Source organism: Agromyces sp. ISL-38 (genome assembly GCF_018613935.1).
Lineage (GTDB): Bacteria > Actinomycetota > Actinomycetes > Actinomycetales > Microbacteriaceae > Agromyces.
The window spans coordinates 1-56,112 of the sequence record NZ_JAGGPF010000018.1; the positions used below are offsets into that span (position 1 = coordinate 1).

The window sequence follows — 56,112 nt, forward strand, 5'->3', positions numbered from 1 at the left end:
GGCTGCTCCGGTCGCGCCAGCCCAGGAGCCCGTCGCACCGGCGCCTGCTGCTCCGGCTGCACCTGCCCAGGAGCCGGCCGCGCCGGCGCCCGCAGCTCCGGCGGCCGAGTTCGCGGCACCCGCGGCACCGGCACCTGCCGCGCAGCCCGCTGCACCGGCGGCACCGCCCGCCCCTCAGCCCGTGGCTCCCGCTGCACCTCAGGCCCCTGCTGCAGCTGCACCGCAGCCGACGGCGACGGGATCGCACGCCGGCACCGCGGGCTATGTCACGCCCATCGTTCGCAAGCTGGCGAACGAGCAAGGCGTTGACCTCGCGAGCGTCACCGGCACGGGAGTCGGCGGTCGCATCCGCAAGCAAGACGTGATCTCAGCACAGACCGCTCCGGCGGCCGCTGCTGCGCCGGAGCGTCCGGCGCTCGAGACGTCGCCGCTGCGTGGAACCACCGTGCCGATGACGCGCCTGCGCAAGGTCGTCGCCGAGCGCGCCGTGGTCTCGATGCAGTCCACCGCGCAGCTCACGTCGGTCGTCGAAGTCGACGTCACCCGTGTTGCGCGCTTGCGCGACAAGGTGAAGGGCCGCTTCCAGGAGGCGACCGGCAACAAGCTCTCCTTCCTGCCGTTCTTCGCGCTTGCCGCCGCCGAGGCACTCCGTGCCTACCCGATCATCAACTCCACCGTCGACGGCGACACGATCGTCTACCCGGCGCAGGAGAACATGAGCATCGCAGTCGACACCGAGCGCGGGCTGCTCACCCCCGTCATCCGTGACGCGGGCGAGCAGAACATCGCCGGACTCGCGGCGCAGATCGCAGATCTGGCCGAGCGCACCCGCAACAACCAGCTGAAGCCCGATGAGCTCTCGGGCGGCACGTTCACGCTGACGAACACCGGCTCGCGCGGTGCGTTGTTCGACACGCCGGTCGTGTTCCTGCCCCAGTCGGCGATTCTCGGCACGGGCATCGTCGTCAAGCGCCCGGTGATCATCAGCGAAGACGGGTCCGACGCGATCGCCGTGCGATCGATGGTCTACCTGGCCCTTTCGTACGACCACCGCATCATCGACGGCGCCGACGCAGCCCGCTTCCTCTCGGCGGTCAAGGCTCGCCTCGAGGAAGGCGCGTTCGAGGCCGATCTCGGCATCTAGTCGAAGATCTCACGCAAGCGCCAACCGGCCTCGCTCCTCATCACGAGGATCGAGGCCGGTTCGCGTTCGGCGCTCGTGAAGGGAACGGAGACGAGCACGGCGGATCCCATCTCGGCGGTCAGCGTGATGCGGTCGAGGTCGTAATCGACAGACGGAGCACCGTTTCCTTCTCGGGCTGCGGCCAGTGCCGCCCGATCGTTCGACTCGATGGCAGATCCGGACTGGACGACCTCGTCGAGGCACGAGAGGTCGAGTGTTGCGAAGCAGCTCGAACGCAGTTCGAGCAGCTCGGCGGTCGCCGCGATCACGTCGTCAGCGAGCACCGCAGAGTCCTCCGGCGGAGCACTCGGCGTGGCGGTCGCGGGACGCGGCACCTCGGTCGAGGAGACCCCGGCACCCCCAGCGGCGGGCGGGTTCGACTCGGTGGGCGGAGCATCGGGAGTCGGATCGGCTGACCGTGCACCGTCGGCCGTCGCCGGGGGCACGAGGGTGAGCATCAGCACGAGCGCGCCGGCGCTCATCAAGCTCCCGAAGACCAGCGTTCGCTGCCGCCCGGCGAGCAGCCGACGAAGTCGGGAGAGCATCGACGCGGCGCGGTCGACGTCGGCTGCCTGTGCGAGCTGGGGCGCCGTCAGCTCGGGGAGCTGTGCGAGCGAGAACAGCGTACGCAGGCCTCCGCTCCCTCGGCGTCGGGGCATCACGGCCTCCTCAGTCGCCTGCGCCGGCTCTTCGGGCGCTGGGGCCAGTGGCGTGCCGATTCTCGCCGGAAGGCCGACCGGTCTCGGCCTGGTGGCAACGCCTGAGATGGGCTCGGGCGATGCCACCCCGAAGAGGACGCGTTCGAGCTCGGGCTCGCACGTCAGGAACGGTCGCGCGTCGAGCCGTCCGCGGAGGAGGTCGACCGCCGCGGAGAGCGCGCCAGAGGGCCGGGTGCCGGCAGCGACATCCTCGACGAGCTCTGCGAGGGCCACGTGCCCTGCTCGCAGGAGGGCAGTGCGCTCTGCGGCCCCGCCGTGACCTGGAAGCCGCTCGAGCGCACCCAGTCCGACGAGCCGCGGCCGGCCCGCGTCGTCGATGAGCACGTCGCTCGCCGACAGCCGCGTGTGCACGAACCCGCCGCGTGCGAGTTCCGCGACCGCGACGACGATCGGCGCGAGGACGGTGACCGCCTCACCCGGCGAGAGGCTGCGGTCGGTGAGGATGCGGGCGAGGCTGGTGCCCGGCATCCGCTCGACCGCCAGGCAACAGCGACCGTCGTCGAGCGTTGCGACATCGTAGAGGGCGGGGAGCGCACCAGACGCGTCGGCCGACATCGCCTCGACCTCGACGGCGATCGCCGTACTCGACGCGTGCGCCGGGTACACGCGGATCGCAATGAGGGCAGCGGGTTCGCCCGGGGCCGGTTCATCGGAGCGATCGGCCGTCGCGAGATACACGTCGGCTCGCTCGCCGGACGCGATGCGCCTGATGAGCCGGTACCCGGCGAGCCTGCCGTCGACCGGCGGACTCGGCGCGACGGCGGCCGGGGTGTCGACAGCAGAACGGCGGGCGGCACGACGACTCATACGCCGATCCTGGCCCGAACCCCGCGGTCGGCCCTGCGACGGCAGGCTCCCCGACATGAACACGACCGGGTGCCCGTTGTCGAGGACGAGTCGCCCTAGACTGGTCGGCATGCTCGACTTCGTCGTCGCGGGGCTAAGCGCCAACTCCGTGCCGTACATCGAGGGTCTCGACCTTCAGCGCGCCGTCCATCGCGCGGTCGTCAGGGGCGAACGCCCCGACACCGTCATCCTCCTGGAGCACCCCTCCGTCTACACCGCCGGCAAACGCACGGCGCCCGAAGAGCGACCTGCTGACGGAACGCCCGTCATCGACGTCGATCGCGGCGGCAAGATCACCTGGCACGGTCCGGGTCAGCTCGTGGGCTACCCGATCCTTCGACTCGAAGAGCCGATCGACGTCGTCGGCTACGTGCGGCGCCTCGAGGGGCTCCTCATCGACGTGCTGGCAGGTCTCGGCGTCGACGGCCGTCGCGTCGACGGCCGTTCGGGCGTCTGGGTCGGTCCGACTGGCTTCGAGAACAAGATCGCGGCCATCGGCATCCGCGTGGCCGACGGGGTGACGATGCACGGGTTCGCCCTGAACTGCAGCAACTCCTTGGAGCCATACGAGCGGATCGTGGCGTGCGGCATCCGAGACGCCGGTGTCACGACGATCACTCGCGAACTCGGTCGCACGGTCGATCCCGAACACCTCGTCGCGCCGATCACCGAGCGATTCCTCGCCGAGGCGGCGGTCACCGCGTGAGCGCCGCACCCGATGGGCGCCGGATGCTGCGCCTCGAAGTCCGCAACGCCGAGACCCCGATCGAGCGCAAGCCCGAGTGGATCAAGACGCGCGCGAAGATGGGGCCCGAATATCGCGCGCTGCAGTCGCTCGTGAAGAGCGAGGACCTCCACACCGTCTGCCAGGAGGCCGGCTGCCCCAACATCTACGAATGCTGGGAGGACCGCGAGGCGACCTTCCTCATCGGCGGCTCGCAATGCACGAGGCGCTGCGACTTCTGCCAGATCGACACGGGAAAGCCGGCCGATTACGACGTCGACGAGCCGCGACGGGTGGCGGAGTCGGTCGAACGGATGCAGCTGCGCTACGCGACGGTCACCGGTGTCGCTCGTGACGACCTTCCCGACGAGGGCGCATGGCTGTACGCCGAGACCATCCGGCAGATCCATGCCCGCACCGTGGGCACCGGCGTGGAGATCCTGGTGCCCGATTTCTCCGGCAACCCCGATCACCTCGGCGAGGTGTTCTCGGCGCGCCCCGAGGTGTTCGCCCACAACGTCGAGACGGTGCCCCGGATCTTCAAGCGCATCCGGCCGGCGTTCCGGTACGAGAGGTCGCTCGACGTGATCACGCAGGGTCGCGACGCGGGCCTCATCACGAAGTCGAACCTGATCCTCGGCATGGGCGAGGAGCGCGAGGAGGTGTCCCAGGCGCTGCGTGACCTCCACGACGCGGGCACCGACATCATCACCGTGACCCAGTACCTGCGGCCGAGCCCGCGGCACCTCCCGGTCGCGCGGTGGGTGCGGCCCGAGGAGTTCGTCGAGATCAAGGAGGAGGCCGAGGAGATCGGATTCCTCGGGGTGCTCGCCGGACCGCTCGTGCGATCGTCGTACCGTGCGGGCCGGCTCTGGGCGCAGTCGATGCGCGCGAAGGGGCGACCGCTTCCGGAGTCGCTCTCGCATCTCGCAGACACGTCGCTCGGGTTCGCCCAGGCGGTCGGCTGAGGCATCCGGATTCCGTCTCCGCCCGTCGAGAACACGGTCGGAGGCGGGCCGGCTCGCCGGTATCCTTGACACCATGGCACGCACCAAGGACAAGCCGTCCGCTCCCAAGGAGCCCGGCCGCATGAAGCAGATGTGGCAGGTCTTCCAGATGACCCGCCGCTACGACCCGACTGCGCAGTGGCTCATGCTCCTGGCCTTCCTCGCGCCCGTGCTCGCCGGCATCGCCGTCGCGCTCTGGCTCGGCGAGGGCAACGGGTTCACGATCGCCCTCTGGATCGTCGCGGGCGTTCTCGCCGGCCTGCTCATCGCGCTCGTCATCCTCGGCCGCAGGGCCGAGCGGGCGGCCTATTCGCAGATCGAGGGCCAACCCGGCGCGGTCGGTGCGGTCCTCCGCAGCGGACTCCGCGGCGGCTGGATCGGCAACGAGATGCCGGTGGCCGTGAACGGCAAGACGCAAGACGCGGTCTACCGCGCGGTCGGCCGTGGCGGCGTGGCGCTCATCAGCGAGGGCCCGGTCTCGCGCACGAAGCGCATGCTCGACGACGAGCAGCGCAAGGTCTCGCGCATCCTGCCGAACGTGCCGATCACGCTCATCTCGGTCGGCCACGACGAGGGAACGGTCGAGTTGTACCGCCTTCCGGCGACCCTGCGCAAGACCAAGCGCACGCTCACGAAGCCCGAGGTGCTCGCCGTCTCGAACCGCCTGAACTCCCTGCAGAGCTCGCTTCCGATCCCCAAGGGCATCGACCCGATGAAGGCACGCCCCCAGCGCGGCAAGGCGCGCTGACCCGAGCGTTCGAAGCGGCATCCGTCGATCGGCGGATGCCGCATTCGTGTCTCAGGCGCGGACGATCACGGTGCCGGCGATCTTGTCGTGGAAGCCGCGCTGGTCGGAGTCCCACACGAGTGCGGGCACCACGAAGACGAGGAGCGCGGTGCGCACGACCGGGCGCCACACGCCGATCCAGCCGCCGGCGAGCGGCACGATCCGCAGGCCCACGGCCCGATGCCCGATGCTGCCGCCGAGGGTCGGGATGAAGAGCACCTGGAGCACTGCGAACACGACCGGAGTGACCCAGGTGTACGCCACGGACTCGTAGGGCGTGAACAGCAGCGCGAGGAGCATGGCGCTCGCCCAGTCGATGAGCAGCCCGCCGACGCGGCGGCCGACGCGACCCACGGACCCGGGACCGCTCTTGGGCAGCCCCAGCCGCTCCCCCGGCCAGCGGCTCGGCTCGAGATCTCCGAAGGTCTGCGGTTTCGCGTCTGGCACCAGTCGAGTCTACCGAGCGCGTGCGGCGTAACATGGCCGAAACATTCACGTCACGGTAGGGAAACGGCGGCTCGATAGCGTCGACTACCGACTGTGCAAGTCCGTTCGGTCCACCCGCGCCCCCTTGGAGTTTCGTCACATGTTCAGTGATTCATCTGAAGTGCTCAAGTTCATCAAAGACACGGATGTCAAGTTCCTCGACATCCGTTTCACCGACCTCCCGGGTGTGCAGCAGCACTTCAACATCCCGGCCTCGACCGTCGATGAGGACTTCTTCACTGTCGGCCAGCTCTTCGATGGCTCCTCGATCCGCGGATTCGCGAACATCCACGAGTCCGACATGCAGCTCATCCCCGACGTGTCGACGTCGTACATCGACCCGTTCCGCGCCGAGCGCACGCTGATCATGGTGTTCGACATCTACAACCCGCGCAACGGCGAGATCTACGCGAAAGACCCGCGCCAAGTCGCGAAGAAGGCCGAGAAGTACCTCGCGTCGACCGGCATCGCCGACACCGCCTACTTCGCGCCCGAGGCCGAGTTCTACATCTTCGACGACGTGCGCTATCACGTCGACCAGCACTCGAGCTTCTACTCGGTCGACTCGAGCGAGGGCGCCTGGAACTCGGGCCGCACTGAAGAGGGCGGCAACCTCGCCAACAAGACCCCGTACAAGGGCGGCTACTTCCCGGTCTCCCCCGTCGACCAGCACGCCGACCTCCGCGACGACATCTGCCTCAAGCTCATCGACGCCGGCCTCATCCTCGAGCGCAGCCACCACGAGGTGGGCACCGCCGGCCAGGGCGAGATCAACTACCGGTTCGACACGATGGTGCACGCGGCCGACGACATCCTGAAGTTCAAGTACATCGTCAAGAACACGGCGAATGAGTGGGGCAAGACCGCCACCTTCATGCCGAAGCCGCTCTTCGGCGACAACGGGTCGGGCATGCACACGCACCAGTCCCTGTGGAACGACGGCACGCCCCTGTTCTACGACGAGGCCGGCTACGGCGGGCTCAGCGACGTCGCGCGCTGGTACATCGGCGGCATCCTGAAGCACGCCCCTGCGGTGCTCGCCTTCACGAACCCGACGGTGAACTCCTACCACCGTCTCGTGCCCGGCTTCGAGGCGCCCGTCAACCTCGTGTACTCGGCGGGCAACCGTTCGGCGTCGATCCGCATCCCGATCACGGGCACCAACCCCAAGGCCAAGCGCATCGAGTTCCGCGCTCCCGATGCCTCGGGCAACCCGTACCTCGCGTTCGCCGCCCAGCTCATGGCCGGCCTCGACGGCATCAAGAACCGCATCGAGCCCCACGAGCCCGTCGACAAGGACCTCTACGAGCTTCCCCCCGAGGAAGCCAAGTCGATCCCGCAGGTGCCGGGCTCGCTCGGTGCAGCACTCGAGGCGCTCGAGGCCGACCACGACTTCCTCCTCGAGGGCGGCGTGTTCACCAAGGAGCTCATCGAGACCTGGATCGACTACAAGCGCGAGAAGGAACTGAAGCCGCTCGCTCAGCGTCCGCACCCGTTCGAGTACGAGCTGTACTACGGCGTCTGATCTCACCCGAACCCGGAAGGGCCCGTACCGCAGCAGCGGTGCGGGCCCTTCCGCATTGAACGGGCGACTCGGATTCCGGCGATCATCGCCAGTCCAGAGTCGAGCGCGCTCAGGAGGTGGTCGGCTCGCGGCGCGGTTCGATCCCATAGAAGCCGCGCTCGAACACCGCGCGTGCCCGGCGGGTGAGCTGCAGGTAGTCGTGCTCGAGCTGCGTCGCCGAGCCCGGCGGGTAGCCCATGATGCGCGCGACGCCCTCGAGCTGCGATCGTTCCACCGGCAGCACATCCGTGGTGCGGTCGAGCCACAGCGTGAGGGACGATCGGGCTCGCGAGGCGAACACCCAGGCGGCGCGCAGCGTCTCGGCATCGGATGCCGCGATGAGCCGGTGTTCGACCGCGCGCACGATCGCCTCGAGGGTCGACGTGGTGCGCAGTGCCGGCACCGCGGCTGCGTGCTGCAACTGCACGAGCTGCACGAACCACTCGACGTCGCTCAGCGAACCGCGGCCGAGCTTCAAGTGCCGGGTGGGGTCGGCCCCTTGCGGGAGCCGCTCGTTCTCGACCCGCGCCTTGATGCGCTTCACCTCGCGCACGTCTTGCTCTGAGATCCGGGCCGGGTAGCGCACCGAGTCGGCGAGTTCGGTGAAGTCGCGGATGAGGGCGGCGTCGCCGGCAACGCCCCGGGCGCGGAGCAGAGCCTGCGCCTCCCACGTGAGCGACCAGCGCCCGTAGTAGGCGCGGTATGCGTCGAGGGAGCGGGCGACGACGCCATTGCGGCCCTCGGGTCGCAGGTCGGCATCGAGATCGAACGGCAGGCGTGTGTCTTCACTGAGACGCACGAGCTCGGAGACGATGCGCAGGGCGCGCGCCTGCGCGACCTCGGGCGCGGCATCCGTCGCCCTGAACACGTAGATGACGTCGGCGTCGGAGCCGATGCCGAGCTCACGCCCGCCGAAGCGGCCCATGCCGATGACGGCGAACTCGAGGCCGTCGCCCTCGCTCCCGCGGATCGCGGAGACGAGCGCCGAGATATGGCTCTCGGTGACGTCGCTGAGCCCGCGGCCGAGCTCCTCGATCGTGCAGGTGCCGAGAATCGCCGAGAGGGCGAGGCGAAGCACCTCGCGGCGCCGGATGGCGCGCAGCACGTTCGCCACGGCGTCGCGGTCTTCGTGACGGGCCAGCACCGCGCGAGTCTGGTCTTCGAGGGCGGCGAGGGAACGAGGTCGCAGTTCGTCGACGTCTTCGAGCCACGCCACCGCCTCGGGAATGCGCTCGAGGAGCTCGCCGACGAATCGCGAGCCCGAGAGCACTCGAGTGAGACGGAGGGCCGCATCGGATGAGTCGCGGAGGAGCCTCAGATACCAGTGGGTCGTGCCGAGCGTGTCACTGAGTCGGCGGAACGACAGGAGCCCGTAGTCGGGATCGGCGCCATCGGCGAACCACGAGATGAGCACCGGCATGAGGTTGCGCTGGATCGCCGCCCGACGCGAGACGCCCGCCGTGAGCGCACCGATGTGTGCCAGCGCGCCGCGCGGGTCGAGGAAGCCGATCGCAGCAAGGCGGGCGGCCGCCTGCTCGCTCGTCAACTCGAGCCCCGACGCGGGCAGCGCTGCAACGGCCGACAGCAACGGCCGGTAGAAGAGTCGCTCGTGCAGGCCGCGCACCCGCTGCCTCGTCGACTGCCACACGCGGGTGAGCTCGGCGGCGTCTCGTGCGAGCCCCGAGGCCCGGGCGAGCACCCGGAGACTTCCCTCGTCTCGCGGCATGAGGTGCGTGCGCCGGAGCCGGTCGAGCTGGAGGCGATGCTCGAGCACGCGAAGGATGCGGTAGTCGCGGGCGAACTCCGCGGCCTCTTCGCGGCCGACGTACCCGCGCTGCGCGAGCGCCTCGAGCGCGAGCAGCGTGCCACCCTGCCGGATCTCGGTGTCGGTCGCCCCGTGCACGAGTTGCAGGAGCTGCACGGTGAACTCGATGTCACGCAGCCCGCCCGGGCCGAGTTTCACCTGGACCTCGACCTCATTCGGCGGGATGTGCTCGGTCACGCGTTCGCGCATGCGTTGCACCGACTCCACGAACCCCTCACGACTCGAGCTCGCCCACACCTTCGGCGTCACGCCGGCGGCGTACCGCTCGCCGAGCTCCTCGTCGCCCGCGAGCGGCCTGGCCTTCAGGAGCGCCTGGAACTCCCAGCTCTTGGCCCAGCGGTCGTAGTACTGCAGGTGCGAGTCGAGGGTGCGAACGAGCGCGCCGTTCTTGCCCTCGGGCCGCAGGTTCGGATCGACCTCCCACAGCGGAGGTTCGATGCCCGGTTCCCCAATGGCGCGCATCACGAGCATCGCGAGCCGCGTAGCGATCTCGATCGCACGAGGCGTGCTCACCACCGCTTCGTCTGCCGACTCGGCGACGAAGATCACGTCGACGTCGCTCACGTAGTTGAGCTCGCGAGCGCCGGCCTTGCCCATGCCGATGATCGCGAGTCGCGTCGCGTCGACCTCGGCGGCCGGGAACCGGGCCGGTGCCGCCGGTTCGCCGTCGAGGCGACCGACAGTGCGTCGAGCGATCGCGAGCGCGGCATCGAGCGTCGCACCACCGAGGTCCGCCAGACCGGCTGCGACCGTGTCGACGGCGTCGATCGCGTCGGCACGCGTCAGGTCGTAGATCGCGATCGACGCGAGCACGCGCCGGTAGCCGACCCTGAGGGCGTTCGCAATGGCTTCGGCCGGATCACCGGATGCCGCCGACGCCTCGATGGCCGTGAGGAGTTCCTCCCTGGCCTCCGCGACGCTCGGCGGGGGCGACGGCACCCTCCTGAACACGGCGAGCTCGGCCGGATGCCGCAGCAGGAAGTCCGCGAACCCCCGCGACGCGCCGAGCAGCCGCGCCATGCGCTCGGCCGACGTCGCGTCGCCGAGCACAGCAGTCACCTCGTCGGGTGCGCGGTCTCGCAACCGGCGCACCGCGCCGAGTGCCTCGTCGGGATTCCCCGCGTGCGAGAACGCCGAGAGCAACGACTCGCTGTCGGCTCCCGTCGTGGATGCGAGCTCGGCGAGGTCGGCCGCTGCTCGCTCGAGATCGTCGAACCCGGCTCGTGCGAGCCCTCCGAGAGTGGGAGCCTGGCGTGACATCCGCAAGTGGTCAGAGGATCTCGAGGTTGCGCTGCAGCTCGAACGGCGTGACCTGCGAGCGGTAGTCGCGCCACTCCGAGCGCTTGTTCGCGAGCACGAAGTTGAAGACCTGCTCGCCGAGCGTCTCGGCGACCAGCTCGGACTCCTCCATGTACTCGATCGCGTGATCGAGACTCGCGGGCAACGGGTTGTACCCGAGTGCGCGACGCTCACTGTCGGTGAGGGCCCACACGTCGTCTTCGGCCTCTGCCGGGAGCTCGTAGCCCTCTTCGATGCCCTTCATGCCCGCGGCGAGGAGCAGCGAGAAGGCGAGGTACGGGTTCGCGGCGGAGTCGATGGCGCGGTACTCGACCCGGGCGCTCTGCCCCTTGTTGGGCTTGTAGAGCGGCACGCGCACGAGCGCCGAGCGGTTGTTGTGGCCCCAGCAGACGAAGCTCGGCGCCTCGTCGCCGCCCCAGAGTCGCTTGTACGAGTTCACGAACTGGTTCGTGACCGCCGAGATCTCTGATGAGTGGCGAAGGAGGCCCGCGATGAACTGGCGACCGATCTTGGAGAGCTGGTACTGCGCGCCCGGCTCGTAGAACGCGTTCGCATCGCCCTCGAAGAGGGACAGGTGCGTGTGCATGCCCGAGCCCGGCTTGTCGGAGAAGGGCTTCGGCATGAACGTCGCGTAGACGCCCTGCTCGATCGCCACCTCCTTGATGACCGTGCGGAAGGTCATGATGTTGTCGGCGGTCGTGAGCGCGTCGGCGTACCGGAGGTCGATCTCGTTCTGGCCGGGACCCGCCTCATGGTGGCTGAACTCGACCGAGATGCCGAGGTCTTCCAGCATGCGCACCGAACGGCGGCGGAAGTCGTGCGCCGTGCCACCCGGGACGTTGTCGAAGTAGCCGGCGGAGTCGACCGGGATCGGCCCCTCCTCGCCGTACTTCGACGACTTCAGGAGGTAGAACTCGATCTCGGGATGCGTGTAGAACGTGAACCCGCGGTCGGCGGCGCGTGCGAGCGTGCGCTTCAGGACGTTGCGCGGATCAGCGACGGCGGGCTCGCCGTCGGGCGTCGTGATGTCGCAGAACATGCGCGCCGTCGGATCGATGTCGCCCCGCCACGGCAGCGTCTGGAATGTCGTGGGATCGGGGTAGGCGAGCAGATCGGACTCGAAGGAACGGCTGAGCCCCTCGATCGCCGACCCGTCGAACCCGATGCCCTCGGTGAAGGCACCCTCCACCTCGGCCGGCGCGATCGCCACCGATTTCAGAGTACCGACGACGTCGGTGAACCAGAGTCTGACGAACTTGACTCCTCGTTCCTCGATGGTCCGGAGAACGAAGTCGCGCTGCTTATCCATCCACACCCTCTCTCGCTCCTCTAGGGTACTGGCTCACGAACCCACGGCACGCCGCTCCCGCCTGTGGCGTGTGCGAGACTGGCGACATGTCCGACCAGCCCGCGAACACCGCAGCATCCGACACCTCGACGGGAGTCGAGCAGAACCCCTATGGCGGTGCCGCGGCTACCGGCGGACCGAAACGCGTACGCACGAGGCACTTCCAGAACGCGAAGCGCGACGGCATCAAGATCACGGGGCTCACGAGCTACGACCAGCTCACCGCGCGCATCTTCGACGAGGCCGGCATCGACTTCCTGCTCGTCGGCGACTCGGCGGGCAACAACGTGCTCGGCTACGAGACCACGCTCCCGGTCACGGTCGACGACCTGATCCCCCTCACGCGCGCGGTCGCGGGCGCCGTCAAGCGAGCCTTCGTCGTCGCCGACATGCCGTTCGGCTCCTATGAGAACGGGCCCGAGGACGCGCTCCACACCGCGGTGCGGTTCATGAAGGAGACCGGCGCGCACGCCGTGAAGCTCGAGGGCGGCGAACGCAGCCAGAAGCAGATCCGCCGCATCGTGCAGGCGGGAATTCCCGTGATGGCCCACATCGGCTACACCCCGCAGAGCGAACACGGACTCGGCGGGCACGTCATCCAGGGCCGCGGCGAGGGCGTCAAGCAGCTGCTCGCCGATGCGAAGGCCGTGCAGGACGCCGGAGCGTTCGCGGTCGTGCTCGAGATGGTGCCGGCTGACGTGGCCCGGCAGGTCACCGAGCTGGTGAAGATCCCCACGATCAGTGTCGGGGCGGGCCCCCACACCGACGGGCAGCTGCTCGTCTGGACCGACTGGGCCGGCCTCACGATCGGACGCGTGCCGAAGTTCGTGAAGCAGTACGCGAACCTCTCGGGCATCCTCAGCTCCGCGGCGAAGGAGTGGCGTGAGGATGTCGAGTCGGGCAGCTACCCGAACAGCGAGCACAGCTACGAATAGCCCGAGCTACTCCTCGGCTGCCTCTTCCTCGGCCCACTTGGCGCTGTTCGCTCGCAGGATCTCGAGCGCATGCTCGGCCTCGGCTCGCGTCTCGAACGGGCCGACGCGATCGACGGAGGGCGACTCGAAGCCGTGCTCCACCTCGCCGGTTCGCAGGTTGTACCAGAACATGTGCTCGGCGTGCTCGGCCATAGGCTGATCCTATGCCCAAGAACACCACCGGCACCCTGATCCCGGGCCGTCTGTCGCCGACTCGGGCCGTGCCCGCAGCGATCCGGCGCCCCGAGTACGTCGGCAAGCGAGCGCCCTCGCCGTACACCGGCGGCGACCTGTACTCCCCCGCGGAGGTCGAGGGAGTCCGCGCCGCAGGGCGCGTCGCGGCACAGGCGATCGAAGCTGCGGCAGCCGCCATCCGGCCGGGCGTCACGACCGAGGAACTCGACGGCATCGTGCACGAGTACGTGATCGCGCACGGCGCGTACCCGTCGACGCTCGGCTACCGCGGCTTCCCCAAGTCGTCGTGCACGTCGGTGAACGAGGTCATCTGCCACGGCATCCCCGACGACACGGTGCTCGGCAACGGCGACCTCGTGAACATCGACGTCACCGCCTACCTCGACGGGTTCCACGGCGACCTGAACCACACCTTCCTCGTCGGCGAGGCGAGCGAGGAGGCCACGCTCCTCGTCGAGCGGACTCGCGAGGCGCTCGCACGCGGCATCCGCGCCGTGGCGCCCGGCCGACAGGTCAATGTCATCGGTCGCGCGATCGAGGCCTACGCCCGGCGGTTCGGCTATGGCGTGGTCCGCGACTACACCGGGCACGGCGTGGGACGCGCCTTCCACTCCGGCCTCATCATCCCCCACTACGACGCGCCCGAGTTCGACACCGTGATGGAGCCGGGCATGGTGTTCACGATCGAGCCGATGCTCACCATGGGCGGCATCGAGTGGGACCTGTGGCCCGACGAGTGGACCGTCGTCACGCGCGACGGATCGCTCACCGCGCAGTTCGAGCACACCCTCGTCGTCACCGAACGCGGGGCCGACATCCTGACCCTGCCGTGAGCGAATCCGGCGACGCGATAGTGTGGCGCCATGGCGAGTGAGCACGCGATCGGCATCGACATCGGCGGAACGGGAATCAAGGGGGCGGTCGTCGATCTCGGCACCGGGGAGCTCCTCTCGGAACGCCGGAAGGTCGCGACTCCCGAAGGCGGTCGGCCCGCCGACATCCTCGAGGCCACCGACGAACTCCTCGCCGTGATCGCCTCTGATGCGGGGCCGGCGCTGCCGCTCGGAGTGTGCTTCCCGTCGGTCGTGAAGCACGGGTACACGCTCTCGGCGGCGAACATCTCCGACGAATGGATCGGCCTCCCGGCCGAGGAGCTGTTCGAGCGGGAGCTCGGTCGCGAGATCCACTTCATCAACGACGCGGATGCCGCGGGCTACGCCGAGTCGCGCTACGGCGCCGCGGTCGGCGCCGACGGTCTCGTCATCCTCGCGACGCTCGGCACCGGCATCGGCACGGCGTTCATCTACGACGGCGTGCTCGTGCCGAACACCGAGCTCGGCCACATGGAGATCGACGGGGCGCACGCCGAGAAGCGCGCCGCGTACTCGGCGATGGAGCGCGAGTCCCTCAGCTGGGAGGAATGGGCGGCACGGCTGCAGCGGTTCTTCGAGACGGTCGAGTTCCTCTTCTCCCCCGACCTCCTCGTGGTCGGCGGCGGCGTCTCGAAGCACCACGAGCAGTTCCTGCCGCTGCTGAAGCTCACGACGCCCATCGTGCCGGCGGTGCACCGCAACAACGCGGGAATCCTCGGCGCGGCGGCGCTCGCGGCGCGTTAGGGGCGAATGGGCCGGCTGATACGCCGGGTTCTGTTCACGCCGCATCCGAAGATGCGGCGCTGGACGGCCATCTCTCTCGGGACTACGTTGCCGCAGCCCTCCAGCGGTCTACCCGGGAACGGGGCGGGCAGCCCCATGGTTCCCTGTCTGACCTTGCTCCGGACGAGGTTTACCGAGCCGGCCACGTCACCGCGGCCGCTGGTGGGCTCTTACCCCACCGTTTCACCCTTACCGCAGGCGAGCCTGCGGCGGTCTGCTTTCTGTGGCACTGTCTCGCGGGTTGCCCCGGGTGGGTGTTACCCACCGTCCTGCCCTGTGGAGCCCGGACGTTCCTCGGCATCCGCCGGTGCTTCCGAAGAAGCAGCCACCGGATGACGCGACCGTCTTGCCGACCCATTCGCCAGTCAAGTCTACAGCTCGAAGCCGGACCGCAGATCCGTCGACCGCGATCGGCAGTCGGCCTCCACGACGAGGGCTCGCGGCGTCAGCGTCCGGATTCGTCGGTCCGCACGAGGATGCGGTCGCACTCGGGACAGAACAACACGTCGTCGGATGCAGCACGCCGCACGCTCTCGAGATCGGAACCCGTGAACGTGATCGTGCACCCGCCGCACGTGCGCTGCCGCAGGAGCGCCGCGCCGACGCCACCGCCGCGCACACGCCGCTGCTCGTAGAGGGCGACGAGATCCTGCGGCAACGTGGTCGCGACGACCCCGCGGTCGCGCTCGGCGTGGTCGCGCTCCGTGTTGAACTCGGCCGCGGCCGCATCGCGCTCCGCCTCGAGGGTCGTCACCTCGGCCGCGATCGAGGCACGCTGCTCATCGATTCCGGCGACGACGCCCTCTGCCGCCTCGACGCGCTCCATGACCGCGAGCTCGATGTCCTCGAGATCGGAGAGACGCTTCCGCAGCGAGGACAGCTCGGACTCGAGACCCGCGACATCCTTCACCGACGACGTCTGCTGGAGGCGGTCTCCATCCCGCTTGATGCGCGCCTCGACGACCGCGACGTCGGACTCGAGTCGCTTGAGCTCGGTGCGGGCGTCTTCGAGGCCGCCGACCGCCTCGGCGCGCGAGCGGCGCACGGCCTCATCGCGGGTGGCGAGCTCGGCGAGGGCTGCCGACTGCGGCAGGGAACCGAGGCGGTGCGCGATCTGCTGCAGGCGGGTGTCGAGGGACTGCAGTCGCAGCAGTTCCTGCTGTTCGGCTGGGGTGGCCTTCACGTGGTGCTCCTCGTGGGGGTCGGTGTGGAGGTCGATGTGGAGGTCGATGTGGAGGGAGTCATCATTGCACGACCTGGAAGTCCCAGGGATCGGTGCGGAGGTCGCTCACGAGCACCTCGAGGTCGGGATGGGCGCTCCGCAGCTGCGCTGCCGCGGCATCGAGCCAGAGCCACTCGCTCGCCCAGTGCGACACGTCGATGAGCGCCGGCCCGCCCGAGAGCAGCGCCTGCTCGCGGGCCTCCGACGCGGGATGGTGACGGAGGTCGGCGGTGATGTAGACATCGGCGCCGAGCACCGCCGGGTCGCCGAGCAGGGAGTCGCCTGCTCCCCCGCACACCGCGATGGTCTGCACTTCGTCGTCGAACCCACCCGACACCCGCACCCCGGTCGCGGTCGCGGGGAGGAGCTCGGCGAGCGTGCGTGCCAGGCGGCCGAGCGTCGTGGGCCGCGCCAGCCGGCCCACGCGACCGAGCCCGAGGGAAGGATCGATGCCGGGCACGATCGGCCGCGAGTCGAGGAGCTCGAGTCGCGCGGCGAGCACGGCCGAGGTGCCCTCCTCGACGACGTCGGCGTTGGTATGAGCCGCGACGAGCGCACAACCGGCCCTGATGAGCCGCGCGAGGAGAGCGCCCTTGTAGCGGTCCTCGGCGATGCTCGTCACGCCGCGCAGCAACAACGGGTGGTGGGCGATCAGGAGGTCGACGTCGCGATCGACGGCCTCGTCGACGGTGGCACCGACGGTGTCGACGGCCAGCAGGACGCGGCGCACCGAGGCATCCGGATCACCGCTCACGAGGCCGGGGGCGTCCCACGCTTCGGCGCCCGAGAGCGGCCAGAGTCGATCGACCGTCGTCAGGACTTCGGCGAGGACTGCAGGCACCCGCCCAGCCTAGCGCCGCGATTCTCGGAGGGCGGCGACGCGCGAACCGTGAAGTGGGCCCTGCCGGGCTCGAACCGACGACATCCACGGTGTAAACGTGGCGCTCTACCAACTGAGCTAAAGGCCCACGCCGCGCGGCGCACCCCCATATTATCCGAGCCTCCTTAGACTCGCGCCCATGGAGCCCGTCCCGAAGCATCCGAGCCGGAGCACGCCGCCGGAGCATCGGTGGCCTGCCGTCGTCGGCCTGCTCAGCGCCCTCGCGCTCTATGCGTTCCTGCCGAACGGGCTGCTCGGCTTCCAGCGATTCGTGGTCGTCGGCATCGGGCTCGTGCTCCTGATCCCGCTCATCGTCGCCAACCCTCAACGGATGACGCGACAGGCGCCGTGGACGCGCCGGCTCTCGGTGGCGCTCGCGCTCGTACTCGTCACCGCGAACCAGCTTGCGCTCGTGCTGCTCGTGATCGAGCTCGTCGGTGGGCGCCAGGACGCGCCGAGCCTCCTCCAGGCCGCACTGCAGGTCTGGGTCGCCAACGTCATCGGCTTCACGACGCTGTACTGGGAGCTCGACCGCGGCGGGCCGGTGCTCCGCACGGCATTGGCGCGCGATGCGCTCCCGCCTGCCGACCTGCGATTCCCGCAGGACGAAGACGACGATGCGGTCGCGGAGGTCGCGGCGAGGTCGTCTGCGGTGCAGGACTGGACCCCGCGGTTCATCGACTACTTCTACTCGTCGCTGTCCAACTCGATGGCCTTCAGTGCGACCGACGCGATGCCACTCTCCCCGCGTTTCAAACTGCTCATGGGCCTGCAGGCGTTCGGCGGATTCGTCATCCTCGCGCTCGTGATCGCGCGGTCGGTGAACATCCTCGCCTGAACGCCGGCACGGCCGTGGTCGCTCATCGAGTGTGGCGATCTCAGCGCGCTGCGAGCGCCTCGCGGTACTGGTCGAGCGAGCGCGCCTCGCCGCGCGGCGACGTGAAGCTCTCACGCACGAAGCCGTCGACTCCGATCACGAACGTCGCACGCAGGGCGAGGCCGGTGGACTCGTCAAATGCGCCGAACGACGCTGCGACGGCGCCGTGCGGCCAGAAGTCCGACAGCAGCGGGAACCCGTACGACTCGGCCTCCGCCCACGCGCGAAGCGTGTGCTTCGAGTCGACCGAGACGCCGATGAGCTGCGTGCCTGCGGCCTCGAACATCGAGACGTTGTCGCGCAGTTCGCAGAGCTCGCCGTGACAGACCCGTGAGAAGGCGAGTGGGAAGAACACGAGCGTGACGGGCGTGCTCCCCGTGATGTCGCCGAGCCGCACCGTCTGGCCGAACTGGTTCGCGAGGGCGAAGTCGGGGGCCACGGCCCCTCGTGCAAGGATCATGGGCGGTGCGCTTTCGTCGTGGTTCGAGTGGACCGGCGCCCAGCCTAGCCCCGGCGGCGCAGGCATAGAATCACTAGGATGGCGTGGTGCCATGCGACCGTGATCCGGTCCGCTTCGTCGTGCGCACGCCCCACACCGCAGGCATGATCTGCTGAAAAGAGAGGTCGAGTGTGACTGTCAACGACCAGGACCCCTACTCGGTCGAGGCGATGGACTCGGATCCCGACGAGACATCCGAATGGTCCGAATCCCTCGATGCGCTCGTCGCCGAGAAGGGCCACCAGCGGGCGCGCGAGATCATGCTCAGCCTGCTCAAGCGCTCGAAGGAGCTGCACCTCGGCGTGCCGATGGTGCCCACGACCGATTACCTGAACACGATCGCACCCGAGAACGAGCCCGACTTCCCGGGCGACGAGGAGATCGAGCGGCGTTATCGCGCGTGGATCCGCTGGAACGCGGCCATGCTCGTGCACCGCTCGCAGCGCCCCGGCATCGCGGTCGGCGGGCACATCTCGACGTACGCGTCATCCGCAGCGCTCTACGAAGTGGGCTTCAACCACTTCTTCCGCGGGCAGGACCACCCCGGTGGCGGCGACCAGATCTTCATCCAGGGCCACGCGTCGCCCGGCACCTACGCCCGCGCATTCCTCGAGGGCCGGCTCAGCGCCGACCAGCTCGACGGGTTCCGCCAGGAGAAGTCCCACGCGCCCAACGGCCTGTCGTCCTACCCGCACCCGCGGCTCATGCCCGAGTTCTGGCAGTTCCCGACGGTGTCGATGGGCCTCGGCCCGATCAACGCGATCTACCAGGCTCAGGCGAGCAAGTACCTGACGAACCGCGGCATCAAAGACGCATCCGACCAGCACGTCTGGGCGTTCCTTGGTGACGGCGAGATGGACGAGGTCGAGAGCCGCGGGCAGCTCCAGGTCGCCGCGAACGAAGGTCTCGACAACCTGACGTTCATCGTGAACTGCAACCTGCAGCGACTCGACGGCCCGGTGCGCGGCAACGGCAAGATCATCCAGGAGCTCGAGAGCTTCTTCCGCGGTGCCGGCTGGAACGTCATCAAGGTCGTCTGGGGCCGCGAGTGGGACGACCTCCTCGCTCGCGACAACGACGGCGCCCTCCGCAACCTGATGAACATCACCCCCGACGGCGACTACCAGACCTACAAGGCCGAGTCGGGCGCCTACGTGCGTGAGAACTTCTTCGGCCGCGACCCGCGGGCGCTCGAGCTCGTGTCGCACCTCAGCGACGACGAGGTCTGGGGCCTCAAGCGCGGTGGTCACGACTACCGCAAGGTGTACGCGGCGTTCAAGGCCGCCACCGAGCACAAGGGTCAGCCCACCGTCATCCTCGCGAAGACCATCAAGGGCTACGGCCTGGGTCCGAGCTTCGAGGGTCGCAATGCGACCCACCAGATGAAGAAGATGACGCTCGACAACCTGAAGACCTTCCGCGACACGATGCGCATCCCCATCACCGATGGGCAGCTCGAGGAGAACCCCTACCTGCCGCCGTACTACACGCCCGGCGACCAGGACGAGGCGATCCAGTATCTGCATGAGCGCCGCCGCGCGCTCGGCGGCTACCTTCCCGAGCGTCGTACGAACCACACGGCGATCTCGCTGCCCGACGACTCCGCGTACGCGATCGCGAAGAAGGGCTCGGGCACCCAGGAGATCGCCACGACAATGGCATTCGTGCGCATCCTGAAAGACCTGATGCGAGCCAAGGACTTCGGCAACCGCATCGTGCCGATCATCCCCGACGAGGCGCGCACCTTCGGCATGGACGCGTTCTTCCCGAACGCGAAGATCTACAACCCGAACGGCCAGCACTACACCTCGGTCGACCGCGAGCTCCTCCTCGCATACAAGGAGAGCCCGCAGGGGCAGATCATCCACGTCGGCATCAACGAGGCGGGTGCACTCGCCGCGTTCACCGCTGTGGGCACGTCGTACTCCACCGAGGGCGAGCCCCTCATCCCGATCTACGTGTTCTACTCGATGTTCGGATTCCAGCGCACGGGCGACGCGATCTGGGCGGCGGGCGACCAGATGGCGCGCGGCTTCATGATCGCCGCGACCGCTGGCCGAACGACGCTCACCGGCGAAGGGCTCCAGCACGCCGACGGGCACTCGCTGCTCCTCGCCTCGACGAACCCAGCCGTCGTGTCGTACGACCCCGCATACGGCTACGAGATCGGGCACATCATGCGCTCGGGCCTCAACCGCATGTACGGCGGCACGCACCCCGATCCGAACGTCATGTACTACATCACGGTGTACAACGAGCCGCTCGTGCAGCCCGCCGAGCCCGAGGGCGTCGACGTCGAGGGCATCGTGCGCGGTATCCACCGCATCTCGGAGTCGCCGGCGCAGGGCCCGAAGGCGCAGCTGCTCGCGTCGGGTGTCTCGGTGCCGTGGATTCTCGAGGCGCAGGAGCTGCTCGCCCAGGACTGGGGCGTCTCCGCCGATGTGTGGTCGGTGACGAGCTGGACCGAGCTCCGCCGCGACGGCATCGCCGCCGACGAGCACAACTTCCTGAACCCCGATGCCGAACGCCGCACGTCGTACCTCACGCAGAAGCTGTCGGGCGCCCAGGGGCCCTTCGTCGCGGTGTCGGACTTCATGCACGCCGTCCCCGACCAGATCCGCGCCTACGTGCCGGGCGATTACGCCACGCTCGGCGCCGACGGCTTCGGCTTCTCCGACACGCGCCCCGCGGCCCGTCGCTTCTTCAAGATCGACGGACCCTCGGTCGTGGTCCGCACGCTCGAGCTCCTCGCAGATCGTGGTGAAGTCGACCGCGCCCTCCCCGCCCAGGCGATCGAGAAGTACCGGCTGCACGACGTGAACGCCGGTACCACCGGATCGGCCGGCGGCGAGAGCTAGCAGGCGACGAGGTGGCGACGAGGCCCAAGACGAAGGCGGAGACGCTCGCATGGTTGCGAACCATCGCGGGTGAGCTGTCGACCGCGACGCTGAAGCGTCTCGAAGACACGCTGCCGTGGTACGGCGACATGCCGCCGAGCCGGCGCTCCGCCGTGGGCCTCGTCGCGCAGGCCGGCATCTCGTCGTTCATCTCCTGGTTCGACGATCCCCGGTCGACGCCGTGGATCGCGGCCGACGTCTTCGGTGCCGCTCCGCGAGAGCTGCTGCGTTCGGTGAGTCTGCAGCAGACGCTGCAGCTCATCCGCGTCACCGTCGAGGTCGTCGAGGAGCGCGTCAAAGACGGCAGCGAGCCGCTCCGCGAGGCGATCCTCCTGTACTCGCGCGAGATCGCCTTCGCGGCGGCCGATGTGTACGCACGCGCTGCGGAGGCTCGCGGGCTCTGGGACGCGCGCCTCGAGGCGCTCGTGGTCGATTCGATCCTCTCGGGCGAGTACGACGACGAGCTTCCGAGCCGCATCGCCGCGCTCGGCTGGCACGGCCACGGCGAGGTCGCCGTGCTCGTCGGCACGGCACCGAAGCAGTTCGACATCGACCACGTGCGCCGCGCAGCACGTCACATGCACGCCGACGTGCTCATCGGGGTGCAGGGCAATCGCCTCGTGCTCGTGATCGGCCGCGCCGACCCGCTCAGTCGCGAGAACGACGACGCCATCGGCACCGCCCCGGCCCTCACCTTCATGGAGATCGCCGAGCAACTCGAGCCGCACTTCGGCCCCGGCCACCTGGTGCTCGGTCATGAGGTGCCGAACCTCGTCGACGCGTCGAAGAGCGCGAAGGCCGCGCTCGCGGGATTCGCCGTCGCCCGCTCGTGGCGCCACGCGCCTCGCCCGGTGCACGCCGACGACCTGCTCCCCGAGCGCGCACTCGCCGGCGACCCACTGGCTCGTGCCACCCTCGTGCACCGCATCTACCGACCGCTGCAGGCCCATTCCACCGAACTGCTCACGACGCTCTGGAGCTATCTCGACAACGGTCGCTCGCTCGAGGCGACGGCGCGCGAGCTTTTCGTGCACCCGAACACCGTGCGCTACCGCCTGAAGCGCGTCTCCGACGTGATCGGATGGGATGCCACCGGCGCCCGCGAAGCGCTCATCCTCCAAGCGGCGCTCATCATCGGATCGATGAGCGATCATGAACAATCACCACGCCGTCGACCTCCGACCTGATCGACATCCTGTGGCTTCGACACAAGCCTTTCGCGAAGAGCTTGTAGCGTGTGCACACCACCGTCCCGATACTGATTGGCAGACTTGAACCGTGATCGTCGTCGTCTGCCCTGGACAGGGCTCCCAGACTCCCGGATTCCTCGCCCCCTGGCTCACCGAGCCGGCCTATGCCGAGCGCTTGGGCGTGTTGTCCGACGCCGCGGGCATCGACCTCGCATCCCACGGAACGGTCAGTGACGCCGACACCATCCGCGATACGGCGATCGCCCAGCCGCTCATCGTCGCGGCCGGCATCCTCACGCTCGAACGGCTTCTCGCCGACGGTCGCAGCGAGCGCATCGGCGGCATCGCCGGTCACTCGGTCGGCGAGATCACGGCGGCCGCAGGCGCCGGAGTGCTCAGCGAGACCGCTGCGATGCGCTTCGTCGCCGAGCGCGGGCGGGCCATGGCGGATGCCGCGGCGCTCCAGCCCACCGGCATGAGCGCCGTGCTCGGCGCCGACGAGACCGCACTCGTGGCCCAGCTCGACGAGCTCGGACTTGAACCGGCGAACTTCAACGGCGGCGGCCAGATCGTCGTCGCCGGCGCGCTCGAGGCGCTCGAGCTCCTGAAGGACGAGCCGCCGGCCGGTGCACGCGTCATCCCGCTCCAAGTGGCCGGCGCCTTCCACACGCGGTACATGCGGCCTGCGGTCGAGCGGCTCGCCGCCATCGCCGCGGCGAACCACGACGTGTCCGACCCCGGCGTGACCCTGTGGACCAACCGCGACGGCAGCGTCGTGGCATCCGGCGCCGCATTCGTCGACCTGCTCGTCGGGCAGGTCTCCTCCCCCGTGCGCTGGGACCGCTGCATGGAGGCGTTCGCAGCGGCCGGCGTCACCGGCATCATCGAGGTCGCGCCGGCAGGCGCCCTCGTCGGGCTCGCGAAGCGGGGCCTGAAGGGCGTGCCCGCGGTCGCGGTGAAGACGCCCGACGACCTTCCCGCCGCGATCGACCTCATCGAGCAGGCCGCCTGAGCCGGGCGCACACGAGAAAGCCGAGCATGACGAAACCCACCCTCCAGCAGTCGCACGGGCCCGCCTACACGCGCATCTACGCGATCGGCGCTGCACGCGGCGCCAACCTCGTGCCGAACGACGACCTCGTGGGCCCGATCAACTCGTCCGACGAGTGGATCCAGCAGCGCACCGGCATCATCACGCGGGCGCGCGCCGGCGCCGACGTGGAGGCCCTCGATCTCGCGACGGATGCCGCGCGCGAGGCGATCTCGAAGTCAGGGGTCGCACCCGAGCTCATCGATCTCGTCATCGTCGCCACCGTCTCGAACGTGCAGCAGACGCCCTCGATCGCCGCTGTCCTGGCCGATCGGGTGGGTGCCAACCCGGCCGCCGCATACGACACGAACGCCGCGTGCGCCGGATACGCCTACGCGATCGCCCAGGCCGATGCACTCATTCGCACCGGCAGCGCCCACTACGCGCTCGTGGTCGGCGCCGAGAAGCTGTCGAACGTCGTCGACCCGACCGACCGCTCCATCTCCTTCCTGCTCGGAGACGGCGCCGGAGCCGTCGTCATCGGCCCGAGCGACTTCCCCGGCATCGCTCGCACCATCTGGGGATCGGATGGCTCGAAGGCCGACGCCGTGGGCATGAACGCCACCCTCACGGAGTACCGCGACGGTACTGCCGAGTGGCCGACGCTCCGCCAGGAGGGCCAGACGGTCTTCCGGTGGGCCGTGTGGGACATGGCGAAGGTCGCCAAGCAGGCGCTGGATGCCGCGGGCATCACCGCCGCCGACCTCGCCGCCTTCATCCCCCACCAGGCCAACATGCGCATCGTCGACGAGTTCGCGAAGCAGTTGAAGCTGCCCGAGTCGGTCATGATCGCCCGCGACATCGCCACGACCGGCAACACGTCGGCTGCATCGATCCCCCTCGCGACCCACCGGTTGCTCGAAGAGCATCCGGAACTCTCGGGGGGCCTCGCCCTCCAAATCGGCTTCGGCGCCGGACTCGTGTTCGGCGCCCAAGTGGTGGTACTTCCCTGAACCACCGACCCTCGTCCATCTAGACTGTGTCTCGGTCAATCGAGACACCCCCAAGGAGAAGAACAATGGCATTGTCCACGGAAGAAGTGCTTGCCGGCCTGGCCGAGCTCATCAACGACGAGACCGGCATCGCGACCGACACGGTTGAGCTGGACAAGTCGTTCACCGATGACCTCGACATCGACTCCATCTCGATGATGACGATCGTCGTCAACGCCGAGGAGAAGTTCGACGTCAAGATCCCCGACGAAGAGGTCAAGAACCTGAAGAGCGTCGGCGACGCCGTCACCTTCATCGTCAAGGCCCAGGCCTAGCAACTGCTGGAGCGGGCCGGCGCGACCGCCCGGCCCGCTCGATCAGTTCGACCATCACCTCCAACGGAGTGTCTCTCGAATGACCAAGAAGATCGTCATCACCGGCATCGGCGCGACCTCGCCCCTGGGCGGCACCGCGCGCGACAGCTGGAACGCACTGCTCGCCGGCGAGTCCGGCGCTCGCGCGCTCGAACACGACTGGGTCGCCGACCTTGCGCTTCCCGTGACCTTCGCGGCCACCGCGAAGGTGCCCACCGCCGAGGTGCTCGAACGCCACGAGACGAAGCGCCTCGACCCCTCGAGCCAGTTCGCCCTCATCGCCGGCCGTGAAGCCTGGGCAGATGCGGGTGCGCCCGAAATCGCTCCGGAGCGGCTCGCTGTCGACTGGTCGACCGGCATCGGCGGCGTCTGGACGCTGCTCGACGCCTGGGACACACTGCGTGAGCGTGGACCCCGGCGCGTCCTGCCGATGACCGTGCCCATGCTCATGCCCAACGGCCCGGGCGCCGCGATCGGCATGGACCTGCACGCTCGTGCAGGTATCACGACGGTCGTCTCGGCGTGCGCGTCGAGCACCGAAGCGCTTGTGAACGCCTACGACCACCTGCAGCGGGGCCTGGCCGACGTCGTCATCGCCGGCGGCTCGGAAGCCGCGATCCACCCGCTGCCCATCGCGTCGTTCGCCGCGATGCAGGCGCTCTCCCGTCGAAACGACGACCCGTCCATCGCTTCCCGTCCCTACGACGTCGGTCGTGACGGCTTCGTGCTCGGTGAGGGCGCCGCAGCCCTCGTGGTCGAGACCGAGGAGCACGCGAAGGCCCGAGGGGCACGCATCTACGCCGAGCTGCTCGGCGGTTCCGTCACGAGCGACGCGTACCACATCACCGCACCCGACCCCGAGGGATCGGCAGCGGCACGGGCGATGATCGCGGCCATCGAGGGCGCCGGCGCGCGCCTCTCCGACGTGCGTCACGTGAATGCGCACGCGACGAGCACCCCGGTCGGCGACATCGCCGAGTACCACGCGCTCCAGCGCGTGTTCGGCGACCTGCTCGACGGCATCGCCGTGACCGCGACGAAGGCCTCAACCGGGCACCTGCTCGGCGGCGCCGGTGCGATCGAGGCCATGTTCACGGTGCTCGCGCTCCACGAGCGGGTCATCCCGCCGACGATCAACCTCACCGAGCAGGATCCCGAGATCCCACTTGACGTGGTGACGTCGCCGCGGGCCCTCGAGGGCGATGACGTCGTGGCGATCAGCAACTCCTTCGGCTTCGGCGGGCACAACGCCGTCGCCGCGTTCCGCTCAGCCTGATCGTGCTGTCGCGCCGCTCGGCGCAAAGATGAGAAGACCCCGGCCGCATTTCGCGGGCGGGGTCTTCTCGTCTGCGGCCGAGGTTTCGATCGTGCGTCACCGGGAAGCATCATCCGACGATCGCGTTACGCCACCGCGAGCCGCGCTCGCTCAACCCACCTGGTGCAACCAGACGACCGGAGCGAAATCACTGGCGTGGCGGAACGGCTCGAGCTCGTCGTCCCACGCCTGCCCGAGCGCGAGGCGGAGCTCGCGGTGCAGTTCGACCGGATCATTGCCGGCGATCTCCATCGCGTACCTGATGCGATCCTCGGGCACCACGGTGTTGCCGGCGGTATCGGTCTGTGCGAAGAACACACCGAGCTCAGGGGTGTGCATCCAGCGTGCACCGTCGGAGCCCGGAGTCGGGTCCTCGCTCACCTCGAACCGGAGCTGCTCCCAACCTCGCAGTGCGGAAGCGAGCTTCGCACCGCTGCCGGCCTCGCCTTCCCAGTAGAACTCGGCGCGCATCATGCCACGGTGGACCGGCTGCATGCTCCACTCGAAGTTGACGGCGCTCCCCAGCGCTCGCCCTGCCGCCCATTCGACATGCGGACAGAGCGCCCGAGGCGAGGAGTGCACGAACAGCACGCCTCGCGCGGTGCGCACGGCCCGCGTGACCTTCTCCGCCATCTCTCTCTCCGTTCTTGAGGTGCGTCTTCCCCTACGACCTCGGAACGGATGTGATGGCTGGTGTTCGGTTGTCGACGGCGAGCCGTCATGGGCGATTATGCCGCGGATCAGGGCCGGTGACAAGATCGGATCGCCGAACGTGTCGCTCGCGGCATCCGTTGGACTGGAACTCTATACTCAGTGAATCGTTCCCACTTCTCGAGATGGAGTCCACATGGCCGTGCGCGATGCGCTCCTCGCCCTGCTCACGGCGGGCCCCGCCTACGGGTTCCAGTTGCACAACGGCCTCGAGGCGCGCACGGGTGGGCGACGCCAGGTGAACGTCGGCCAGACCTATGCGACCCTCGAGCGACTCGGCAAGCAGCGACTCATCGAGCCGGCCGGAGAGACGGATGACGGGCTCCCGTTGTATCGCCTGACGGCGCGCGGCACGGCGGCTGCCACAGCCTGGTTCGACGGCGCGGATGCCTCGGGCGCCGACCCCTGGGATGAGACGGTCGATCGCGTCCTCATCGCCCTGTCTCTGCCCGACGTCGACGGACTCGCCGTCGCGCGAGCGGAGATCGCCCGCTGGCGCGTGCGTCGCGACGATGCGTCGACAGTATCGAGCTCGTCGGAGCCCGCTGCGCCAGCCGATGGAGTTGAGACCGAGGCCGACGTACGCGGTGCCGAATCGGAACTGGCTCGCCTCGCCGCGGCGGCCGAGGTCGCCGTGGCGGATGCGGCACTCGGCTGGCTGGAGGGTGTTGCCGCGGCATCCGCCGAGCGCCTCGCCTTCGCGCCACGAGCGACTCGACCCAAGCGCGGCCGCCGCCCGTCGCCGCCCGCGACCGACTGATCAACGGGCTCACTCACGCGTCGGCGAGGGCGTAGCTGTCGACCACCGCCAGGTCGAGCGGGAACTCGACGGGGAAGTCGCCGAAGAGGAGCCGGCCGGCTCCGATCGCGGCCTCTTCGACCGCAGCGGCGACGTCGGCGGCGAGGGCCTGCGGCGTGTGCACGATGATCTCGTCGTGGAGGAAGTACACGAGGTGCGGTGCGCGCTCGAACACGAGTCCGGATGCCGACGCCGGGGTGATCGGCCCGGCCGCCTCAGCGCCTGCCGCGGCGATCGCGGCGAGTCGCGTACGAAGTGCGGCCATCCAGCAGAGCGCCCACTCCGCAGCACTCCCCTGCACGACGAAGTTGCGGGTGAATCGGCCCCACTCGCGCGCGACCGACCGCGCGCGTCGTTCGTCGGCCGGCGAGGCCTCGGGCTGGCTCGCCCGCGATTGCGCGGCATGCCACTCGGACGGCGGCAACGGAGACGAGCGACCGAGGAGCGTCGACACCACACCGCCGCGCTCGCCCTCGGCCGCGGCGCGGTCGACGAGAGCCATCGCCCTCGGGTACGCACGCGCGAGCCGCGGCACGAGCCGGCCGCTCTCGCCGGTGGTCGCGCCGTACATCGCACCGAGGATCGCGTACTTGGCCTGCTCCCTCGTCTCGACGACCCCGGCGTCGACGATGCCCCGGTAGAAGTCGAGTCCACGGCCGGCGGCGGCCATCGCCTCGTCGCGCGCCATTCCGGCGAGCACGCGCGGCTCCAGTTGTGCGGCATCGGCGACGACGAGCGTCCAGCCGGGATCGGCCACGACTGCGCTGCGCACGATCTTCGGCAGCTGCAGGGCTCCCCCGCCCGAGGTTGCCCATCGGCCGGTCGCGGTGCCGCCCGGCACGTAGTCGGGTCTGAACCGTCCACCCGCGATCCACTCGTCGAGCCATGCCCATCCGTTCGCGCTCAACAGGCGCGCGAGCTTCTTGTAGGCGAGCAAGGGCTCGATCGCCGGGTGATCCTGCTCGCGCAGTTCCCATCGGCTCGTCGAATCGACCAGGATGCCTGCCCGGCGCAGCGCCCGGAGCAGGTCGGCCTGAGAGTCGAGATTGACGGATGCCGCGTCGAGCGCCGTGCGCACCTGTGCCGCGAGCTCCTCCATGCGGGCGGGCTTCCATCCGGTCTTCGGCTTCGGCCCGAGCTCGTCCTCGAGCACGCGCTCGTGCACGGCGCGGTCCCACGGAAGGCCGGCCGCGTGCAGCTCGGCACCGATGAGCGCGCCGGCTGACTCGGCTGCAAGGAGCAGGCGCAGGGCGTTCGGCTCGGCGCTGCCGGCGAGGAGGGCGAGTTGCCGGTCGTGCTCGGCGATGACGGCCGCGACCGGCTCGGCCGAGGAGCCTGCGACCGCGTCATCTGCTCGATCGATCGGGTCGATGCCGGGATCCGCCGCGGCGTCGATGAAGCCTGGAGTGCCGACGGTGGCGACGCTGTCCGAGACGGCATCGAACTCGTCGAGCTCGAAGAGCGGCGTTCGCGCGATCACCGAGGATGCGGCGACGGCCGCGGCCGCGCCGGGCTCGCTCGGTCCGACAGGCAGCCACGCCGGTCGCGGATGCTCGCCGGCATCCCTGACCGTGACCGTCGCGGCGGAGTGCTCGAGGATCGCCCCGCACAGGCGCAGGTCGTGGCAGCGTTCGACACGCACCCCGGCCTCGAGGAGCCTCGGATACCACGATCGCGTGTCGCTCCACACCCAGCGCGGACGCCGAGCCTCGAGCCGACGCACTGCATCGGGAAATCCGGCGAGCGGTACGGTGACGGCCTCTGCCGCTGCCTCGGGATCGATGAGCGTGACGCGACCCTGCCCCGCCATTCCAACCACGATCCGCACCACCCCATTCTCGTGGGCGCCGCAGACACCGGGTCACCGTGCGAGTGTCGGCGGTGCCGCCGAAGATGGAGATCATGCAGAGAATCGAGGCGAGGTGGTCGCGGTGAGCTTCCGATGCGGTCATGGCGCGGCCGCGGGTGAGCCCGGCGTCGTGACACTCGGGCGTGTCTGCCCGCTCTGCATGCTCCTCCACGAGACGCAGCGCTCCCGTGCCGAGCTGCTCGGTCGGGTCGCGCCGCCCCAGCGAGCTGCACTCGCCGTCGAGACGAGGATCGGCGCGAGTTACGACTGGCGATGCGCTCGCGGCCATGATCGGTATCCGGCCACGGTGCGCGAGGTGCTCACCGGGCCGAGCTGCGCGAAGTGCCGCACCAACGCCGTCGGCCCTACGGCGATGCGCGAAGCCGGCGTCGCCTTCATGAAGCCAGGACTCCGTGTCGGCACGTCGATGACCGAGCAGCGATTGCGGGCGATGCTCGGCGAACGCATCCGCTTGCATCATCGCGTCAATGCCGTGCGAATCGCCCGCATGTTCTACGGCCAGCAAGAGGTGTGGCCCGACATCCTCGTGCCGCAGCTGCGCATCGCGGTCGAGTACGACGACCCTGGCAAGTCGCGTCGGGCGCATCGCGGTCTGAAGGAGGCATCCGACACGGAGAAAGACGAAGCGCTCCGCGAAGTCGGCTGGGAGGTCATCCGGATTCGTGCCGGAGGCCTCGAGGCGCTCGGCGCGCACAGCATCGTGTGTCGCTCGCTCACCATCGGAGTCGTCGACGAAGTGGTCACGCTCATGCGGCGCATCCGCGGTGATGCAGCGGTCGATGCCCTCGCGATCGAGTACCGGCTCCTCACGTGATCGCACCGCCAGGTCGGTGCTGAGCTGCCCCTGCCAGGACGCGCCGAGCGCTCGAGTGGGCACTTCGTGCACGCGACCCCGCGCACCGATAAGGTGAGGTCACCCGTGCGTGCCGGCGCCCGGAATCGTGCGTGTAGAGAGGCAGCCAGTCGATGCTCCTTCCGTTCCTCATCATCGGTGGCGTCGGCCTCGTGCTGTTGCTCATCTCGCTCGTGCTCGGAGACATCTTCGACCAGTTCGAGATCGGCGACGGTGCCATCTCCGGCACCGCGCTCTCGGTGGGGCTCGTGGTCTTCGGCGCGGCTGGGGCGCTCACCGCGAGCATGGGACTCGCGATCGTCTGGGCGTATGTGCTCGCGATCGCACTCGCGGCGGTCGCCTACGTGTTCAGCGTGCTCGTGGTGCGCAATCTCACGCGCAGTTCCGACGGGGTGCCGCAGTCCGCGGTCGGCCTCACCGGAGTGTCGAGGTCCGACATCTCCCCCGCGGGCGGCGAGGTCAGCCTCGACGGCCCCGGCGAAGTCGAACGGCGGCTCGCATACTCCGACGCACCGATCGCCGAGGGCGTGCGGATTCGCGTGATCGAGCATGCGGGCACCCGCGTGAAGGTCACCACCGACTAGTCATGCCACATCCAGCCACATCCTGCTCGAAAGGAACCCGATGCTCACGCCTGTCATGATCCAGGTGATCGCCGTCATCGCGATCGTCGTCGCTCTGCTCTCTCTGCTCATATTCATCGCGCGGCGCATCCGGCGCGTGCCGCCGAACGAGGCGCTCGTCATCGTCGGGCGTGGAGCCGGGCGGCCCGCGGCGGGCGAGGCTCCTACCGGTCAGCGCGTCGTGATCGGCGGTCGCACCTTCGTGTGGCCGATCCTCCAGCAGGGGTTCTCGATCTCGCTCGAGCAGCGCCAGATCGGCATCACGGTGGAGGGTGTCGACAAGAACCGCATCAAGATCGCCATCAAGGCCTCGATCAACTTCAAGGTGAGTGGCACCGAGGAGGGCGTTCGCCGAGCGGCGCAGCGATTCCTCTCGCAGCAGAGCGCGCTCACCGAGATCATCAAGGAGTCGCTCGAGGGCTCGCTCCGTTCGATCATCGGTGACATGACGATCGAGCAGATCATCTCGGACCGCAAGGGACTCTCCGACCGCGTGGTCGCCGAGACCAAGACCGACCTCGTCGAGCAGGGCCTCCAGGTCGATCTCCTGAACATCTCCGACATCTCCACGCCGGGCAGCGACTACCTCGCGAACCTCGGCCGCGCCGAGGCCGCGCGCGCTCGCCAGGTCGCCGAAGTCAGCGAGGCCGAGGCCGCGCGTGCGAGTGAGTTCGCCCGCATCGAGGCGGCCGAGCAGATCGCCGAGCGTCAGAAGGCGTTGAACCTCAAGCAGGCCATCATCAAGGCCGAGACCGACCGCGCGAACGCCGAGGCCGATGCCGCTGGCCAGCTTGCGACGGCCGAGCAGGATCGTCTCGTCGCCGTCGAGGAGCGGTCAGCCCTCACCGAGCAGGCGCTCGTCACGCAGGAGCGCCTCGACATCGAGATCAGGAAGCCCGCAGAGGCTGAGGCCTACGCCGAGGTGCAGCGGGCCACTGCGAAGCGTGACGCGACGAACGCGAGCACCGAGGCCGAGGCGTTCAAGCGCACGAAGATCGCCGAGGCCAACAAGGTCGCTGCCGTGCAAGACGCCGAGGCCGCCGCCACCGCGGTTCGCGTCTCCGGTGAGGCCGAGCGCGACCGCCAGGTCGCCCTTGCCGCCGGCATCCGTGCCCAAGGTGATGCGAAGGCGGCAGCGATCCAGGCCGAGGGCCTCGCGTCTGCCGCAGCTACCGACGCGAAGGCGCTCGCCCTCGAGAAGTACGGTGAGGCCGCGCTCGCCCAGGAGATCATCTCCCGGCTCCCCGAGATCGTGCGGGCGGCAGCCGAGCCCATCTCGAACATCGACACGCTCACCGTGGTGTCGACCGACGGCGCGAGCGCGATCACGAAGACCGTCGGCCAGGTGCTCGGCGAGGGCACCGAGGTCGTGAAGTCGCTCACCGGACTCGACGTGAGTGCCATTCTGGCGGGACTCGCAGGCCGAGCTGCCCTCGTGAAGGCGGATTCACCCGCCGAGTGAAGCGACGAGGGGCGGTGGCCGCTGAATGACATGGCTCCGCCCCTCGCTCCCGCATGACCAATCTCGTGTCGCCGTCGGCTTGCGCCCGTTTTGCGCGGATAGCGAGCGCGGCTTCCGGGCACGCAGGTGCGTCTGAAAGCCGACGAACGTCAGTGAAATCGTTTCGGTAGGGCGGACGGGACTTGAACCCGTGACCGATGGATCTCCTCGGCCCGGACTCGCCGTCTCGGCCTCAGCATGGAGGGGACGCTCCGTGGAGCGCCCCCTCCATCAGGTGCTCATCGGTGGGCGACGGCGATCGTCAGGCTGAACCGGTGCTCGCCAGGGAAGAGACGCTCGCGCGGCGCGACGTCCGGCCCGCACGCCGCAGATCCGACTCCGTACTGCGCGCTGTCGAGGTTCACCCACGTGCGAGCGCCGGGGGTCAGGTCGGTGGGATGATTCGCCGCCGCCAGCGCCTCACTCGTCCACGGCCGAACGGTCAGTTCGACGCCAGGCGAATCGATGGTGAAACGGTCGCCGTCCGGCCATGCGATCGTGGCGGACCGGACCTGCGAGCGGTTTCCGTTCTCCTGGGGATGGACATACGGGGTCTGCAGTTCATCGATCGACATCGCATAGGAGCCGACTCGAACTGCCGCTCGCGAGTCAGCGTAGGCCTCCCCTGGGCCGAGCCCGAACCATGAGAGCCCTGCGGCCCCCGCCGGAAGGCCGAGTCGCAGGCCCAGCCGAGGCAGGGTCGCGAGCTCCCCGCCGCCCTGGTCCTGCGCGTACCGATCCAGGGCCAAACGAAACTGCCCGACGGGGGCCACCGTCACCTCGAGAGCAAGCCCGTCCTCCTCGGTCGCCTCCCAGCGGAGGACGCCGCGGAACCCGGCGTCGTGGCCGGCGGCGATGCTGATCGTCTCGACCTCCAGCGCCGAGCCTGCGGTGAGCACGGAGATGGTCCGATGCTGCATTCGGTCGAAGCCGAGGGCCCGCCACGCCTGCGCCTGGCCGCGCTCGGAGAGATCGTTGTCGGTGGGAGCACGCCACACGTCGAGGACTGGTCCGACGACATCCATCCCATTCAACATGGTGAGCGCGCCTGCTCGGTCGAACGCAGAGGTGCCGAGCTCCCAGCCGTCCGCTGTGCGCCGCGGCGACCCGAACGAAGGGCCGACGCGAGGGGCGACGCGAGGTGCGGCCTCCGTGAGCGGCGCCTGCACGAACGCAACCTCGTGTCCGCTGGGCACGAGCGGCTGGTCTTCCGCGGTGACGGCGGTGATCGTGAGCCAGTGCTCCCCGGTTCCGTACGTCTGCCGCGCCTCGACGGGGAGCTCGAGCGCCCGCTGCTCGCGCGCTCCGAGCGGCGGAAAGTGGAGCACCCCGCTCGCGACTCGCTCGCCGGCACGCTCGATCCCCCAATGGAAGGCGAAGTTCGCGGTCGTGATGTGGTCGTGCCGGTTCTCGATGTGCAAGAGGGGTCCTTCGACACGCATCCTGATCGGCGCGATGACGGCCTTGTACTCATGGAGCCCCGGCGAGGGTGTGCGGTCGGGGAACAGCAGGCCATCGGCGATGAAGGTGCCGTCGTGAACCGTCTCGCCGAAGTCCCCGCCGTAGGCGAAGAACTCGGCGCCCGGGTTGGGTCCGTTGTCGGCGATCTGACGAATGCCGTGGTCGAGCCATTCCCAGACGAACCCGCCGATCAGCCTGGGGTACCGGTCGAAGAGGGTCTCGTAGTCGACCAGTCCGCCGGGCCCGTTGCCCATGGCGTGCGCGTATTCGCACAGCATGAACGGGAGGTCGCGTCGGTGGCGGTCGGCCGCGGCGTCGACCGTCTGTGGCTCCGCCTGGGCGCCGATCAGACCGACCTCCTCGAACTCGGCGTACATGCGGCTGTACACGTCGACGTAGGGGCTGTTGAATTCGCCTTCGTAGTGGATGGGCCGTTCGGGGTCGCGTCCGCGCGTCCACTCGGCCATCGCGCGCAGGTTGTCGCCGACGCCGGCTTCGTTCCCGAGTGACCACATGATGACGCTCGGGTGGTTCTTGTCGCGCTCGACCGTACGGGTCATCCGGTCGAGATAGGCGTCGCCCCAACGGCCGTCCGCGCTGGGATTCGCCTTCCATCCGACGAGGAGGAAGCCGTGGGTCTCGAGGTCGCACTCGTCGATCACCCACAGTCCATGCTCATCGCACAGGTCGAGAAAGCGAGGGTCCGGCGGATAGTGACTGGTCCGCACCGCATTGACGTTGTGGAGCTTCATCAGGCGGATGTCCTCGATCATCGTCTCGAGGCTCAGCGACCGTCCGGTGTCGGGGTGCCACTCATGGCGGTTGACCCCTCGGAGCCGTATGGGCGAACCATTGACGAGCAGCTGGGAGTCACGGATTTCGATCGTTCGGAACCCGATCCGGAGGCGGATGACTTCGAACTCCGTCGAGAGTGTCGCGTCGTACAGACGCGGCGCCTCGGCTGTCCAAGGCTTCACGGATGGGATGCGAACCGTTTCCCCGGTGCGGACTCGTAGTCCGAGCTCCGGTACCTCGAGGACTGCGTCGACGTCGGCGTCGACCCGCAGACTGCCCTCGCCTGTGGTGTGATCGAATCCGGCATGTACGAAGTGATCGTCGATGCCGCCCACCGGCCGTTCGAGCACGGCTACCGATCGGAAGATTCCGGAGACCCACCACATGTCCTGGTCTTCGAGGTAACTCGCTGCAGACCATTGCGAGACTCGGACTGCGATGGTGTTCGTGCCGTCGTGCAGGCTGTCAGTGATGTCGAACTCCGTCGGGAGCCGGCTTCCGGTGCCCCACCCGAGGAAGTTGCCATTCAGCCACGCCGCGAACGACGAATCGACGCCCTCGAAACGTACGACGTAGCGGGAACCCGGCTGGGCGACCAGGTCGAACATGCGCCGGTACTCTCCGGTCGGATTCGCTTCAGGCACATGAGGCGGGTCCACAGGAAACGGGTAGATCCAGTTGGTGTAGGCAGGTGCGCCGTAGCGCCATTCTCCGTGCGGAAGCAGCTGCCCGTTTCGGTCACGAAGGCCGGCCATCTGCCAGGAACTGGGCACCGCGATCTCGTCCCACTCGGTGTCGTCGAAGCCTTCACGCTCAAAATCTTGCGCAGTGTCGGCGAGCCCTGCCGCCAGATGGAACCTCCACAGCCCATCCAGGGAGACCGTGAAGGCGTCGCTCGGGGCGACGGCTCTCGGCGCGCGCCGACCCGCACCGGGCGAGAAGGAGGTGATGTAGTCGAATGTTCTGTGGGCGTCCACGGGTAGTCACTGCTCCAGATAGAGGGGAACGGGTCAGCAGGTGTCTGCGCGAGCAATCACACCTGCTGACCCAGAGGAAGTTTGATCCAGGTCGGTGGCCGCTATCGTGGTCGTGTCATATTCGCCGTGCGGATCGGCGCGGCATTCATCGCTGCGACCGCTTAGCCGGCCACACCCCCGGTGTCCGTTCACTGCATCGGGGAGCTGCTTGCGGCTGTACCACTTCGCCGCGTGAACGGCCCCGTCGTAGCGAGTGCCGGCCCGCTTTCAGCGGGCCGGCACTCGTCTGCTACTTGTTGACCGTGAATCCTTGCGTGTTGCCGTAGTCGACCAGGTTGTCTTGCCATGCCTGCAGGCCGCGGTTGAGGTCGCTGTTGTCGGCATACGACTTGCCGACCGTGTCCGCGAAGACGCTATTGGCGTACACCTGGAACGGCAGGAATTCCCAGCCCTCGGCAACGTTCTTGGATGCATCCACAAGGACCTTGTTGACCTCCTGGCCGCCGAAGTACTCGGGAGCTTCGTTCAAGAAGCTGTCGGCGTTGAGCTGTGCAGTTGTCGACGGGAATCCTCCACTGTTCAGGAAGACGTCGATGCTGGCGTCGGAGCTGTTCAGCCACCGGAGGAACGCGGCGGCCAGTGCCGGGTTCTTGGACTGCTTGGTCACGGACTGGGCGCTTCCGCCGTTCTCTGCGGTGGTGGGGCTCCCGTCGTAGCTGGGCAGCGGGGCGACTCGCCATGCTCCATCACCCTCGGGCACGGAGCTTTCGAGGATGCCCGGCATCCATGCTCCGGTGATGATCGTCGATAGCGTGCCGTTGCCGAGGGCTTTGAACCAATCATCGCTCCAGGTCGGGATGGGAGCGAGCAGTCCGGGCTCTAGGAGCTGGTTCCAGGTGTCGGCCCACTTCTTGGTGCCCTCGTCCTGCAGGTCGATCGTGACCTCGGAGCCGTTGGTCTGGTACGGATGTCCACCCGCCTGCCAGATCAGCGGTTGAGCGAAGCCCGGATCGCCGACGTCATTGGTGATGAACTTCGACGGGTCCGCCTCGTGGAGCTTGGCAGCCGCGGTGATGTATTCGTCCCAGGTCTTCGGGACGGAGATCCCGTACTGGTCGAAGATCGACTTGTTGTAGAGCATGACCATCGGCCCCGAATCCTGCGGGAGACCGTAGAGCCCCTCGTCGATGTTGACGGCGCTCCACGTGGAGGAGGTGTACTTTTCCTCCAGGTCTCCGAGCCCGTACGAGCTCAGGTCGAGCAGCCCGTCGGAGAGTGCGAACTGCTGGAGGGCGTAGTACTCGATCTGGGCGACGTCAGGCGCGCCGCTGCCGGCTTTGATTGCGTTCTGCAGCTTTGTGTACTCGTCGGTCGCGGTGCCGGCGTTGACGACCTTCACCTGCACGTTCGGGTACTCCTTCATGAACGCATCGGCTTGATCCTGGCCCGACGGCGTCCACGTCCAGTAGGTGAGTTCTCCGCCCTTCTTGAGGGCGGCGTCGAGGTCGGACGCCGACCCGCTGCTGGCGCCGGTGGAGCCCGAGTTGCATGCGGCGAGGGCGACCGTCGACAGAGCAGCGACGGCAAGTGCCGCGACGACTCGGCTTCGGCGTGCGCCGTTCCGGATGTTGAACATGTGATTTCCTTTCACTTCGTTGTGGAGGGTGCAGGACACCCGCGGGGTTCGAGAAGATTCAGTGCGGCGTCAGGCAGTGTTCTCGATCATTGCTTGACGCTTCCAGCGCTCAGGCCGGACTGCCAGAAGCGCTGCAAGAACAGGAAGATCAGGACGATCGGGATGATGGTGATCATCGATCCCGTGATGACCAGGTTGTAGATCGGTTGGGCGCCGACGCCGCTGGCCTGCGCACTCCACTGGTTCAGACCCACCGTCAGCGGGTACCAAGCGGGATCGCTGAGCATCATCAAGGGCAAGAAATAGTTGTTCCAGGTCGCGACGATGGCGAACAAGGCCACCGTGACCACTCCGGGCGTGAGGAGCTTGAGGGAGATGGTGAAGAAGGTGCGCATCTCGCTCGCGCCGTCGAGACGTGCCGCCTCCAGCAGTTCGGTCGGCACCGAGTCGATCGTGTACACCCAGATCAGGTAGAGCCCGAACGGGGTGATCAGTGAAGGGATGATGATCGACCACGGGGTGTTCGTTAGACCCATCTGGCTGAAGAGCAGGAATGTCGGCACGGCGAGCGCGGTGCCGGGCACGGCGACTGCGCCGAGCACGACGGCGAAGTACGCCTTCTTGCCGGGGAAGGTGTACTTCGCCAGGCCGTACCCGGCGAGCGTGGCCAGCAGGGTCGCTCCCCCGGCGCCGACGACCACGTAGAGGAGCGTGTTCCCAAGCCATCGCAGGAAGATGCCGTCGTCATAGGTGAACGTCTCGACGATGTTGTCCCAGAGCGCGAAGCTCTTCCCGAAACTCAGTCCGAAGCTGCCGAACAGATCCGCCTGAGTCTTACTGGCGTTGATCACCAGCCAGATCAGCGGGACGAGGGCGTAAATGAGGAACAGCAGCATGATGATCGTCAGGACGACGGACTTCCTCGGCCGCGCGAACGAATGTCCCTGTCGCGCCTTCGGCGAAATGGTGCGAATCGTGGTCGTCATCAGACTTCCTTCCGGGTGCCGCGCAACTGCACGACGTAGGCGATCACCGCGGTGATGACGCCCATGACGATTGCGATGGTGGCTGCGTAGTTGAACTGCTGCCCGGCGAACGACAGGTTGTAGGCGTACAGATTCGGGGTGAAGTACGACGAGATGGCGTTGTTCGCCAGCGGCTTCAGGACGTTGGGCTCGTTGAACAGTTGGAAGCTGCCGATGATCGAGAAGATCGTGGCGATCGCGATCGCCCCGCGCGCGGCGGGCAGCTTGATCGCCCGGATCACCTGGAACCCGCCGGCGCCGTCGATCTCGGCGGCCTCGTAGAGCTCAACGGGGATCGTTTTGAGTGCGGAATAGAAGATCAGCATGTTGTAGCCCACGAATTCCCAGGTGACGATGTTGCCGATCGAGGCGAGGATCCACTGTCCGCTGAGGGGCTGAAGCACATCGCTTCCCAAGAGTTGGTTGATGTTCGCCGTCAAACCGAAGTTGTTCCCGTACATGAATCCCCACAGCAGAACGGCGACGACCGCCGGGACCGCATACGGGAGGAAGATCACCATCCGGAACACGCCGCTCGCGTAGAGCCGCGCGCTGTCGATCGCGAGCGCCGCCACCAAGGCCAGGATCAGCATGATCGGAACCTGGATGATGAGGAACAGGAGGACATGAAGGAATCCGTCCCAGAACTGGGGGTCGGTCAGTGCGTGCAGGTAGTTCTCGAATCCGACGAAGGCGTTTCCTCCGATGAGCTTGTTCTGGAACACGCTCAGATACAGCGCGTACCCCAGTGGTGCAATGAACACGAGGACGAACACGATGGCGAACGGCGCGGTGAATTGCCAGCCGTGCCAATTCCGTTTCGGCTTGGTACTTGCGAGCCGCGGCATGGTTGCCACATCGCTGCGCCGTTCAGCCTGAACTGTCGTCATCAGCGCACCTCCTCAATCTCTTCGCGAACGACACGGACGTCCCACGCGTTCAACTCCAGTTCCGCACCGCTACTGATGACTGCCCCGTTGACGGCGTCGGTGACCGACGACGACACGGTGAGGATCTGCCGTTCCCAGCCCCAGTTGAAGACGAACCAGATGCGCGATCCGCCAGCGACCCCAGACGACACCGTCACCGGAAGTCCTGCGTCACTGAACGGCGATCTCGGGCCGCTCTCGAATGCTGACGCCACGACGCTTGCCGCCAGGGCAACGTCCGGGACTGTCCCGACAACGGTGATCCGGCCGTCGCCGTGAGGATTGGTCGTGACCGCAGGGAAATCCTGGAATCGCGGATGAATGTAGCTGGCGACCGACGCAGCGCCGGTGGCGATGAGCCCATCCACCCACAGTCCGCCGTGGGCTCCTGAGGGAATCCTGGCGTCGACGCGGGACTCGACGGCGATAGGAGCTTCGAGGTTCGAGAACTCCTCGTACATCACTCCTGCGGGCCCCGCGAGTCCAGCCGGCGCCACCTCCACTCGGGCGCGTGCTTCGTCGTCGGCATACGCGGTCCGCGGCCCCAGCACGAGGTGGCCGCCGACAGCGGCGTACTCGCGAAGGAGCGCCAGATCATCATCGGCGGCGATGTACGCACCCGCGGCGACAAGCACGGGGAACCGTCGGGCGAGCTCATCGGCCCCGAGCTCGCGAGCCTGCTCGACGTGCATGATCCGGGCCTGGCGTCCCGCGTCGAGGACGCCGCGGTAGAACGCGTCCACCACGTGCTCGTACGACTCGTCATCTGCAACGCCGTCTGCGCTGAAGGGCGGCATGAACTGCAGCGCATACCTGCTGGGGTTCGACCAGAGGATCGCGACATCGGCGTCGGGCACGAAGCCGTCGAGTGACGATCCGAGCTGCTTGAGTTGTGCACCGATCTCGCTGACTTCCGCGTAGACCCTCCCCGGCACGAGACTGTGCGGGAGCACCCCTCCCCAGTAGGTTTCGGCGCCGAACGGCAAGCTGTGCCAGTGCCAGTACTCGATCATCGCGGCACCACGGGAGATGAAGGCCATGGCCGCCTGCCGCAGCTGGCCCGGGTATGGCGGAAAGTTGCAGGCCGGCCCGTCGATGGACTGCGCGTTCGTCTCGGTGATGAGGTATCGCGCCTGCTTGGACGAATACAGGCGATCGGCCTGGCGGAAGAGACCCGCGATGCCGGTGGTGGTCCAGTAGTTCGGCTGGCTCAGCTCCTTGGAGGCGTCGAGTCGATCCTGCATGCCGTAGTAGGGGTTGCCCGACGTCACGTCGAGCGCTTCGAACACCGTGCGGTCGTCGACGCCGCGTCGCGGGTACTGTAGGCACGTGGTGACGAATTGGTCGTCGCGGGCGTATTCGCGGACCAGGCCTGCTTGCCAGGAGATGAAGTCGGCGGTGACCTCCGCCTGGTAGCGCCGCCAGGCCAAGTCGTATTGCGGGGAGGTGTTGCCATCGGGACGCCAGAGCTCGCTCCAGTCGTCGATGCGGTGCGACCAGTAGGTCAACCCCCACTCACGGTTCAGCGTCTCCACGTCGCCGTACCGCTCGCGCAGCGACCGCACGAAACCGGTGAAAACGCCGTGGTTGTGGAGCAGCTCGAGGCCAGGCTCATTGTCGACCTGGTACCCGATCACAGCCGGGTGTGTTGCGTACCGCCCGGCGATTCGCCTGATCACACGCTCGGCGTGGAATCGAAACGCCGGATGCGAGTAGTCGACTTCCTGCCGAGCACCCCAGGCAATGCGCTCGCCGGTCTTGCGTTCTCCTGCGATCTCAGGGTAAGCGGCCTGCAACCACGGCGGCACCGCGTACGTCGGAGTGCCGAGAATCACACGAAGACCACGCGCATGGGCTTCATCGAGAACGCGTGCCATCCACTCCAACTCGAACTGTCCGTCACGCGGCTCCCACGTGGACCACACCGACTCGCCGACCCGGACGACGTTGATACCCGCTCGTACCATCAAATCGAGATCCTGCTCCAGGCGATCGGACTGGTGATACTCGGGGTAGTACGCCACCCCGAAGAGGGTCTCCGGAGGAAGGGCGGGCGTCGTTGCGTGCATTGGGCGTCGAACTCCGTCGTCTCGAATCAAACTGTTTCCGATAACAGTTCCGGGTATGCCGTACATTGTTACCGATAACAGTACGAAAACGCAAACGCGACAATTGCACTGCAGGAGACTCGACCAAGAGACCAACGAGACCCAACGACCAACGGGGCACACCGCGTGGTCGCCTCCGGGAAGGGGAAATGAATGCCGGGGACACGTGGCGCCGACCAGGGGGATTCCACCGTGGCTCGCAGAAGCGCAACGATCTACGACATCGCGCGCGCCGCGGATGTCTCCCACCAATCGGTGAGCCGTTACATGCGTGGACTCGACATGCGACGGTCAACCAAAGAGAAGATCGAGAAGGCGCTCGAAACGCTGAGCTACCGCCCGAATCTGACCGCTCGCGCCCTCATCACCGGCCGCTCTCACCGCATCGGCGCACTGACCCACGAGGTCAATCAGTACGGACCGGGCCTGATCATCCAGGGCGCCACGTCAGCGGCGCGTGAAGCCGGTTACCTGCTGGATGTGATCGCACTCGACATGGGAGACACGAACGACCTCAATCAGGCGCTCAGCCAACTCCTGCAATACGACCTCGACGGCATCCTCGCATTCGCCTCGACTGACAGCGTGAAAGCCGTGTTCGAACAGACGGACTTCGGCGTTCCCGCGCTGGTCGCGGCTGAAGAAGAGGACTATCAGGTCGAGACCTCGTTCGATCGCCCAGGTGTCGGTCAGCTCGTGTCCCATCTCGTCGGGCTGGGCCATGAGCGCCTCCTTCATATCGGGGGCCCCGAGACGTACTCGGCGGCCAGGAACCGGCTGCGCGCGTTCGAAGCGGCGTTAGCCCATTTCGGCCTGAAACCAGCCGGTGTCGCACACGGCGACTGGTCAGCGCGATCGGCATACCAAGCCGTGATGGCGCTCCCCATCGGGTCGGTCCCCACGGCGATCGTCGCCGCCAACGATCAGATGGCGCTCGGGGCGATCCACGCGCTCGGGCAGCGTGGTCTACGAGTTCCCGAAGATGTCAGCGTGACTGGAGTGGACGATACCCCTGAAGCCGCCTACTTCACTCCCGCGCTGACAACGATCCGACTCGACTTCAAGGAGCAGGGGAAGAACGCCCTAGTCGCCCTGCTCAATGAGATCGGCGACGGCGGGGAGCATCCCAGCTTCCTGCCCGCGCCCACGCTCGTACTGCGTGACTCCACGGGGCCACGGTCCACCGGCGCCACCAATCCCTGAGGGGGTCGAGCGTCTGTGGTCGTGCCCTCATCGTGTGGATCACGCTGTAGAGGCATTCCGACCCCAACCAGTTCCACCAAGCCGTGCCGATCCAGACTTCGATCACCGCACGCGTATGGTCGTGGTATCGCTAGAAATGCAGTCCAGATCAGGGGTTCCGTAGGGCGGACGGGACTTGAACCCGTGACCGATGGATCTCCTCGGCCCACGCTCGCCGTCTCGGCCTGAGCCAGGATACCTCGAACAATCTTGACGTGACCAGGAATTCCTTGCCGTGACCGTCGTCGTCGGTTCTCGATGGTACCGGACAAGCTCGGGCGTTCTCGGGCGATCTCGGGTCAAAAGTGTTGGATAAAACGTGCGCGGATCAAGTCGTCGGCGGGCAAGCCTTCCGATCAGCCGATCTGGACGCGCTCGTCTCCGAACGCATCCTTTGGGGTGGAGAGAGGCGTTAAGGGTTCGGCGGCCCCGTAGGCCGACAGCACTCCGGCGTCAGAATGCGTGGCGAGGAGCAAACGCCGGTCACGCCGGCGTGCTAACGACGTCGATCCCGTCCCAGCCGATGCGGGCGTAGAAGAGCTCCAGCGCGCCATCGAGGACCCTCGTCACCAGGCCCGCCGCTAGGGCAAGGTCCTTTATGTTCGGTCGAGTGACCCGAACCTGGCCGACCGTCTCGGCCTTATCCAAGCGGTACTCCGTGGGCGTGATCGAGCCATGCACGATCTCGCTCAACTGGCTCCAGAACCGGTCGACACCACCGTCCACATCATGGAACGGCTGCCGTTCGGCGACGGTAATGAACTCCTCGGGCTGTAGAGCCCGCGGTTGCGGGAGGCTGCCGACTGCCTCCGCGAAGGCGTTGTCGAGCTCCTTGAGGCAGTTCTTCGCGTTCACCGCAGCCGTCCTCAGCTCATCAGCGATTGACCGCTCGGGGTTAGCCTTGAGCATCCTCCCGTTGCGGGACTGGCTTCTCGCCGGCGCGTCCCTCGCCAATAGCCAGGCACGGACGTTCCGCTCCCTCGCGTCGACCTGGTCCAGGAGCCAGAAAGTGCGGATCAGGTTGTCGAGCATCGCTCGCATGAGGACGTAGTCGGACGGGACGTGGTACTCAGGGGTGGCCCACATCCCAGCAAGGACGTCCCCTGAGTCGAACGCGTAGTTCAGCATGGACACCGCTTGCGGGAAGGTACTCTCGCGCGCCTGGATCAGCGCGAGGTCCTGGGCGAAGTCCGACTCGTCCGACAGGTTTCGAGTTGCCGCCTCCCGAAACAACCGCCGCGGGCCGGCCTCATACGTTACCGCAGCCGGCTGCGGTAACGACCGCACCCACGCGAGCACCTCGCCAGGACCGTTTCCGAATCGTCGCCGCAGCACCTCCCCGGTCCGTTCATCGATCGCGGTCGCGACCGCACTCCGTGCGTGCACATCGAGCCCGATGCTCATACGCTGCGAACTCAACTGGGGCCTCCATTCGCCTTTCGGATAGGCCAGCCCTCACCCGGGGCCGGCAACCCACGTTTACGCGAATCGAGGCCCCAGCCTCATGAGGACTGAAGACCCATATCGTCTAGGGCGTGTCTCCCTTATGCGCGTAGCCATGTGAGGATGGCGCAGAGTGTGACTGCGGCCCGGTAGGTGATCGCGAGCTTGTCGTATCGGGTGGCGAGGTCCTCGCCATTGCTTGGCCAGGGCGAAGAACCGCTCGACGACGTTGCGGCCGCGGTAGGCGTGCTCGTCGAATCCGGGCGGGCGGCCTCCTCGGTGACCGCGGCGTTTGCGGGCGGAGATCTGGTCGCGCTTGTCGGGGGATCACCGCGGTACACGGGTCTGCGGCTGCTCGACCGCACTGGGACGAATTACTTCCTCATCTCCGACGGCTGGACCGATGAGTATGGCGTCGTCGTCGCGCTGCCGACCGACGACGACGCCACCCGCTTCACATTCGTCCGTGACCGGCACGGCCAGCGAAACGACGGCGGTTACCTGCCCTGCGAGAGCTGACGCACATGACTTCCACGGAGTGGCACCGCGGATCCGGTGGTTTACGGGGTCTCGTTCACGGCCCGAATCTCAATCCGATGGTCGTCTCCGTGCCGGTTCACGGCAGCTGGCGACGCTGGGCGCTCAGATCGACAGTGACCGCATTGTGCTGGTCGCTCCGTACAGGCAGACGTAGCTCCGCCTCGCACGTCGATAGAGCATCGATGCCCAAATAGGGCACCCAGACCGCAGGGGCCCATCCCGAGGATTATCATCAGCAGCCACCATGGCGCGTCGCTAAGCGACCAAGGAACTCTCACGCCCCATTATGTCGCGCATGACGATTTCGTTTGTCCGCTGGTTCGATTCAGACCGGCGACCAAGTCATTCGCGCACTCTCGAGGTGCGGAAATCGCCCTGATCCGGGATTTCAAATGTAGGGCGGACGGGACTTGAACCCATGACGATGGTTGCGGCCGGCCTCCCGAAGCCGGTCGACCCTGCACGCCGAAACCTCGACTGAACTCGATCTGACCAGGACTTTCTTGTGGGATGTGCGCCCAGTCTAGCTCAACACCTCGGCTCGTCTGGGCCGGCTTCGACGCAACAAACGTCGAATAGACGCGCGCGCATCGAGTCCCGAGCGCCCCCGCATTCGGCTTGGCTCGCGGCTGAATCATTCGTCCCGGCATCTCAAAATTGCGGGTTCAGGGTCGAAGCGTGAGGGTGCGGGCGCCCTGTGAACCTGTGCTGTCGCGGACCACGAGCCGCCAGGTGATGGGCGCGCCCGGCGGGGGCGGGGGTGGAGGGGCCGGCGGTCCGATGGTCACCGTGGCCGTCGTGCCCGCGATCGTAACGGTCGCCCGCGACGCCGCCGGTGGCTGGGCGACGACCGTGAACGGGCCCGTGCCGCCGGTGATCGTGAGGACGAGCGGGGCAGCCTGGGTCGCCTCGAAGGCGGCGGCGTCGAGCGTGAAGTTCGGATCGACGGTGATCTCGAACGGTCGCTCGATGCCTGTGGCGAATCGCACCACGACGTGCACGACCTGGGTGACCTCGACGAAGCGGTCGGTCGCCGCGGTGAACTTCCAGCGCTCGCCGCGCGGCGGCCGGTCGCTGTCGCGGCTCACCTGCAGCAGCGATCCCGACGGCACGATGTTCGCAGGACCGGCGAGCTTGATCGGCAGGTCGAGGTCGTACGAGCCGTTCGCCTTCATCGTCGCCGCGGGCCCGACGGGCAGCGTCGGCAGCTGCGACACGGTGACGAGGAAGTCGCGTATCGGGAGCCAGAAGTCGTCGTCGAGGTAGCTGCGGTGCCCCGCGAGCGTCGGCACGTCGGGATGGTCGAGGTCGAAGAGGTTCGCGTCGCCAGGCTTGACGGAGGCCCAGACGCGCACCCGAACATCCCGAGGCAGCGCGGCGCCCGCGGCGGGCGCATCGACCGAGAGGTCCCATCCGCCGCCCGCGGGTCGTGGCGTGAGCGTGATGCCGGGGTCGGCTGCGGCCTGCCATCCGGTCGTGTTGCGCCCGATCACCACGAGGTGTTCCTTCTCGGTGACGAAGCGCGCGAGCTTCGGCCCGGTGGGCAGAGCGCCGGTGATCGCGGGCTCGCTCCAGGCCACGGCCTCCGACCCCAGGTTCACGGTGCTGTCGATCGTGACCGTGGCCTCGTGGGTGTGCGCGTCCCCGTCGGGCTTGGGTGCCCATCCGGCCGGGTACGGCGCCGACGCCTTCCAGACGGCGGGGCCCCCAGGCACCAGGTAGCAGCCGAGCGCACCCCAGACCCGCGGCGGGATCGGCACGACCGACCTCAGGAGCGGGCGCATCGCGGTGCCCGCCGGCACCTTCAGCAGGCGCGTCACCACTCCCGCGCCCGCGCCCGGCGGCCCGTCGACCTGGAGCGTCGCGAGCACGACCGGCGACGCCGGGGGCGGCGGAGGCACCGGCTCGTAGAGGTCGGCCGGCAGCACCGTGTCGCTGACCGGCTCGAACTGCAGGATCGGCCCGATCTTGCTGCTCGAGAAGTAGTCCTGCAGCTGCACGACCGCCGAGCCGTCGGCGTCGCACGAATCGAGGCGCAGGTTGCGGCTGCCCCAGCCGTCGAAGTACGACATTAGGCGCACGGCGTCGCCCAGCGGACGCGTGAGGTCGGCGTTCTTCAGGTTCGGCGCGACCGCGAGCTGGGCATTGAACCGGTCCTCGACCGAGAGGATGTTCGAGTAGAGGTTGCCGCTCTTGCGGCTCGCCTGCTGTTCGAGGAAGTTCCGAGGCCCGTCGGGCAGCAACAGCTTGATGAAGCCGGCGAACGGGGTCCACGATCGCATGTCGAGCGCACGTGTGAGCGCGCGGCCGAGCACGACCTTCCAGTCCTTCGACGACTCGACGCCGGGCTGCACCTCGGGGATCGCGTCGATGATCAGCTGGTTCACCGGGTTGAACACGCTCGACCAGTCGGCGTAGTTGGTCTGGATGATCGCCTTGTGCTTGTCCTTGTCGGCGAGGTAGACAGGGCCGAGGATGACGTAGCTCCAGGCGATCTGCATGAGACCGCCGATGCTGACCAGCTCGAACCAGTTGCTGTCCTCGAACCCCGCGACGCCGGCCCCGTCGCCGAGCAGGCTGTAGTCGAAGAACCGGCGAGTGCCGACGCTCGCGTTGTTCGCGACCAGCACGTCGCGCACGGTCCGGAACGCGCCCTGCAACGGCAGCGCCCCGAGGATCGGCCCCCACCAGGTGTTCTGCAGCGTGTGCGTGAGCTCGTGGTCGGCGAGCGAGTCGGCGAGCGACCACCGGGCGCGCGGCTCCTCGGGCACCTGTGCCTCGGCCGGGTACGCGAATACCCGCCCGCCGCCGGTCGGGTCGGGCCGTGTCACGGGTGACTTGACGAAGCCCTGCACGGTGAGCTCGAACGCTCCCGACCCGGTCGGGTTGATCTTGACGCGATGACGGCGCGGATGGTCGTCGCTCGCGTCGGGCTCCCAGTAGAAGTCCGTTCCGTCCTTGACGATCTTGAGCTCGTTCGACAGCAGCCAGTAGTCGGCTCCCGCGACCGTGACCGCCTGCCAGTAGTCGCTGAAGTCGGGATGCATGTCGGATGGATGCGGGGTGACCTGGAGGAAGAACCGCCAGCCGCCCGGCTGACTGTCGACGTCGTAGTCGGACTTGCGGGTCGTGGGCACCACGCCCATGATCGCGGTGGACCAGGTGCCGTACAGCGACGGCTTGTCACCTGCGCCCGTGTGCTTGAGGAACCGGCCCGACGCGAGCTTGCTGCTCGTCGTCGAGCCCGACGTGGCGAGCTTCGTGAGCGTGAACGGCATGGCACCGACCACCTCGTCGACCGTGTCGACGCCGATCGTGCCGATGGCCGAGATCTGCCGCACGCGGCGTGGAGCGCCGTCGATGAGCACGGCCTGGTCGGCCTTGAAGAGCTCGGTCGAGGTCACCTTCACGGTGAGCACGTCGCCGGCCTGCGTCGCGCCCGTCGCCAGGTCCTTGTCATGGTCGCTCTCCTTCAGGCGGGCCACGCGCACGGCGCCGGAGGGAAGCCCGGTGAGCGGCTCGTCGAGCGTGATCGACGCGGGCTTGCCCGGCGTGCCGGGCGGCACGCCACCGGGACCCGCGGCAACCGGCGGCACCGAGGCGGCGACCGAGAGGACCCGGCCGAACCGCGTGATCGCCCCGGCCGTGACCTGCACGAACTGATCGGCCTCGAACGGCTGGTCCTTGCCGAACGTGACGAGCGACGGGCTCCCGGTCGGGTCGGGGTAGCTGCCGTTCGCCGCGGTGCCCTCGGGCGCGAGCCGGTACAGCGTCGCGCCGGTGACCCCCGCACCGCCGAGGGTCGGCGACACGGTGAGCGCCATCGATACCGCCTCGACCGCGGTGTACGCGTTCGGCCGTTCGGGATGCGCGGCATCGGGCGTCGCCGGGGCGACCTTAAAGACATCCCCGACGGCGATCGGATGGCCCGGGGCGGTCGTGTGGTCGAGCTTCTTGTGGTCGACGGCACCTAGGCGGTCGATCCATCCGTTGCTCGTCGCCGTCGACGCCGTGAGCTTCTGCAAGGTGACCGAACCGCGCACGTCGGGACGGCTCGTGAACCGATTCGGCAGGTCGTGGTCGAGGATGGCGACCGGCTTCGCGCCCGGCACGACCGCCAGCACCGACGCGTACGCGGTCGCGACCGAGCCCGCCGAGACGCCGAGCACGGTCGTCGCGGCGATCGCGCTGTCGCCGCCCGACTCGACCGCGAACCAGACGTCGGAGACGAGCTCGGCGGTGCTCGACTGGCCGCCCGCGACGAGGTATTCGTCGACCGTGAGCGTCGCGCCGTCGGAGGCCGAGCGCGGCGCCGGCATGTCGGTCGGCATCGCCTGCGCGAGGTACACGGTGCCGCGCGCATGCTGGCCGCCCGGCGCGACCCGGTCCTCGAAGGTCTGGGCGCCGCCCTGCACGCTCACGGCATTGCCCGGGCCGCGCGTCCACCAGCTGCCGTGCACGCGCTTGCGGCCGTCGCCGTCCTTGCCCGTGATCACCAGGATCGAGCCGCGCGCCGTCGACGAGAACCGGCGCGCGTTGCGGAGCGGCTTGCCGTCTGGGCCCGGGGTGCCCGCGATGTCGTCGAGCTCGAGCACGCGGGGCCGGTCGAGCATGTGGAAGTAGTGCCGGCTCTCCCACGCGACGTAGCCGATCGTGATGCAGCGGTCGCCGCCGACGCCCGCGAAGCCCCGCGGCACGAACCCGTTGAGGGCGAGCCCGAACGTGCCGAGCCGCGAACTGCCCGTCGCGAGGCGGAGCCCGAAGATCGAATGCTGCGGCCAGAAGTGGCGGCCGCCGAAGAGGCCGAGGAGCCCGACGACCTCCATGTAGAAGTTCAGCGGAGCGAACAGGAACACCGACAGCGAGGTCAGCGTCGCGCCCCAGGTCGGGCCGAGGATGAGCGTGAGGATGAAGTTGAAGACCGCGAAGTGCCCGTCGCGGTCGGGCCGGCCGAGCGGGTCGTACTGGCTGAGCGCGTAGGCGTGGACACCGCTCGACGGCGTCTCGACCGGCAGCGTCGCGGCGGGCTGCCCCGCGAGTCGGCGCGGATCGTCGTCCTCGCCGTGCCAGGGGTCGGGTGTGAGGAAGCAACCGGTCTCGGGGTCGAGCTCGCGCGCCCCGAAGCAGATGAGGCCGCTGAAGCCGTCAGCGATGTGCCCGAACAGCGTCGGCCGCCAGCCGGCATCGAGGTCGACGCGCCCGAACGCGTGCTGGATGGCGTCTTCGAATCGCCATCCGGATGTCTCGGTCGCGGTGCCGAGCAGGGTGCCGAGCGGGTCGGTCAGGTACAGCTCGTCGATCGCGTCGTCGGCGTCGCAGCGCGCGACGACCCGGCCGTCCCACCAGAGGAACCGGCAGACCGGTGCGCCCGCCGCGGTCGTGACCGACCACAGCCGCCCGTTCGGGTCGCGATGCTCGCGATACCCGACGCCGTCGACGGTCACCGAGACGCGCCGGCCGAGCGCGTCCCAGCCGTACTCGACGGTGCGCTCGGGGGTCGTCACCGCGGTCAGCTGGCCGAGCGGGTCGTAGGCGTAGCGCGTCACGTGGCCTCGGGCGGTGCGGGCCGTGCGCCGGCCGTTGAGGTCGTAGTCGTAGGCGACCGTCTGCAGCGGGCCGATGAGCTTGCGGATGCGGCCTCCGGCTTCGGACCGCACGACCGTTCGAACGCCGTCGGTCACGAGCGCCGACAGCTCGTCGCCCGAGTACTGGCGGGCGTGCACGGTCGTACGCGGGCCGTCGGAATCGCGGCCGCCGCCCTCGCCGTCGCCGCGCCGCGCCTCGCTCCAGCCCGCGAGGCGGCCGCGCTCGTCGCGTGCGTACTCGAGCGCGCGGCCGCCGTGCCAGCGGCGGCTGACGACTCGGCCGGATGGATCGAGGCCGACGTCGACGATGGGCGAACCCGTCTTGTCCGACCATCGGGCCCCGGTGTCGCCCCGACGCTCCGACCACCGCACCTCGCGCCCGCCGACGACCGCCGCGTACTCGGCGCGGTCGGGCGACTCGGCGACCGAGAGCAGCACGCCGCCCGCGAGCCGGCCCAGCTCCCATCGGCCCGCCGACCACCGGCACGCCAGGTCGTCGTAGCCGGGCGCGGTGACCCGCCGGGGCCGACCCGCGTCGTCGGTGTCGAGCCGCAGCACGGCGCCGCCGCGCTCGACCCGCACGGTGCGCTCGCGAAGCTCGGTGCGGGTCGTTCCCGAGGGATCGGTCGCCGCGAGCCGGTGCGTGCCGTCGATGTCAGCGGCGTCGGCCGGGGTCAGGCCGTTCGCGCGCAGCGACGCCGGGATCGCGGTCGGCGCCGAGAGCGCGACGAGCGGCGTGCCGTCATCGGCCGTGACCGCGAACGAGCCGGCCTCGTCGTCGCGGCGCACGCGCAGTGCGGTGCCGTCGGCGAGGTCGACGCGCACGACCTGACCGGCGTCGTCGCGCCAGACGCGGCGCCGGCCGCGCGCGGCGTCGTCGAGCACCTGCACGTCGGGATCCGTCCTGGTCATCCGCACTCACCCCACGCTCACCGAAGCACTCACCGAGATCTCAGACAGCTCGTCGAGCAGGGCGTTCCACTCGCGCTGCACCCCGTCGAGCACCGCCTCGAACGCCGCCCGGAGGTCGGCGACGACGCCGACGGCGAACTCGAGGTCGATCGTGCCGATGGTGTCGAGGGCGGCGGTGAACTGCGCGGTCCGGGGAACGAGGTCGGCGAGCACGACGCTCGGCCGCAGCGTCTCGAGCTGCGCCCGGATCGGCGCGAACGGGTCGGCGCCCGCGAACAGCGTCGCGGGCGAGAACGCACGCACCTGCGCGATGCAGCTGTCGAACACCGCACCGAGCTCGGCCGCGAGCGCCGCGGGCGAGTGCACCGCGACGAGGGAGATCGCGGCGCGCACGACGGCGCGCACCTCCTCCTCGATCGGGGCCGGGTCGAGCGCCTCGAAGCGTGCGAGTACGCGGTCGATGCCGGCCTGCAGTCGGGCGATGACGGTCGCGGGCATGAGCGGCTCGATGCTCTCGAACAGCGCGTCGACGAGCTGGAACATGCCGGAGGCGAGCTCGTCGGCGAGCGCGACGAAGCGCACCTCGATGCGGGCGCCGACGGCGTCGAGCCGGTCGGCGAGGTCGGTCGGGTCGATGCGATCGAACACCGCGTCGAGGAACGCGTCGGTCGCGGCGACCGGGTCGAGCTGGCCGGTCAAGAGCTCGGTGGGCAGCGCGGCATCGAGCGCGCGGGCGAGCAGTCGCAGGCTGCGGCCGAGGTCGGCCGAGTCGGATGCCACGCGGAGCCCGGCGGCGTGCGGCGCGACCTCGGCGTCGTCGACCTCGACGCGGGCGTCGAACTGCACGCCAGCGGCCGACGCGGTCAGCCGGGCGCTCGCCTGCGCGCTCACCTGGAGCCCCGCCACGGCCATCCGGAACGACTCGAGGTCGGTGCGCAGGTTCGCGAGCGGGCCGTCGCCCGCGTTCGGGTCGAGCCACGCGAGTCGCGCGTCGAGCGCGTCGCCGAGCCGCACCGCGAACCCGGTCTCGGGGTCGGTGAGCGCGCGGAGCCCGCGCGTCGCGCCCGCGAGCTCGGCGAGCACGGGGCCGAGGACGCCACCGGGCATCGCGGCGAGGCGGCTGCGCACCTCGCCGAGGAACAGCGCCAGCGGCCGCAGGATGTCCCCCAGCTCGAAGCTCCCCGCCGCCGCCGGGATCGGGCCGGCGGCTCCCGAGACGCCCGACTGCAGCTGCGTGCCGAGCCGGGTGGTCAGCTGGTGCGGCATGTCGGCGAGGCCGCCCAGCACGCCCTGCAGCGTGGCCTCGATGTCGATGCGGTCGAGCAGGTCGCGGAGTGCCTGGTATGCCGCCCGCAGCGGAGCGAAGATCGGAGCGGGGTCGAGGGTCGCGGCGAGCGTGCGCACGACGTCCTGGAACGCGGCCTCGAGCGGCGCGACGAGCGCGCGCGGGTCGGCGCGGCCGATCTGCACGATGAGGCCGTCGAACACGTCCTGCAGCGCATCGATGAGTGGTTGCAGGCTCAGCGCGTCGAGTGCGGCGAGGAGCTCGTCGAACGGCGGGTCGAGCTCGGCGATGAGCGCCGCCGGAGTCGCCTTCCTCAGCGCGTCGCCCGCGACCCGCCAGATCTCCTCGATCGGCCCGATCAGCCCGCCGATGTCGATCGAGCCGGCCGCGCGTTCGAACGGCGCGTCGAGCTCGGCCGCGAGGTCGAGCTCGCGCAGGACCGCCGCGGCAGCCGCGACCGCGGCCGCGACCGGCGCTGGCACGTCTCCGCCGCCGACCGCGTCGGCGACCTGCTCGCGGATGCCGTGCATGAGGTCGAGCGTCGCCGTGCCCGCGACCTCGAAGTCGATGCCGTCGAGCTCGTCGACGACCTCGGCGAGCTGGTCGGCGACCTGCTGCACGAACGGCACCAGCCGGTCGACGATCTCGCCGAGCGGATCGATCACGGCGTCGACGGCGGCACGCACCGGGCCGAGGTCGACGTCGGCCAGCAGGTCGTTCAGCTGCGTCACGAGCCCGTCGATCGCGTCGGTCACCGCGCTCGGGTCGAATCCGCGGATCTTCGCGTCGAGCTCGCGGATCGGCGCGACGCCCGCGTCGAGGAAGTCGAACCCGTCGAACGAGAGCACCGCCTGCTGTGCGGAGACGAGCGCCGCGACCGCGTCGTCGCGCAGCCGGCGCACCGGGAGCCGGTCGAGCAGCCCTCCGGCGTCGTCGAAGACCTCGTCGAGGCCGGCCAGCAGGTCGGCCAGCCGGTCGAGTCCGCTGGCCGCGATCAGTTCGTCCTTCATGGCTGCCATGGCCGCGGTCACGGCGGCGCCGTCGACCTGCTCGAGGAACTCGGCCATGCCCTCGAGCGACTCGACGAGCGTGCGCGGGATGTCCTCACCGGGCAGCGGGAGCGCTGCGAGCCATCCGTCGATCTTCGCCGTCAGGTCGAGCGCCGGGAGCGCGTTGGCGGCCGTGCGCAGGTCGGTCGCGAGGCCCGCGGCGAACGTGCGGACCACCGCGGCGACGCCGTCGACCGCCGCGCCGACGGCGTCGATTGCGGCGAGCAGCTGGTCGACGTCGATCTCGGGCGCTTCCATGAGCGTGTAGGCGGCGTCGAGCCGAACGCGCACCGCCGCGATCGCGGCCTCGAGCGGCGCATCGTCGCCTGCATCGGTGACGAGCTTCAGCACCTGGCCCGCTGAGCCCACGAGCCGGTTCACGTCGGCGAGGTCGAGGTCCGTGAGCACCGAGCCGAGGATGTCGAGGAGCTCACCCGGCTTCGGGTCGCGCGCGAGCGCGGCGAGCGACTCGATCGGACGGCGGTACTCCTCGGGGATCGTCACGCCGAGCACCTTCGAGGCCCGGTCGGTGATCTCGCGCAGGAGCGTGTCGAGGTCGAGCGATCCGCTGAGCGCGCCGAATATGCGGTCGAGCACGTCGCCGTCGCCGCCGCCGAACACTTGCGCGACGGTCGCCAGCCGGTCGGCCAGCTCGCCGAAGCCGTCGAGCACCTCCTCGACACCCGAGAGGTCGGGCAGGTCGATGAGCCCGGCGAGCGCGTCGAGCGCCTGCCGGCCGAGCTGCTCGAGGTGGGCCGCGTCGAGCTGCACCTCGGCGGCCGCGCCGATCGCGGGGCCGAGTTCGCCGAGCAGCGCCGTCGGGTCGAGGTCGCCGAGCGAGAGCTCGCGCGCACGCTGCATCGCGTCGCGCGCGCGTCCGAGCGCCGCGTCGATCGCGGTGAAGTCGAGGCCGTTGATCTCGGCGACGAACGTGACCATCATGACCCCCGCGGGTAGCGCAGGTCGACGTCGGTGACCTCGAGCGTGCAGAACAGCGCGCTCGCGACGAGCGGTGCCTGCCCCGCGAATGCGGCTGCGGGCAGCACCGCGCGCACTGCGCCGAGGGCCGGCTGATCGACCGTGAGCAGCGTCACGCCGCCGAGCACGATCGGGCGTCCGCCGGGGTCGGGATCGAGCACTATGATGCGCACGAGCGGATCGGGACCCCCGACCCAGTGGAACCTGCCGCTGCCCGCGCTCACCTCGATCGCGGCCGGCCGGTCGATCTGCACGGGCTCGGGCAGGTCGACCCAGATGACACCGACGGATGTCGCGGCGTCGACGTTCGCGGTGCCGGGAATGCCGAGCGCGGGCGGCGGGGCGTCGGCGGAGCCGTCGCTCACGGCCGGCCCCGCGCCATCCGCTGCGACCAACGCCACGAGCAGTGCGGCCGGCTCGGGGCAGTACCCGACGAGCCCGATCCGGCTGACGCGCTCGCCGCGCAGCGCGAGCGGCGGCAGCGTTCTCAGCACCCTGTCCTGGCGGACGACGACTCCACGCTGCGCGCCCGCGGGCGGCATCGCGTCGGAGACATCTGCGAGGCGCCTGCCCCGATAGACGACCTTCACGTCGGCGATCACGGTCGCGGGCGCGGCCGGCGGCAGCGGCGCGGCGAGCGGGAACGCGACGGCCTCGCCGGCCAGCTCGACCGTGGTCGTGCCCGGCAGCGCCCTGACCAGGTCGCCCGCCACGTCGCCAATCCGGAACCGCACCTTGCACGCGAACCGGCTCGTGAGCTGCAGGCTGCCCGCGATCGCCGTACCCGCGGCACGCAGCTTCTCGACGGCAGCGGCGACCGCGACCGAGACGTCGAGCGCCTGCACCACCGTGTCGGGCATCGGCCCCGGGAACGCCCACAGGGTCGCGCCGTCGGGCCCGAGGAGCGTGAGGTCGACCGGGGTCGGCGCGGCCCAGCCCGACACTGTGCCGACGGTCGCCGCGTGGACTGCGAAGTCGGCGGGCGAGTCGTTCTCGACGATCGAGAGCCGCACGGGACCCGCGAGATCGGGCAGTCGCAGCACGCCGTTCGAGAAGGTCGCGCCGGTCAGGGTCGGCGGCACCTTGTTCCGTCCGCCGACCGCGGGCACCGCGACCACTGGTGCGGCCCAGGCGCCGTTCGCATCGCGCACGCTCGCGATCAGGCGCCGCCCCGCGTCGGCCAGCTGCTGCTCGGATGCGAACGCGACGTCCTCCGACTTCAGGCCGCTGAGGTGGAGCGCCCGGATCCGCTGCCCGCCCGGCACCGACACGGTCAGCTCGCCTCCCCCGTCGGCCTTGGCCGGCACCTCGCCGAGCGAGTAGCCGCCGAAGTCGGGCACGGGGTCGGCCTGCACCTCGATCGTGAGCGGCGCGAGGTCGACACGGTCGGTTCCGCGCGGCGGCACCCCCCAGTCGAACGGGAGCGCGAGGCCGTCGGCGGGCACGTCGACGACGGGCGGCCGCAGCGTGATCGCGGCGATGTCGTCGAAGCGCGTCGCCGCGTCGCCGAACGCCGCGGCGGCACCGAACGTCGGGCCGACCATGACGGCGGTGTCGAGCCGCACCTGTCGGGCGGGCTCGAGGAGCGACAGCACGTCCGTGCTGCCGAGCTCGAACAGGCGGCTCATCCGGCCACCGCCAGGGGGAAGCGCGCGAGCTCGGCGCCGATCGTCGGCCCTGCGCCGGCGTCGGCGCGCGCGACGTGCACGACCAGCACGTCGTCGGCAGCGGCAGCCGGAGGCCGGTACTCGACCGCGGCGGCGTCCTCGTCGACGGCGATCAGCCGCGAGCCATCCGGCCCTGCGGCGCCGCCCGCGAGGGTGCCCGCGCCGGGTCGCCCGCCCGCATCGACGACGCGCACCGCGAGCTCGCCGCACGGGCTCACCGCGGGCGCTCCGCCGG

The 56,112-nt window shown here is 68.9% G+C and carries 41 protein-coding genes, 1 tRNA gene, 1 other RNA gene and 1 pseudogene; 21 read left to right on the plus strand and 23 right to left on the minus strand.

Features of this window, described 5'->3' with window-relative positions:
* Window positions 1–1,144, plus strand: a 1,144-nt coding sequence (locus J7E25_RS17235; RefSeq protein ID WP_214871406.1) for a 2-oxo acid dehydrogenase subunit E2, incomplete at its 5' end; no start/stop codon positions are given.
* On the opposite strand, the gene J7E25_RS17240 is transcribed toward J7E25_RS17235, so the two are convergent.
* Window positions 1,141–2,709, minus strand: coding sequence for a protein kinase (locus J7E25_RS17240; RefSeq protein WP_214871407.1), 1,569 nt, complete (start codon window positions 2,707–2,709; stop codon window positions 1,141–1,143). The genes J7E25_RS17235 and J7E25_RS17240 overlap by 4 nt on opposite strands.
* Before the next feature lie 109 nt (window positions 2,710–2,818).
* Here J7E25_RS17240 and lipB point away from each other — a divergent pair, with 109 nt between their 5' ends.
* The 3 genes from lipB to J7E25_RS17255 all read left to right on the plus strand — a co-directional run bounded on the left by lipB (window position 2,819) and on the right by J7E25_RS17255 (window position 5,227).
* Window positions 2,819–3,454: a lipoyl(octanoyl) transferase LipB gene (lipB, locus tag J7E25_RS17245; protein ID WP_214871408.1), complete on the plus strand. Its 636-nt coding sequence runs from the start codon at window positions 2,819–2,821 to the stop codon at window positions 3,452–3,454.
* Window positions 3,451–4,440, plus strand: a complete 990-nt coding sequence (gene lipA / locus J7E25_RS17250) for a lipoyl synthase (protein WP_214871409.1) — start codon at window positions 3,451–3,453, stop codon at window positions 4,438–4,440. The genes lipB and lipA overlap by 4 nt, the downstream gene beginning before the upstream one ends.
* 73 nt (window positions 4,441–4,513) lie before the next feature.
* Window positions 4,514–5,227, plus strand: coding sequence for a DUF4191 domain-containing protein (locus J7E25_RS17255; RefSeq protein ID WP_214871410.1), 714 nt, complete (start codon window positions 4,514–4,516; stop codon window positions 5,225–5,227).
* A 51-nt stretch (window positions 5,228–5,278) separates the two neighbouring features.
* Here the strand turns inward: J7E25_RS17255 and J7E25_RS17260 are convergent, their stop codons facing one another.
* The gene (locus J7E25_RS17260; RefSeq protein ID WP_215009410.1) at window positions 5,279–5,713 is read right to left on the minus strand and encodes an RDD family protein; all 435 of its coding nucleotides are present in this window, start codon (window positions 5,711–5,713) and stop codon (window positions 5,279–5,281) included.
* A gap of 139 nt (window positions 5,714–5,852) precedes the next feature.
* Here J7E25_RS17260 and glnA point away from each other — a divergent pair, with 139 nt between their 5' ends.
* Window positions 5,853–7,277, plus strand: a complete 1,425-nt coding sequence (glnA, locus tag J7E25_RS17265; RefSeq protein ID WP_214871411.1) for a type I glutamate--ammonia ligase — start codon at window positions 5,853–5,855, stop codon at window positions 7,275–7,277.
* A 109-nt stretch (window positions 7,278–7,386) separates the two neighbouring features.
* On the opposite strand, the gene J7E25_RS17270 is transcribed toward glnA, so the two are convergent.
* Together J7E25_RS17270 and J7E25_RS17275 are read right to left on the minus strand one after the other, a co-directional pair.
* The gene (locus J7E25_RS17270) at window positions 7,387–10,401 is read right to left on the minus strand and encodes a bifunctional [glutamine synthetase] adenylyltransferase/[glutamine synthetase]-adenylyl-L-tyrosine phosphorylase (RefSeq protein WP_214871412.1); all 3,015 of its coding nucleotides are present in this window, start codon (window positions 10,399–10,401) and stop codon (window positions 7,387–7,389) included.
* A 10-nt stretch (window positions 10,402–10,411) separates the two neighbouring features.
* Window positions 10,412–11,749, minus strand: a complete 1,338-nt coding sequence (locus tag J7E25_RS17275; RefSeq protein ID WP_214871413.1) for a glutamine synthetase family protein — start codon at window positions 11,747–11,749, stop codon at window positions 10,412–10,414.
* A gap of 86 nt (window positions 11,750–11,835) precedes the next feature.
* On the opposite strand from J7E25_RS17275, the gene panB reads away from it, so the two are divergent.
* On the plus strand, window positions 11,836–12,723 hold the full coding sequence (gene panB, locus J7E25_RS17280) for a 3-methyl-2-oxobutanoate hydroxymethyltransferase (RefSeq protein WP_214871414.1): 888 nt from the start codon (window positions 11,836–11,838) through the stop codon (window positions 12,721–12,723).
* 6 nt (window positions 12,724–12,729) lie between these two features.
* On the opposite strand, the gene J7E25_RS17285 is transcribed toward panB, so the two are convergent.
* Window positions 12,730–12,915: an SPOR domain-containing protein gene (locus tag J7E25_RS17285; RefSeq protein WP_214871415.1), complete on the minus strand. Its 186-nt coding sequence runs from the start codon at window positions 12,913–12,915 to the stop codon at window positions 12,730–12,732.
* 11 nt (window positions 12,916–12,926) lie between these two features.
* Between J7E25_RS17285 and map the strand changes: the two genes are divergently transcribed.
* Both map and ppgK read left to right on the plus strand, forming a co-directional pair.
* Window positions 12,927–13,790 carry a type I methionyl aminopeptidase gene (gene map, locus J7E25_RS17290; protein ID WP_214871416.1) on the plus strand — a complete coding sequence of 288 codons (864 nt, stop codon included), beginning with the start codon at window positions 12,927–12,929 and terminating at the stop codon, window positions 13,788–13,790.
* A gap of 30 nt (window positions 13,791–13,820) precedes the next feature.
* Window positions 13,821–14,573, plus strand: coding sequence for a polyphosphate--glucose phosphotransferase (gene ppgK, locus J7E25_RS17295; RefSeq protein ID WP_214871417.1), 753 nt, complete (start codon window positions 13,821–13,823; stop codon window positions 14,571–14,573).
* 3 nt (window positions 14,574–14,576) lie between these two features.
* Here the strand turns inward: ppgK and rnpB are convergent.
* The 4 genes from rnpB to J7E25_RS17315 all read right to left on the minus strand — a co-directional run bounded on the left by rnpB (window position 14,577) and on the right by J7E25_RS17315 (window position 16,802).
* Window positions 14,577–14,969: RNase P RNA component class A (gene rnpB / locus J7E25_RS17300), an RNA gene on the minus strand.
* Between the two features lie 88 nt (window positions 14,970–15,057).
* Window positions 15,058–15,795, minus strand: coding sequence for a zinc ribbon domain-containing protein (locus J7E25_RS17305; protein WP_214871418.1), 738 nt, complete (start codon window positions 15,793–15,795; stop codon window positions 15,058–15,060).
* A gap of 61 nt (window positions 15,796–15,856) precedes the next feature.
* On the minus strand, window positions 15,857–16,675 hold the full coding sequence (locus J7E25_RS17310; protein WP_214871419.1) for a Nif3-like dinuclear metal center hexameric protein: 819 nt from the start codon (window positions 16,673–16,675) through the stop codon (window positions 15,857–15,859).
* A gap of 54 nt (window positions 16,676–16,729) precedes the next feature.
* Window positions 16,730–16,802, minus strand: a tRNA-Val gene (locus tag J7E25_RS17315).
* Between the two features lie 51 nt (window positions 16,803–16,853).
* Here J7E25_RS17315 and J7E25_RS17320 point away from each other — a divergent pair.
* Window positions 16,854–17,552, plus strand: coding sequence for a hypothetical protein (locus J7E25_RS17320; RefSeq protein ID WP_214871420.1), 699 nt, complete (start codon window positions 16,854–16,856; stop codon window positions 17,550–17,552).
* Window positions 17,553–17,592: 40 nt separating this feature from the next.
* Here the strand turns inward: J7E25_RS17320 and J7E25_RS17325 are convergent, their stop codons facing one another.
* Window positions 17,593–18,051, minus strand: coding sequence for a peroxiredoxin (locus tag J7E25_RS17325; protein WP_214871421.1), 459 nt, complete (start codon window positions 18,049–18,051; stop codon window positions 17,593–17,595).
* A 170-nt stretch (window positions 18,052–18,221) separates the two neighbouring features.
* Between J7E25_RS17325 and aceE the strand changes: the two genes are divergently transcribed.
* The 6 genes from aceE to J7E25_RS17355 all read left to right on the plus strand — a co-directional run bounded on the left by aceE (window position 18,222) and on the right by J7E25_RS17355 (window position 25,849).
* The gene (aceE, locus tag J7E25_RS17330; protein ID WP_214871422.1) at window positions 18,222–20,948 is read left to right on the plus strand and encodes a pyruvate dehydrogenase (acetyl-transferring), homodimeric type; all 2,727 of its coding nucleotides are present in this window, start codon (window positions 18,222–18,224) and stop codon (window positions 20,946–20,948) included.
* A gap of 11 nt (window positions 20,949–20,959) precedes the next feature.
* A complete protein-coding gene (locus J7E25_RS17335; protein WP_214871423.1) occupies window positions 20,960–22,174 on the plus strand; it encodes a CdaR family transcriptional regulator in 1,215 nt (404 codons plus the stop codon).
* 91 nt (window positions 22,175–22,265) lie between these two features.
* Complete coding sequence (locus tag J7E25_RS17340; protein WP_214871424.1) at window positions 22,266–23,189, plus strand: ACP S-malonyltransferase; 924 nt, start codon at window positions 22,266–22,268, stop codon at window positions 23,187–23,189.
* Between the two features lie 26 nt (window positions 23,190–23,215).
* Window positions 23,216–24,220, plus strand: a complete 1,005-nt coding sequence (locus tag J7E25_RS17345; RefSeq protein ID WP_214871425.1) for a beta-ketoacyl-ACP synthase III — start codon at window positions 23,216–23,218, stop codon at window positions 24,218–24,220.
* 65 nt (window positions 24,221–24,285) lie between these two features.
* Window positions 24,286–24,534 carry an acyl carrier protein gene (locus J7E25_RS17350; RefSeq protein WP_214871426.1) on the plus strand — a complete coding sequence of 83 codons (249 nt, stop codon included), beginning with the start codon at window positions 24,286–24,288 and terminating at the stop codon, window positions 24,532–24,534.
* Between the two features lie 79 nt (window positions 24,535–24,613).
* A complete protein-coding gene (locus tag J7E25_RS17355) occupies window positions 24,614–25,849 on the plus strand; it encodes a beta-ketoacyl synthase (protein WP_214871427.1) in 1,236 nt (411 codons plus the stop codon).
* Between the two features lie 150 nt (window positions 25,850–25,999).
* On the opposite strand, the gene J7E25_RS17360 is transcribed toward J7E25_RS17355, so the two are convergent.
* Complete coding sequence (locus J7E25_RS17360) at window positions 26,000–26,521, minus strand: DUF3145 domain-containing protein (protein ID WP_214871428.1); 522 nt, start codon at window positions 26,519–26,521, stop codon at window positions 26,000–26,002.
* Between the two features lie 214 nt (window positions 26,522–26,735).
* Here J7E25_RS17360 and J7E25_RS17365 point away from each other — a divergent pair, with 214 nt between their 5' ends.
* On the plus strand, window positions 26,736–27,359 hold the full coding sequence (locus J7E25_RS17365) for a PadR family transcriptional regulator (RefSeq protein ID WP_214871429.1): 624 nt from the start codon (window positions 26,736–26,738) through the stop codon (window positions 27,357–27,359).
* A 13-nt stretch (window positions 27,360–27,372) separates the two neighbouring features.
* Here J7E25_RS17365 and J7E25_RS17370 read toward each other — a convergent pair whose 3' ends face one another.
* A complete protein-coding gene (locus J7E25_RS17370) occupies window positions 27,373–29,208 on the minus strand; it encodes a bifunctional 3'-5' exonuclease/DNA polymerase (RefSeq protein WP_214871445.1) in 1,836 nt (611 codons plus the stop codon).
* Between the two features lie 121 nt (window positions 29,209–29,329).
* On the opposite strand from J7E25_RS17370, the gene J7E25_RS17375 reads away from it, so the two are divergent.
* From J7E25_RS17375 to J7E25_RS17385, 3 genes are all read left to right on the plus strand, one after another.
* Window positions 29,330–30,082 carry a hypothetical protein gene (locus tag J7E25_RS17375; RefSeq protein ID WP_214871430.1) on the plus strand — a complete coding sequence of 251 codons (753 nt, stop codon included), beginning with the start codon at window positions 29,330–29,332 and terminating at the stop codon, window positions 30,080–30,082.
* Between the two features lie 152 nt (window positions 30,083–30,234).
* Window positions 30,235–30,705 (plus strand): NfeD family protein, encoded by a 471-nt coding sequence (locus J7E25_RS17380; RefSeq protein ID WP_214871431.1) that lies wholly within the window; start codon window positions 30,235–30,237, stop codon window positions 30,703–30,705.
* A 40-nt stretch (window positions 30,706–30,745) separates the two neighbouring features.
* Window positions 30,746–32,206, plus strand: coding sequence for a flotillin family protein (locus J7E25_RS17385; RefSeq protein ID WP_214871432.1), 1,461 nt, complete (start codon window positions 30,746–30,748; stop codon window positions 32,204–32,206).
* Between the two features lie 278 nt (window positions 32,207–32,484).
* Here the strand turns inward: J7E25_RS17385 and J7E25_RS17390 are convergent, their stop codons facing one another.
* From J7E25_RS17390 to J7E25_RS17410, 5 genes are all read right to left on the minus strand, one after another.
* Entirely contained in the window at window positions 32,485–35,478 is a 2,994-nt protein-coding gene (locus tag J7E25_RS17390; protein ID WP_214871433.1) for a glycoside hydrolase family 2 TIM barrel-domain containing protein, read from the minus strand.
* 289 nt (window positions 35,479–35,767) lie between these two features.
* The gene (locus tag J7E25_RS17395) at window positions 35,768–37,114 is read right to left on the minus strand and encodes an ABC transporter substrate-binding protein (protein WP_214871434.1); all 1,347 of its coding nucleotides are present in this window, start codon (window positions 37,112–37,114) and stop codon (window positions 35,768–35,770) included.
* 86 nt (window positions 37,115–37,200) lie between these two features.
* Window positions 37,201–38,100, minus strand: a complete 900-nt coding sequence (locus tag J7E25_RS17400) for a carbohydrate ABC transporter permease (RefSeq protein ID WP_214871435.1) — start codon at window positions 38,098–38,100, stop codon at window positions 37,201–37,203.
* Window positions 38,100–38,987: a carbohydrate ABC transporter permease gene (locus J7E25_RS17405; RefSeq protein ID WP_214871446.1), complete on the minus strand. Its 888-nt coding sequence runs from the start codon at window positions 38,985–38,987 to the stop codon at window positions 38,100–38,102. Before J7E25_RS17405 ends, J7E25_RS17400 begins: the two co-directional genes overlap by 1 nt.
* A 41-nt stretch (window positions 38,988–39,028) precedes the next feature.
* On the minus strand, window positions 39,029–41,137 hold the full coding sequence (locus tag J7E25_RS17410) for a beta-galactosidase (protein WP_214871436.1): 2,109 nt from the start codon (window positions 41,135–41,137) through the stop codon (window positions 39,029–39,031).
* Between the two features lie 231 nt (window positions 41,138–41,368).
* Between J7E25_RS17410 and J7E25_RS17415 the strand changes: the two genes are divergently transcribed.
* The gene (locus J7E25_RS17415) at window positions 41,369–42,379 is read left to right on the plus strand and encodes a LacI family DNA-binding transcriptional regulator (protein WP_214871437.1); all 1,011 of its coding nucleotides are present in this window, start codon (window positions 41,369–41,371) and stop codon (window positions 42,377–42,379) included.
* A 522-nt stretch (window positions 42,380–42,901) separates the two neighbouring features.
* Here the strand turns inward: J7E25_RS17415 and J7E25_RS17420 are convergent.
* Together J7E25_RS17420 and J7E25_RS18060 are read right to left on the minus strand one after the other, a co-directional pair.
* Window positions 42,902–43,822 carry a hypothetical protein gene (locus tag J7E25_RS17420; RefSeq protein WP_214871438.1) on the minus strand — a complete coding sequence of 307 codons (921 nt, stop codon included), beginning with the start codon at window positions 43,820–43,822 and terminating at the stop codon, window positions 42,902–42,904.
* 140 nt (window positions 43,823–43,962) lie between these two features.
* A pseudogene (locus J7E25_RS18060) lies at window positions 43,963–44,185 on the minus strand (transposase); the annotation flags it as partial.
* Here J7E25_RS18060 and J7E25_RS17425 point away from each other — a divergent pair.
* A complete protein-coding gene (locus J7E25_RS17425; RefSeq protein WP_251039225.1) occupies window positions 44,108–44,380 on the plus strand; it encodes a hypothetical protein in 273 nt (90 codons plus the stop codon). The pseudogene J7E25_RS18060 and the gene J7E25_RS17425 sit on opposite strands and share 78 nt — an antisense overlap.
* A gap of 686 nt (window positions 44,381–45,066) precedes the next feature.
* Here J7E25_RS17425 and J7E25_RS17430 read toward each other — a convergent pair.
* From J7E25_RS17430 to J7E25_RS17445, 4 genes are all read right to left on the minus strand, one after another.
* A complete protein-coding gene (locus J7E25_RS17430; protein WP_214871440.1) occupies window positions 45,067–50,898 on the minus strand; it encodes an RHS repeat protein in 5,832 nt (1,943 codons plus the stop codon).
* A 6-nt stretch (window positions 50,899–50,904) separates the two neighbouring features.
* Window positions 50,905–54,174, minus strand: a complete 3,270-nt coding sequence (locus J7E25_RS17435) for a hypothetical protein (protein ID WP_214871441.1) — start codon at window positions 54,172–54,174, stop codon at window positions 50,905–50,907.
* The gene (locus J7E25_RS17440) at window positions 54,171–55,838 is read right to left on the minus strand and encodes a hypothetical protein (protein WP_214871442.1); all 1,668 of its coding nucleotides are present in this window, start codon (window positions 55,836–55,838) and stop codon (window positions 54,171–54,173) included. Before J7E25_RS17440 ends, J7E25_RS17435 begins: the two co-directional genes overlap by 4 nt.
* The coding region (locus J7E25_RS17445; RefSeq protein WP_214871443.1) for a hypothetical protein at window positions 55,835–56,112 on the minus strand (278 nt) is incomplete at its 5' end. The genes J7E25_RS17440 and J7E25_RS17445, both read right to left, overlap by 4 nt.

Excerpts from the sequence above, each read along its gene's own strand:
- J7E25_RS17240 (WP_214871407.1), bottom strand. The coding sequence starts at position 2,709 with ATGAGTCGTCGTGCCGCCCGCCGTTCTGCTGTCGACACCCCGGCCGCC.
- lipB (WP_214871408.1), top strand. The coding sequence starts at position 2,819 with ATGCTCGACTTCGTCGTCGCGGGGCTAAGCGCCAACTCCGTGCCGTAC.
- J7E25_RS17255 (WP_214871410.1), top strand. The coding sequence starts at position 4,514 with ATGGCACGCACCAAGGACAAGCCGTCCGCTCCCAAGGAGCCCGGCCGC.
- glnA (WP_214871411.1), top strand. The coding sequence starts at position 5,853 with ATGTTCAGTGATTCATCTGAAGTGCTCAAGTTCATCAAAGACACGGAT.
- J7E25_RS17270 (WP_214871412.1), bottom strand. The coding sequence starts at position 10,401 with ATGTCACGCCAGGCTCCCACTCTCGGAGGGCTCGCACGAGCCGGGTTC.
- J7E25_RS17275 (WP_214871413.1), bottom strand. The coding sequence starts at position 11,749 with ATGGATAAGCAGCGCGACTTCGTTCTCCGGACCATCGAGGAACGAGGA.
- panB (WP_214871414.1), top strand. The coding sequence starts at position 11,836 with ATGTCCGACCAGCCCGCGAACACCGCAGCATCCGACACCTCGACGGGA.
- J7E25_RS17285 (WP_214871415.1), bottom strand. The coding sequence starts at position 12,915 with ATGGCCGAGCACGCCGAGCACATGTTCTGGTACAACCTGCGAACCGGC.
- map (WP_214871416.1), top strand. The coding sequence starts at position 12,927 with ATGCCCAAGAACACCACCGGCACCCTGATCCCGGGCCGTCTGTCGCCG.
- ppgK (WP_214871417.1), top strand. The coding sequence starts at position 13,821 with ATGGCGAGTGAGCACGCGATCGGCATCGACATCGGCGGAACGGGAATC.
- J7E25_RS17320 (WP_214871420.1), top strand. The coding sequence starts at position 16,854 with ATGGAGCCCGTCCCGAAGCATCCGAGCCGGAGCACGCCGCCGGAGCAT.
- J7E25_RS17325 (WP_214871421.1), bottom strand. The coding sequence starts at position 18,051 with ATGATCCTTGCACGAGGGGCCGTGGCCCCCGACTTCGCCCTCGCGAAC.
- J7E25_RS17345 (WP_214871425.1), top strand. The coding sequence starts at position 23,216 with ATGACGAAACCCACCCTCCAGCAGTCGCACGGGCCCGCCTACACGCGC.
- J7E25_RS17350 (WP_214871426.1), top strand. The coding sequence starts at position 24,286 with ATGGCATTGTCCACGGAAGAAGTGCTTGCCGGCCTGGCCGAGCTCATC.
- J7E25_RS17355 (WP_214871427.1), top strand. The coding sequence starts at position 24,614 with ATGACCAAGAAGATCGTCATCACCGGCATCGGCGCGACCTCGCCCCTG.
- J7E25_RS17360 (WP_214871428.1), bottom strand. The coding sequence starts at position 26,521 with ATGGCGGAGAAGGTCACGCGGGCCGTGCGCACCGCGCGAGGCGTGCTG.
- J7E25_RS17365 (WP_214871429.1), top strand. The coding sequence starts at position 26,736 with ATGGCCGTGCGCGATGCGCTCCTCGCCCTGCTCACGGCGGGCCCCGCC.
- J7E25_RS17370 (WP_214871445.1), bottom strand. The coding sequence starts at position 29,208 with ATGGCGGGGCAGGGTCGCGTCACGCTCATCGATCCCGAGGCAGCGGCA.
- J7E25_RS17380 (WP_214871431.1), top strand. The coding sequence starts at position 30,235 with ATGCTCCTTCCGTTCCTCATCATCGGTGGCGTCGGCCTCGTGCTGTTG.
- J7E25_RS17385 (WP_214871432.1), top strand. The coding sequence starts at position 30,746 with ATGCTCACGCCTGTCATGATCCAGGTGATCGCCGTCATCGCGATCGTC.
- J7E25_RS17395 (WP_214871434.1), bottom strand. The coding sequence starts at position 37,114 with ATGTTCAACATCCGGAACGGCGCACGCCGAAGCCGAGTCGTCGCGGCA.
- J7E25_RS17400 (WP_214871435.1), bottom strand. The coding sequence starts at position 38,100 with ATGACGACCACGATTCGCACCATTTCGCCGAAGGCGCGACAGGGACAT.
- J7E25_RS17405 (WP_214871446.1), bottom strand. The coding sequence starts at position 38,987 with ATGCCGCGGCTCGCAAGTACCAAGCCGAAACGGAATTGGCACGGCTGG.
- J7E25_RS17410 (WP_214871436.1), bottom strand. The coding sequence starts at position 41,137 with ATGCACGCAACGACGCCCGCCCTTCCTCCGGAGACCCTCTTCGGGGTG.
- J7E25_RS17420 (WP_214871438.1), bottom strand. The coding sequence starts at position 43,822 with ATGAGCATCGGGCTCGATGTGCACGCACGGAGTGCGGTCGCGACCGCG.
- J7E25_RS17430 (WP_214871440.1), bottom strand. The coding sequence starts at position 50,898 with ATGACCAGGACGGATCCCGACGTGCAGGTGCTCGACGACGCCGCGCGC.
- J7E25_RS17435 (WP_214871441.1), bottom strand. The coding sequence starts at position 54,174 with ATGATGGTCACGTTCGTCGCCGAGATCAACGGCCTCGACTTCACCGCG.
- J7E25_RS17440 (WP_214871442.1), bottom strand. The coding sequence starts at position 55,838 with ATGAGCCGCCTGTTCGAGCTCGGCAGCACGGACGTGCTGTCGCTCCTC.